Source organism: SAR202 cluster bacterium (assembly GCA_016872355.1).
GTDB lineage: Bacteria > Chloroflexota > Dehalococcoidia > Lucifugimonadales > VGZY01 > VGZY01.
The window spans coordinates 1-46,129 of the sequence record VGZY01000016.1 but is presented as its reverse complement, the minus strand read 5'-3'; the positions used below and the strand labels follow the sequence as shown (position 1 = coordinate 46,129).

The following is a 46,129-nucleotide window of genomic DNA, read 5'->3' as shown; positions in this document are numbered from 1 at the left end:
CGCCCCTCCAGAACAAGGTTCAGTATCTGTGCTCTCTTCGCTTCTCGCTCGGTCAAATGTAGTCCTCTCATGGACTGACATATTCACTGAGCAGTTACCTACTGACAATATCACTGAGCAAAGACATTGTGACAAACTTCACTTGCCAAGCTAGGGGCACTATGCTACATTACCGGCATGAGCGCAGAGAGTGTCATGCTGGACGACTACTTTCGTCAGTACGGGCTTATCGCTATCTTCATAGCCCTCGCCGTCGCAGTGCCCACCGGAATGCTCCTGGCCTCATGGGCTGCCTCCATCGTCAAGATCAGGCCCAAAAAGCCGGACGCCGTCAAGATGAGCATCTACGAATGCGGTTTCGAGACGCTTTCCGGCGTCTGGAGCCGGTTCAACTTCCGCTTCTACACCCTCGCTCTCATCTTCGTAATCTTCGATATTGAAGTGGTCTTCCTCTTCCCGTGGGCCGCCAGCTTCGGCGTAATGTCGCGCGAGTTCGGCGCCTTCGTGCTGATAGAGATGGCCATCTTCATCGGCATCCTCATGGTTGGGTGGCTGCACGCCTGGCGCAAGGGCGCCCTGGAGTGGAGGTAGGCGCACATGTCTACAGAAATCCTCAAGCCCTCCCCGGCCGGCATCCCGCTCCACAACACAACGTGGGAGCTGGACAGGTCCGAGGGCGACTACATCAATTACCTCAAGACCCATAACATAGACCCGATCTCCGACCCCTTGATAGAGGTGCCTGACGACCTCAAGCGCAACCTGGCGATTACGTCCGTGGACGCGCTGATCAACTGGGGCCGAAAGGCCTCCGTGTGGCCCCTGTCGTTCGGTCTGGCCTGCTGCGCCTTCGAAATGATGGCGAGCGCCATGTGCAGGTTCGACCTTTCCCGCTTCGGTATGGAGGCTTTCAGGGCCTCCCCGAGGCAGGCAGACCTGATGATCGTCGCTGGCACCGTGACCTGGAAAATGGCCCCGGCCATTGAGCGGGTGTACAGGCAGATGGCGGAGCCCAAGTGGGTGATATCCATGGGCGTGTGCGCCACCAGCGGCGGCCCTTACTACGAGTCTTACGCTGTCGTCCCGGGCGTGAACCACATAATCCCGGTGGACGTGTACGTCCCTGGCTGCCCTCCAAGGCCGGACGCCCTGCTGTACGGCATCATGCAGCTGCACGAGAAGATCAAGCGCTACTCGGTTACAGGCGGCAAGCTGGCGGCCGTCAGCCAGCACGAAGCGCCCCTGCGCCAGGACCAGCACCCTCCACAGAACGGAAAGGCCGCGGGGTAATGGCGAGAGAACTGCCGGGCGCAGCAGTCGCCGAGCGCATCAAGCAGGAGCACCCAGCCGCCGTCGTCGACTGGAGCGCGACCGACGTCTGGGTAAAGCCGGACGCGGTCCACGCCGTTGCAAGCTTCCTGAAGACGGACCAGGAGATGGACTTCAACTACCTGGTCGCGGTCAGCGCCGTCGACTACGTCGAGTATTTTGAGATGGTCTACCACCTCCGCTCTCTCAGAAAGAACCACAACGCCGTCCTCAAGACGCGCCTTTACGGGCGCAACCGGCCCGCCGTGGCGTCGGTGATGGACGTGTGGAAGGGCGCGGACCTGCAGGAGCGCGAGGTCTGGGACCTCATGGGCATCCACTTTGACGGTCACCCCAACATGAAGCGCATCCTCCTCTGGGAGGGCTTCGAAGGGCACCCGTTAAGGAAAGACTTCCTGAGATAGCACGTGTCCGACCGATAGTGTTAGCTAAATGGCAATACGCACAGAGCCGATCACAATCAACCTTGGACCGCAGCACCCGAGCACGCACGGCGTGTTCAGGCTGCGCGTCAAGTTCGACGGCGAGCTGGTGCTCGATATCGAACCCGTCTTCGGCTATTTGCACAGGGGCACCGAGAAGCTGGCCGAAGAGCGCACTTACGTGCAGATCGTCACGCTGACGGACCGCCTGGACTACGTGTCCAGCATGACCAACAACCTGGCATATGTGAGCGCAGTCGAAAAGCTAGCCGGCATCCCCGTCCCGGAGCGCGCGAAGTATCTCCGCGTCATATGCTCGGAGCTTCAGCGCATCGCCAGCCACATGATCGCCACGGGCTTCCTGCTGCAGGAGCTCGGCGCGTTCGCAACGCCGCTCATGTACGCTTTCCGCGAGCGCGAGCGCATCCTGGACCTCTTTGAGATGCTCTGCGGCGCGCGCGTGACCCTGAGCTACATGCGTCCCGGCGGCGTCACCCAGGACGCGCCCAGGGAGTTCTGGCCCGCGCTGGACATCCTTATGCGCGACATGCCGATGTATATCGACGAGCTCGACCAGCTTATCTCAGGCAACGAGATCGTCCTGGCGCGCACTCAGAATGCCGGCATCATCAGGCCCGAGGCTGCGATCAACGGGTCCCTCTCAGGCCCCATCCTGCGGGCCTCCGGCGTCAAGTGGGACCTGCGAAAGGCCAACCCGTACGAGGTCTACGACCGCATGGAGTTCGATGTACCCATCGGCTCGCGCGGGGACACATACGACAGGTACTACATCCGCATCCTTGAGATGCGGGAGAGCGTCAAGATAATCAAGCAGTGTATTCAGCAGATCCCCGAGGGGCCCACGAGGACCCCGGGGCCGTTCTTCATCCGCCCGCCGGTCGGCGACGCCTACGCGTCGGTTGAAGCGCCCAAGGGCGAGCTGGGGTTCTACCTGGTTAGCGACGGCGGCATTTCTCCCTACAGGTGCAAGATACGCGCCCCGTCGCTGATCAACCTGAGCCTGCTGAGGGAAATGCTGGTGGGCTGGAAGATGGCGGACATGATCATCATCTTCGGCAGCACGGACATCGTGCTCGGCGAAGTAGACAGATAGGCGAGCTCCACATGGCTGTTGGCCCTGTTTCCTCTCTCCGTGGACGGAGAGAGGGCTAGGGAGAGAGGTCAAGTGAGCTTCAGAAATCTCTACGACATAGCGGACAGGTTCCTGCCTGAAAGCCTCGATTGGATGGCTTACCTCGTCGCGGGCGGAATCCTTGCGTTTGTCGTGATCAACGCAATGGTGATGTCCACGGCGGCATACACGCTATTCGAGCGCCGGCTAATCGGCCGCTTCCAGTCGCGCCTCGGTCCCAACCGATGGGGTCCGTTCGGCATGTTCCAGCCCTTCGCGGATATTATCAAGCTCATCCTGAAGGAAGACATCGCGCCCACCGTGGCCGACAAGATCGTCTTCACAATCTCCCCAGTGGTATTCCTGGTCCCGGTGCTGGTCGCAGTCTCGGTGCTGCCGCTGGGCGACGGGTCGTTCCTCGGCACGCTGAACGTGGCGCTGGTCTTCATCATCGCCGTCACCGGCATGCACATTATCGGCGTCTTCATGGCCGGCTGGGCCTCCCGCAACAAGTACGCGCTCTTCGGCGCAATGCGCGGCGTGGCGATGCTCGTGAGCTACGAAGTGCCGATGGCGATGAGCCTCGTGGCGGTTGTCCTCCTTTCCGGCACCATGTCTACCCTCGGGATCGTACAGGGGCAGCACCTGCCTTACATCCTGGTGATGCCGCTCGGCTTCTTCGTCTTCTTCACCGCCACACTCGCAGAGATGAGCCGCGCGCCGTTCGACATGATAGAGGCCGAATCGGAGCTCGGTTCCGGGTACAACACAGAGTACAGCGGGATGAAGTTCGCGCTCTTCCAGCTTGCGGAGTTCATGGCCCCGCTGGCCAACGGCGCGATTGTGACCGTGCTCTTCCTGGGCGGCACAAAGGGGCCGATCATTTCCGGCCCGTGGTGGTTCGTGCTCAAGGTGGTAGCCTTCGCGTTCGTTATCGTGTGGACGCGCTCCACGTGGCCGCGCCTGCGGGTAGACCAGATCATGACCTTCTCCTGGAAGGGCCTGTTCCCGCTCTCCATGATCAACCTGGCGCTCGTTACCGTGGAGTACTTTGTGCTTCAGGACGCTGTGGGAGCGCTCACACTGGGCGACCAGGCCATCATGGCGCTGATTAACATCCCTGTCACCTTCGTTGCGATATACGTAATTGGCAACCTGTCAGGCCAGAAGCGCGACCGCACGGTCCCGGTGCCGTCGCCTCTCGCCCGAATGGCCGCGGAGGCCGACTAGCATGTACGGACTTGGACTATTCAAAGGGCTGGCAGTCACACTCAAGAACGCGGTGACGCCCGGCCGCATGTTCACGACTCACCAGTACCCCAACCGCCGCATAAGCGTGTTTGAGCTTGCAAAGGCATCAAGCACTAACGTAATCTCTTACGCGGCAAAGAATCCCGCGAAGGCCGTCAGGTCTGCGATAGGGCTCGAATGGGTGCCTGACCGCTGGCCCCAGCACCCGCGCTTTCGGGGCGAGGAGTTCACGTGGTACGAGCAGCGCTGTACGGGCTGCGCAAGCTGCGCAAAGTACTGCCCGCTGGGCATCATCCGAATCGTGACCGATCCTAGCGGCAGGTTCGTTCAGGAGGGCGAGAAGTACGCGATTGAGGTTTTCGACATTGATATCGGCCGCTGCATGTTTTGCGGCCTGTGCGTTGAGGCGTGCCCGTACGACGCGCTGCACATGGGCAGCGGCTTCGAGGAGGGCAGGTACACGCGCTCGGGCCTCGTTATCGATGTTAACCGGCTGAGGACACAGCCCAAGCGGCCGAGCAACTGGTTCCGCCCGCAGCTCGAGGCGAAGGACTACAACCCGCACTCCGGCAAGGAAGCCACGTACGTAGATGTGGGCCGGCACGAAAAGCCCAGCGAGCAAAAGCAAGAAGTGAAGTGGGCCAAGAGACTATGACCCTCGGCTCAGGCGTCGAATCGAACATCATTATCGATATCGCTTTCTGGGTGATCGCGATATCGTGCATCATTTCCGCGATAGCTGTCGTGCAGACCCGGGACCTGTTCAGGGCAGGCCTGTTCCTGGTCGCCTCTTTCGCCGCGGTGGCAGGCATGTTCGTCCTGCTCCGCGCCGAGTTCCTGGCGGTGGTGCAGGTGCTCATCTACGTGGGCGCAATTGCTGTGCTCCTGCTTTTCGCGATCATGATGACGCGCGACGTGGAGCAGGGGAACCCCTACAACCGCCTCAGGGTGCCTGCGCTCGCGCTTGTGCTTCTCTTCTTCGCCGCTACGGCTTACGTCGTCACCCAGACGGAGTGGAATGAGCTTTCCGGCGCGGCGGGAATTTCGGCTGAGACGGGCGCAGCAATCGACGGGGTATACGCGAACTCTGTGCCGGAGCTTGCTGGGCTGCTGCTCCGCGACTACGTTCTTGCATTTGAAGTGGCCTCGGTGCTCCTCCTGGCCGCTGTAGTCGGCGCGATCGCGCTCGTCAGGGAGCGGTGAGAAGATGGGACTTCAGAGCTTCCTGATCGTCGGGGCGGTCCTCTTCGCCATTGGGCTGTACGGCGCGCTAACCAAGCGCAATGCCGTGACGGTGCTCATGAGCCTTGAGATCATGTTCAATGCCGTGAACATCACAGCCGTTGCGCTGTCGCGGTACATCGTCCCCGGCGGCATTTCCGGCGTGGCCATCCCGACAGAGGACGTGGCTCGGACGCTCCTGACCGGCCAGATTTTCACGATATTCATCATCACAGTCGCCGCCGCCGAGGTGGCGCTGGGCGTCGCGATTCTGATCGCGATCTTCCGCAAACGCGAAACGGTGTTCGTCACCGACGCCAACCGGATGAGGCACTAAGAGGGCATAGTATGTGGATTGAATACCGCAAAGCCCCCAACCTCATGGTCGCCGAGATGTGGAAGAACACGCTCGAAGGCGAGGGCTTGCCTACGAAGATAATGCCGGAAGGGGACATCTTGAACTGGGGTGAGCGCGTCCCGTTCCGCATCTTCGTGCCCAAGGGGCGCGAGCACGTCGCAGATGAGATTTTGAGGAAGCTATGATACCCGAATCAGCCGCATTGCTTATCTTCCTCCTGCCGCTGGCCGCGTTCCTCGTGAACGGCCTGATTGTGCGGCCGTTCTTCAACCGCTATTCGCAGGTGGCGGGGTATGTCACTATTCTTGCTATCGGCGTTGCGTTCGGCCTGTCCCTGTGGGCGCTAAAGAGCGTTGTGGACAATGACGGCGCCGCGCTGCCGTTCGACCCCCACCCCTGGCTGGAGATCGGCGCGTTCAACCTGGAGGTTGGCATCCTCCTGGACTCGCTGACCGCCATCATGCTCGTGGTGGTGACGGGCGTCTCCTTCCTCGTGCAGATATACTCCACCGGCTACATGAAGGGCGATCCCGGCTATGCCCGGTACTTCGCCTACATGTCGCTCTTCACGGCGTCAATGGTCGGCCTGGTGATTGCGGACAACATCATCCAGGTCTTCTTCTTCTGGGAGCTTGTTGGCCTCTGTTCCTTCCTGCTGATCGGCTTCTGGTACCACCAGCCTTCTGCTGCAGCGGCCGCGAAGAAGGCCTTCCTGGTCACTCGTCTCGGCGACTTCGGGTTCCTGCTCGGCATCCTGTACCTGTTCACCCAGGTGGACGTCTTCTCGGTGAACGGGATGAACGTCCTGAACATTCACGACATCAACGAGGCCGCCAAGGGCGGCCTGCTGGCGACGAGCGTAAGCACGTGGGTGGCGCTCGGCTTCTTCATGGGGGCTGTAGGCAAGTCCGGCCAGTTCCCTCTGCACACGTGGCTGCCAGACGCGATGGAGGGTCCCACGCCCGTCAGCTCGCTCATCCACGCAGCGACCATGGTGGCGGCAGGCGTATTCCTGGTCGGCCGCTTCTTCGAGTTCTTCGAGGCGTCCAAAAGCGCCATGCAGGTCGTTGCGATTATCGGCGGATTCACTGCCGTGTTCGCGGCGTCCATGGGCCTCGTTGCCAACGACATCAAGCGCGTGCTGGCCTATTCAACTGTGAGCCAGCTCGGCTACATGATGATGGCCCTGGGCGTGGGAGCGTACGGCGCGGCGATCTTCCACCTGTTCACTCACGCCTTCTTCAAGTGCCTGCTCTTCCAGGGCTCCGGCAGCGTCAACCACGCCGCCGGCACCTTCGACATGCGGTTCATGGGCGGCCTCCGCAAGCACATGCCGTGGACCTATATCACGTTCCTCATCGGCAGCCTGAGCCTGGCGGGCATTGCGCCGCTCTCCGGCTTCTGGAGCAAGGACGAGATACTGTCACATTCTCTCGGCCACTTCGTCTTCTACCTGGGCCTCGCGGCGGCCTTCATGACCGCCTTCTATATGTTCCGAGCGCTCTTCCTGACCTTCCACGGCGAGTTCCGCGGTGGCGCGGACGCTGAAAAGAAGGTGCACGCCCATGCGGCGCCGTCCGCAGGGCATGCGGCCGGGCATACCGATGACGCGCACGGCAAGGCGGACGAACACCAGGAGCACCACGTCCACCTGGCGGAGTCGCCCATCTCGATGGTCGCTCCGATGATCGTCCTGGCGGTGCTGGCGGTCGGCATCGGCTACCTGGTCAACCCGGTGTGGTCCGATATAGGCCCAATACCCAAGCACTGGTTCTCGCACTTCCTGCACGCCGAGACCGAGGACTTTAACTACATGGTTGCGGGCATATCAACCGCGGTGGCTGTGGCCGGTATCGCCCTCGCCTACGTGATGTACATGAAGAAGGCGCTTTCGCCATCAAAGCTGGCGAGCACGTTCCGGCCCGTCTACACCGTGCTGCTAAACAAGTATTATTTCGACACCCTGTATGAAGACATAATCGTGCGCAAGCTCTTCTATCGCGGGCTTGTGAATGCGCTGGACTGGACGGACAAGAACGTCGTCGACGGCACAGTGCGATTCATCGACAAGGTCGGACGCAACGCCGGCGGGCTTATCGGTCACGTGCAGACAGGGCAGCTGCAGGGTTACGGCCTTGTGATATCGGTTGGCGTTCTGGCGATGCTGGGCATATACCTGGCGACCTATTTCTGGTAAGGGTCAGGCAACTCCGTGGAGTTTACGGGCTCCGGCCTTCTCACAATAACTATCTTCCTGCCGATCATCGCGGCGGCGGTCATCGCCATCGCGGTGAAGAACGACCGCGCCGTGCGCGTGGTCGCCGGCGCAACCGCCCTCATCGAGTTGGGGCTGAGCATTGCCGTGTTCGTTGGCTACAAGCTCTCCGATGGCGGGTACCAGCACGTTGACAAGCTCACCAACTGGATACCCATTGAATCGCTGAACATCCAGTACTTCGTCGGCGTCGACGGTCTCAGCGCGCCGCTGGTGTTGCTGAACGGCCTGCTGGGCATGGCCGCCGTCTTCGCCTCGTGGCACGTCAAGACAAGGGTTCGGGAGTACTTCTTCTGGCTGCTGATCCTCCAGGCTTCAGTCACGGGCGTATTCGTCTCGCTGGACTTCGTGCTCTTCTTCCTCATGTGGGAGCTCGAGATGGTCCCGATGTTCTTCCTCATCTCCATCTGGGGGAGCGGGCGCAAAGAGTACTCCGCGATGAAGTTCCTGATCTTTACCTTCCTCGGCAGCGCGTTCATGCTTGTCGGCATTCTCGCACTGATCTTTTCCACCGGCACGTCGGACATGACCATCATGCAGCAGAAGATTGCTGAGGCCTCGCTGCTCATGCCCGCGGCAGTCATATTCACGTTGATTATGGTCGCCTTTGCGGTGAAGTTGCCGGTCTGGCCCGTACACACATGGCTCCCTGACGCCCACACAGACGCTCCCACGGCGGTCAGCGTGATGCTCGCCGGCGTGCTGCTCAAGATGGGCGGGTACGGCATGATCCGCATTGGGGCAGGGATGTTCCCAGAAGTGATAGTGGACGCCGCAATCGTCCTCGCGGTACTTGGCGTTATCAACGTGCTCTACGGCGCGGTAGTGACTATCAAGCAGACCGACCTCAAGCGGCTGGTCGCATACAGCAGCATCAGCCACATGGGGTACGTCCTCATCGGAATCGCCTCCATCGCAGGCGTCGCGGGCGTCGTCTCGCCCATTGGCCTGACCGGCGCTGCGATGCAGATGTTCACGCACGGCACCATCACCGGCCTGATGTTCCTTGTTGTCGGCCTGGTGTACGAAAAGGCGCACACGAGGTACATCCCGGACCTTGGCGGCCTGGCCACCAAGATGCCGATTGTGGCGGTCGCGTTCCTCCTTGCGGGGCTGGCCTCTCTGGGGCTGCCCGGCACCAGCGGTTTCGTGGCGGAAATTCTAGTCTTCCTCGGTACGTTACCGGTGTTCGGTTGGGCAACTGCGCTGGCCGCGTTCGGCGTCGTCATTACCGCCGGCTACATCCTGTGGATGGTGCAGCGGACGATGTTCGGGCCGAAGAACCCCCACTTTGACCATATTCGGGACGCCACTCCGCTTGAGCTTGTGCCGCTTGCGGTGCTGGGCGTCGTTATCATCGCGGTCGGCGTGTATCCGGCCATCATAAGCGATTTCTTCACCAGTGGCGTTGAGCGGATTGTCGCGACCGTTGAGCAGACTTCAGACCTGGCGATGAAGTAAAGAAGAGCCACATGACACTACACGATCTATTCCTGGTATCGCCCGAAGCCGCCATGGCCGCCCTTGGCCTTGTCGTGCTCCTGGTCGACATCATTGTCCCGCGCAGGGGCGTCGCGGCAATCGTGGCGTTCGTGGGGCTTGTCGTGCCGCTGGCCCTGACCGTTGCCCTCTTCGGCAGCCTTGAGCCCGACGGCGCGGTTGAGAACACCGGCGTCTTCGCCAACAGCCTCTCCCTCGACCGATTCAGCCTTTTCTTCAAGTTCTTCTTCATCGGCGTTGTCGCAATAGTCATCCTGATGTCGACGGACTACGTGCGGAAGTTCGATACCTTCCGCGCGGAGTTCTATTCGCTGCTCCTGTTTTCCACCACCGGCATGATGCTGATGGCATCCACGCGCGATCTAATCTCCATCTACATCTCCCTTGAGCTGTCGGCGCTCCCGCTAGCGGCGATGGCCGCATTCCTGAGAGACGGCCGCTCGTCGGAGTCCGGCATGAAGTTCCTCGTCCTAAGCGGAGTGAGCTCTGCGCTCCTGCTCTATGGCATGGTGCTCCTCTACGGCTTCACCGGCACAGTCCAGCTCGACGAGATCGCGATGCGCCTCGGGCAGATAGACCTCAGCGCCGAGGAGCCCTTCGGCAGCTATGCGCTCCTCGCGGCCGTCGTGCTGATGATCGCGGGATTCGGCTTCAAAATCGCCGCTTTCCCGTTCCACATGTGGGCGCCCGACGTTTACGAGGGCGCGCCCACGCCGGTTACCGCATTCCTGTCCGTCGCCTCCAAAGCGGCGGGCTTCGCGGTCATTCTCCGCGTCTTCTACGTCGCGTTTTCGCTGGACGTGCTCAGTGTAGAATGGAGCACCATTTTTGCGGTCCTCTCCGTCGCTTCGATGACCATCGGAAACCTGGTGGCCATCGCCCAGAGCAACATCAAGCGCATGCTCGCGTACTCCACCATCGCCCACGCCGGGTATATCCTCGTGGGGCTGGCGTCGGTTACCGCGCGAACCGGCGACGATTCCGTCCTTGGCCCTGCGAGCGTCCTCTTTTACCTCAGCGGGTACGCGGTGATGAACCTTGCCGCATTTGCGGCGATCATAGCGATCACCAACCGGATCAACAGCGACCATATAGACGATTTCGCCGGGATGGGCAGGCGTGCGCCTTACCTCGCGGCCGTCCTCACCTTTGCCCTGATCTCGCTGACGGGCATCCCGCCGACAGTAGGTTTCGTCGGCAAGCTCTTCCTCTTCTCGGCAGCAATTGAGGCGGACCTCGCCTGGCTGGTGCTTGCGGGCGTGCTGAACAGCGTCGTTGGCGCGTACTACTACCTGCGCGTCGTGAAAGCCATGTACTTCACCGCTCCGCCGCAGGGTGCCGAGCAAGTGCCGTCCGCTCTCCCCATGCGCGCGGCGCTGCTTGTGACCGCCGCCGGCGTGCTGGCGTTCGGCATATACCCGGCGTGGCTCATGGACGCCGCCCGGTCTGCCGTCGCACTCCTTCTCCCCGCCTGACGCCTGTGGGCGTATAATCTCCGTGGGCGGGCTGCCGCCCGGACCACTCCGGCCCAGTGGCCGCCCGCCAAGGACTCCAGATGCCCGCCCAGTACATCGGCTTCGTACATAACCCGAACCGCAAAGAAGCCCTGGACCTCGTCAACAGGCTCATCAAGACCCTGCGCCTGGGCGATTGCTGGGTCACGTCAATGGACAAACTGGACGTCGCCACCGACAAGCTCTCCCGGACTTCCACGCTCATCACCGCCGGCGGCGACGGGACGATCCTGCGGTCCGTGCGCCTGGCCGCCCCTCACGGCATCCCCATTCTCGGCATCAATATGGGCCGCGTGGGGTTCATGGCCGAGGTTGAGGTTGCAGATGCCATCGCCCGCATTCCCGAGTACTTGCGCGACGGCCACAGGGTTGAAGAACGCATGATGCTCCGTGCTTCAGTAGTGCCGCGCAAGGGCGGCGCCCCAAAGTTGGTGGTGGACGCGCTTAACGACGTTGTCGTCAGCCGCGGCGCTGTCGCCCGGCTCATCGACGTAGATGTCGTCATTGATGGCGCAAGCCTGGCGACGTACCGGGCGGATGGCCTCATCGTCTCCACGCCCACCGGCAGCACCGGCTACGCGCTCTCCGCAGGCGGCCCCGTCATACACCCGGAGATGCAGTGCCTTTTCGTGCAGCCCATCGCCGCGCACATCAGCCTGCAGACGGGTATCCTTGCCGATAGGGACTCCATCCTGGAGCTGAGCGTCGCCGAGGGTGAAGCCGTGCTGATGAGCGTGGACAATATCACCGTGACGCCTGTCGGCCCGGATGACAAGGTCATCATCGGGCGCAGTCCCTTCGTAGCGCGGTTCCTCAGGGAGGCCCCCCCTTCCGCTTTCTACGCCAACCTTACCCGCAGGCTTGGGGTAAAGGCACAGACGACGCCGAGGCGCAGGAGTCCTGACGATGGCCCTGCGACGGCGGGAGGGCCGCAATGAAGGCGGAAAAGACGATATCTTCGAAGAGCATCTATAAGGGCAAGATATTCAGCGCGCGGGTTGACAAAGTCCTCCTGGCGAACGCACGCGAGACTGTCCGCGAGGTGGTGGACCATGGCGCGTCCGTCGTGATCGTCCCGTTGGACGGCGATGGCAATGTCGTCCTGGTGCGCCAGTACCGGTACCCCGCCGAAAAGGGACTCCTCGAAGTCCCCGCCGGTGGTATTGATGCGCCGGAGAGCCCAATGGAGTGCGCCATTCGCGAGCTTCAGGAAGAGACGGGCTACACCGCGACCGACGTCAGGCCAATCGGCGAGATGTGGATGAGCCCCGGCTATTGCACCGAGTACATGTACGCCTTCGTCGCGCGAGGCCTTCTCCCCAGCAAACTCGAAGCGGACGACGAGGAGGCTATCGTCGTCGAGAAGGTGCCCTTGACAAGCATCCCTGGTATGATTCGCTCCGGAGACATCCAGGACGCGAAAACGGTCGCCGCGATTTACATGGCTTTGAATGCCGCTTAGGACGACGGAGGCCTCATGCTCAAGATCGGCGCGCTGACCTACTTCCACGTCGACGGCGCAGGAAACGAGCTCGTCGATATAGAATCGTTCCTGCACTTCGCAACGCGCATCGGCCTGGATATGGTGGATATCGCTCTGGAAAAAGGCTTCAAGGGCCACTCAAGTGAAAATCTCTCCAGAATCAAGCAGCTCTGCGTCCGCTACGGCTTGCCCATTGGCTACGTTACCGGCGGCGGCGGCTTCGTCGGAACTGAGGAAGAGATACAGGAGCGCCTCGCGCGCGCCAAAGAGGCCGTGCGCACCGCCGTCTTCCTCGGCGCGCCCATCGTCCTCCTGCACGGGAGCGGCCTCAAGACCGAGTCGTACTGGCCCCGCATGATAGATGCCTACAAGCAGATGTGCGACTACGCCGAAGGCCACGGCATAGTCATCGGCATCCATGGCCACGGCCCGCCCAAGCACCCGAAGTCGGACGAGATTCTGAACATCCGCAAGGACGTGGGCCGCGATAACACGACTATCATCCTGGATACCGCCAAGTGGGAAGGCTGGCGCGAGGGCCCGGCCATTGAAGAGCTCTACGGGTATATGGAGGACGTCGCGCCGTACGCCTCACACGTCCGCGCGAAGATTTTCAAAATAGACACCGGCAAGGAAATCTGGATCGACTACGAGCGCGTGTTGAAGATTTTGAAGTCGGTGGACTACCACGGCCCGCTCTCGATCTACTGGATGGGCTTCCGCGGCCGCAACCAGTGCACTGACCAGGAAGGCATGGCAAAGGCGGCGCAGTACCTGAGGGACCTGGTCAAAACGTATTAGGGGGCGGTCGGAATTCTCAGCGGAATTTCCCCGTCCCTGTAGCCTGCGCGATTTATCGCGCCTGTTTTGTTCTCCAGCGACGCCTGTTCGCGGCACGGGCGCGATAAATCGCGCAGGCTACATAAAAACGAAGAAGTACCGGTGAATGCCGGACGTCCCATAGATGAATCTGAGGAGTCACGACATGATCAAAGTCGGCGCGATTTCAGTCCTGAAGGACGACAAGGGCCCCGGCGGACAGATGGACACCGAGACGTTCCTGGACCTCGCCTGCGAGACCGGCATGGACATCGTGGACATCAGCATGGACAAGGGGTTCACGGGTACAACCCCGGCGGGGCTGGCCCGCATCAAGCGGAAGTGCGTTAAGTACGGCCTGCCTGTGGGCCTGGTGTCCGGCAGCGGCGGCCTCGTCGGCACGGATGAAGAGCGCCGCGCCAGGACCGATAAGGCGAAGAACGCCGTGGCGGTGGCGCGCTTCCTGGGCGCGCCGAAGATAACGGTGCAGGGCGGAGGGTACCGGACGGAGTCGTACTGGAAGCCGCAGGTGGACGCGTTCAAGGAGATCTGCGACTACGCCGCGGAGCAGGGCATCATAATAGCCATCCATGGCCACGGCCCGCCCACCACCCCCACGGCCGAGCAGATGCTCAATCTCTACAAGGATGTGGACCGGGAGAATACGACGCTCGTCGTGGACACTCACAAGTGGGAAGGGTACAAGGAAGGGCCATTGCAGGAGCACTACTATGGCTGGTTCGAGGCGCTGGCGCCGCTCGCCACCAGCGTGCGCGCGAAGATCTACAAGATAGACAGCGGCCGTGAGGAGTGGTGCGACTATCCCCGCATCCTGAGCGTCCTGCGCAAGAATAGCTTCAACGGCGCCCTGTCCATCTACTACATGGGCTCCGGCCGCAACCAGGCGAACGAGCGGGAGGGGATGGCGAAGGGCGTAAAGTACCTCAAGACCCTGGTGAGTTAGGGCGCATCGAGTTACATAAACAATGAGGGCGGTTGGAATTCCAACCGCCCTCATTGTGATTACTCGTCCAAGGTCCTAGAACTTGTCCTTGTTCGCCTTCCACCAGGCGTCGATCGATGCCTTTGTCGCGCCCGGCTTCTTGAACTGCTCGTGGTACGCGCCCTCTTTGCGCCGGATCTTCAGCGCCTCTTTCAGCACCGCCGCCAGGTCCATCTCCAGGGGCACCTTGGTGATCCCGTCCATGTCCGCGACAATGAAGTCGCCGGGCTTCACCAGCAGGCCGCACGCGACGATCGGGCGGTTGACGCTGATCAGGTTGAAGATGCCGTGCCCGGGCACCAGGCCCTTGCCCCACATCGGCAGCCCAACCTTCTTGATGCCCATGAGGTCGCGGACGCTGCCGTCCACCGCTGCGCCTGTTACTCCAAGCAGCTTGTGGGTCGCTGCCATCCCGTCGCCGAAGGAGGCGCCGCGGCCGGGCTTCGAGTCCACGTCCTTCACGATGGCGAACTTGGGTCCCGGCGTCTTCGCGAGCATATCGTAGTACTCGTCCCACTTGAGCGCGGAGGAATCAGGGTCGTTGGTTGTCACTTCCATCGTCACCGCGTAGCCGGCGGCGATGCCGAGCTCCGGCAAGAGACAGCGGAGAGTATTGTCGGTGTAGTTGACCGGCATTCCTCCCTTCTTCTCCAGCTCAAATCCGCCCTGGCTCCCGCCCATTGCCGCAACGACTGCGTTGAATAACGTTGCGGTATCCATGTCCTTCATCCCGTCGAGAACCTCTTTCGAAGCCATGCCCATTGCGATTTCTCCTTGCGTCCTTGTTTGCAACCGATTGGTATAGAATAGGTCGAGCGACGTTTCGCGGCCTATTGTAACCGCTCAAGAGTTGTTTTCATATACGGAGGTGCCGCCATGGCCATCCCCTCGAAACAGTACCGCGTCGGCATGATCGGATGCGGCCTCATGGGCACTGTCACGCCCGCGCTTACAACGAGAACCCGCAAACGCGAGTCGTCGCCGCGGCGGACAGGGACGAGAAGACGCTGGAGCAGTTCTGCCGCCGCTTCAACGTGCCGGGGTACACCGACTACCAGGAGATGCTCGGCAAGGAGAAGATTGACATCGTGGCCCCCGTCCTGCCGGTTAAGGTTAACCCGGACGTCGTTGTGGGCGCGGCTCGCCTCGGCGTGAAGGCTGTCTTCTGCGAAAAGCCCATCGCCGCAGTCCTGTCGGACGCCGATCGCATGGTGGAGGAGTGTCGCAAGCACAACGTAGTCTTCCAGTGTGGGGACGCCTACCGCGCGCTTCCGCAGTACTGGCAGGCGAAGGCGATTATCGATTCGGGCGAGCTTGGCCCTGTGCAAAGCGTGGTGATGCACGAGCCCACGATTGAGATATCCGGAGGGGGTTGCCAGGGGTTGAGCCTTATGAGGCTGGACGCCGGCGATTCGGAGATAGACTGGGTGACGGGTTGGGTGGGCGGCGACCCGTGGAGCAACGAAGACCAGAATATGGGAGGTGTGATACGCTTCTCAAACGGGGTCGAAGGATACGTCATGCCCAAGGCTACCGCGCGGCGGGGTATTGAGGTACACTGCGCCCGGGGCCTGTTCTTCGCCGACTGGAGGACCTTCAAGCTGTTCAAGCTGCGCGATGGCGTCCAGGCCGGCCGGGCTTTCTGGGAAGACCTTGAGGAGATGCCCGGCGCTCTGCCGGAATCAGGCGCGTACGACACCTCATACGACTCGGATGGCTGGCGGGTGACCGGCCCACGAACGACTGCCAGCATCGAGTCGCTCGTGGACGCGCTGGAGACGGGGGTGGAGCCGCGCAGCTCCGGAGATAACCAGCGCAGGGTCCTGGAGATCGCCATCGCCTTCCGCGAGTCGCACCGACGCGGCCACGCCCCGGTGAAGTTGCCGCTTGAGGACCGTAGCCTGGCGCTCTACCCTCACCCAACACGGTGGAACAACAAGAAAGACGTGTACGGCTCAGAGAAGTATGACAGTACCTTCGAAGTAATCAAGAGGACGAAATGACACAGACCCAGGCCAGGCCCAAGAAGAGCGATTCCGGCAAGGTTCCGAGCTACCGCATCATCTGCAACTGGGACGGCGCGCCGCTGATCTACGCCGGATATCCGCAGACCGCCGAAATGCTGCTCGAGAAGACCTTCGGCCCCATCCGGAACACACAGGTGGACGCGCTCTTCTTCAGCCTCGGCATTCACGAGGCTACCTGGCCTACGAAGATCGTGGAGATGATCGGCGACTCAAGCGACAGGAAGTACGACGCCGTCCTCAAGCGCAACATCTCGGAGACGGTCCGCGAGTACTGGGAGCGCGGGGAGAACCCATACGCCGCCATCGCGGACCACGGGCACGGGCTGGGAATGCATGTCTACCCCTCCATCCGCATGAACGACCAGCACTTCTGGACGTACCAGACCATCGAGGCCATGCTCAAGTCCAAAGGCGAGCGGTTCACGAAGATGCGCCTGGACCATCCGGAGTGGTGCCTGAGCGAGAAGCACGCCCCCGGCTGGTGCGCCACCTCCTGGAATATGGCAATTCCGGAGGTCCGCGATTTCAAGCTGAAGTTTATCGAGGAGGCATGCCGGATAGCGGACTGGGACGGTGTGGAGCTCGATTGGCAACGCCACGCCTTTCACCTGCCCTGGGGCGACGAGTACCGACTCCGCTACACCCTCACAGACCTGATGCGCACAATGCGCGACATGACAAACAAGCTCGGGAAGGAGCGCGGCAGGCCGTTCAGGCTCGCTGTGCGGGTGGCCGCAACGCTGGAGAGCTGCAACCGCATCGGCTACGACATCGAGACATGGGCGAAGGAAGGGCTGTGCGACATAATCATCGGGGGCGGCAACTCCGGCACGGACCCCGGCTTTGAGGTTGAGAGGTCCGCAGAGCTGTGCCAGGGCAGGGACATCAAGCTCTACCCGTGCTGGGACTTCGACGGCCGTCAGGCGACCGACCGTCTGGTGAAAGGTAAGGACTGGCGCACGGCGTGGTTCCGCGCGCTGGCGCAGGAGTTCCACAGCAGGGGGGCATCCGGCATCTACGTCTTTAACTGGCACGGCTACACGGACACCAATCAGGCCCTATTCACGACCATGGGATCGCCGGTGACGCTCAAGGGCACGCGAAAGTGCTACTCCAACGTCCATCGCATGATTCCCCCTCGTGGCAGCCAGCGCGACTACGCGGACCGCGACGACCGCATCTACGGCGAGACGCCCGTGGAGCTGCACCGCACCCTCACCGGCGATGGGCCGACGTTCCAGGTACCCATGTACGATGACGTGCCTACAGCGGCGAAGGCCGGCACGCTGGCCGGGGCGGAGCTGCACATCCGCATGGAGCATTTCTCCCCGGGGGCCGACGTAGTCTCCGCGACGCTGGATGGTAAAGACCTCGGCGCTTACACGGTAACGAACAAGGCTGCACAGGACCCGGGCAATCCATCAGACGTGGATGAGAACAGCTGGCTAGTCTGGAAGCTGGACCCGAAGTTGCTGGCCGTCGGCACGCGGGAGGTGCAGGTGAAGCTGGTCAAGCGCGACGAGCGGATCACGCCGCCGCTGACGATCAGCCACGTGGACATCTGGGTGGACTACAAATAGGCGGGCAGGTTTGCCCCGAACTTCCCTAACTAATTCTGTTCACCTTCAGCGTGCATTACCCACCAGAAATCCGGCCGTGGCATCACAAGGGAACCGCTGGACGCCCATGGAGTGGGGCCGACTTGGGGTGCGCTGAAGGCGCGGCCTATCTAAGCCAAGGGTGGAGCCCACGGAGGCTCTGCGGAGTGGGCGTAGCCCTGGGTAACGGACCGAAGAATTTCTTAAGGGCCTGAAGGGCCGAGATGATCTCTTGCGTGACCAGGAAGTATTTCGCCCCTACAGGGCTAAGAATTGTTTCCATCCGGTAACCCAGGGCTGCGTGCCTTCGCAAAGCCTTCGGCACTCCACCCTGGGCTGAGTTATCCCGCGCCTTCAGCGCTCCCCAAATCAACCCCGCATCACGGACGCCCATGGTTGCCCGGATGTGGCGCGTTCGAGGCAGCCTTACGCAAGTTCGGACAGCGAAACGGACAAGAGGCAACCGTTGTAACGAGGGGCGCGCGAGCTATCTCCAAATACGCCAATCAGGGCCAGTAGTGCGGTGCGCGGCATTTCTGGCCCTGATTGGTTTTGGAGGAGGCCATCCGGGGAGGATGGTTGATCTGTAGCTATTCAGTTGTCCCAGGCAAGGCGTCCGGTCGGTGCGTCAGGAACAGCCTGTCGCAGCGCTTGCCCTTCAGGGCGTTACACTATCGCCGGAGCCCGGATCGGCGGGCAAGACTTTGACCGATACTGCTGTGAGCCCCAGGCCTGCCACCCTTGCCTCAATCTCAACGCGACTTCTCCTCTCAAGCTCTCCATCTATAACCGTGTTCTCGTCCACGGCCATTCGCTTTCCGGCGACCACGAGCGCTACCAGACGGCCGCGCGAGTCGAGCTGCAGGACATCGACCCGCCCCTTTACCTGTTCCGTCACGGTATCCGCGGCGCCGGAGGCGTCCTCCCCGGGAGAGACTGCCGCATCGCGTTTCAATTCTGAGGCCCGGATGGCCGTAGAGATATACTGCGTGCCCGACCGGTAACCGGTTACCCTCGCCAGATTGCCCTTCTTCAGCTCCCCTTCCACGAACGTGAATATCTGCACCGATACTTCGATGCCGTTGACGCCGAGGAGGTCTATCTTGCTCACCTCGTTGACGCCAACTTTATCGATGACTCCTGTAATGACGACAGTAGGCGGTGCAGTTGCAACAGTAGCCCTGGGGCCGATGTTGCGCGCCACTATCGTGCCATCGGCTATAACGCCGTTTACCATGACCTGTGTGCCTGCGCTCAGCTTGACCGCCACGTCCGTCAGGCTCCTCAGGTCCACCGGAACGCCGTCCACGACGATGCCGACCGGCTTGCCGGACTCGTCGCGCTTCACGGAGTCTACTGAGCCTTCGATCCTTACCTCCGTGCCGCTCTGCGTTGCAAGTCGGTTCTCGCCTTTCACGACTATCGCTAGCACAGAGCCGTCCGGGTTCAGGACCCCCTCGACGCGTACCAGTGATCCATGGATCGTCTCGCCTTCCGTCACTGTATCCTTGTCTAGCGTGATTGAGATGCCGTTGACAACCATGGTCCCGTCTTCCCGCACAGTTTGAACAGCGCCTTCGATCGTCACCCTTCGGTCTGAGCGGGCAGCGTCGGCTGATCCGTACGCGCTGACCAGTCGGGCCAGCAGGGTGCCGTCGTTCTGGAGTTGCGCTTCCACCTCCACGTACTTGTCCACCTCGGGCTTGCCGGATACCTCGGAAAGCGGCCCGATCTGGACCTGTACGCCGTTGACCGTGATTGTGCCGCTCTCGTCCACGCGCTGGACGAGCCCCTTCACCTGGACCGTCTTCTTGACCGTTGATGACTCCGAAGCGACTGCGGTGATGGACGTTGCAACCAGTACGCCGGACGGACTGACGGACGCACGGACCCTGATCAGCCTGCCGATGGCAGGGCGGCCTTCGAGCCTGGTCCTGGAGTCGACCGCAACCCGGATGCCGTTTACAAGCCAATTGCCATAGCTGTCCGTGCCCCGGAACGCTCCGACCATTTCTACCGATTGTGGCTCCGGACGAGCCGTCTCCTGTGTCCGAATGTTCTCAATCTCGCGGGCAACCAGTGTTCCATCGAGCAGCCTGCTCGCATTTACCTTCACGCGTTGGCCAACATCCGGGATGCCGTCCGTGTCAGAGTTCTTGTCCACAATGACGATGTTCCCGCTCACAACCCAGATTCCTGAACGGATCATCCCATCGAAGATACCGTCCAGCGTCACGCGGGACCCGTTCTCTGCTGAGAGCTTCACCGGGACGAGGAGAACGGCGGTCAACTTCCCGTCTGATGTCATGTCTGCATTCGCGGTTACCTGTTGGCCGGTTACGAGCCCTTCCTCCAGCTTCGTGGCGCTCGTCATCGCAAGCCTTGTCCCGCTTACGACAAGGTTACCGGCGCCGTCGATGCCCTCGAATACGCCCACAATCGAGACGGATGCTGCTACATTCCTGGCCGCGGGTGTCGGCTCCGGCGCGGGGGCGACGACCGTCTGCGATGGCGGCGGAACGATGTTGATCTCAATCGCTTCGCTACCCCCGCCGGAAGTGAGGTCGCGGGCCACAACAACCACCACGTAACTACCAACGGCAAGCTTTGCCGGGTACCCACGGTTGATGGTCCTCGTCAGCGGACTTGTGAGAAGTGAGATGTCGTCCGTGTCGGGTATGCGGACTGTGACGGACCCTTCCGTCATGCCCACAACCTGCCCGGAGATGTGGCGGTACTTCGATTTGCTCGGTATGAGCAGCACCCTGTCCACGACCAGCGAGTTGTCCGCTGTAAGGGATACTGCCACCTCGTCGCCGACTACCAGGTCTGCGATCGTGGCCCGCTCACTCAGAGGGAGCACCACACGTGTATTGACGTTAGGGAGGATGTCTACTATCCCGAACTCCGCCTGGACCGTCAACACGTCGCCGTTGACTCTCAGCACCACGCCGATGAAGTCGCGCGGGATGCCGGCCTCTGCATAGGCGCGGGACGAAAAGGCAAAGCTCGATACCATCGCTGCGAATATCGCGGCAATGAGTACAATCGCCACGCTTCTCTTTGTCCTGCCCATGAGCCTTGCTCGCAGTCCTGAATGCTGATGAATACTTCGGCCTACGTCAAAAGGTTAACATTCACAAAATTACTCATGTGTTACCTGTCAAGTTGTGCCTCACGGCCTGTAGAAGACTGTGATCGGCTTGTCCTTTGACTGCCCGTCGGACGTGGAGGCCGTAACGTTAATCAGGTTGGGGCCTTCGTTCTTAAGCAAGACTGTGGCCTGAAAGAACCCGACCCCGCTAACAGGCACCGTCACGCCTTCCACGCTTACTATCGCGTCTGGCACCGTATTCCCGGTAATGATTATTGGATTCTGGCTTGTGCGCCCGTCCGGCGGGCCGTTGACTACCAGGAATATCTCGGAAGGCGGCTCGGCGCCCAGGGAGAATACTCTGATGGACGCAGTGCTCTCATGGCCCTCAAGCGATGCTCGCACTTCGATTGTGTTCCACCCGGTCACCAGCAATGCCCGTGTTGAAAACAGGCCGGTCTCTTGGTCAACCGCCGCCTCATGCCCCTGAACAAGTACTGTGGCCCCTGGTTCGGTCCTCCCAACGACATCCGCGTAGTGGTACAAGTACGGGGCCTCATTCGCCGGCTCCAGCATCACAAGCAACGGCGGTTCCGACGTGGATGACGGTCCAGGGGTCGCCGTCTCGAAAGGCACAACAGGTGTCGGCGTTGAGACGGGGCTTGTCGTTGGAGATGGCGTGGGGGAGCCGTTCATGACAGTTGGCTCTGGGACCGCTGGAGTCACAGTCGGATCGGGGTTGGGCGTTGGGGAAAGAGTGACTCCCGACGTCGGGAAAGGTGTGGGCGAGAGCGTAGGGGTCGGGGAGGGGACTGCGATTGTTGGCGCTGCCGTCGGAACGGACGCCACCTGCTGCGGCGGCGTGGACGATGGCGCGGAAGCTGGCGGCGCCTTCGCTATCGCTCCCGGACGGTCAATAGGCGTGACGCAGGCGATGGCGGACAGCGCCATAAGAAGCGCTGCTGCGCCCAGTACCTGCGCCCCGTATGTTCGAGCATAGATCAGCAATTTGCCCCTGTACTCTAGACGGAAACGGGAGGGAAAAGGTTGCGTCAGACGGGCTGCTACGGCTGCTCCTACAATGAGAAGCTGGCCACGAACGCCGTATGGTGGTCCGGGTCCGGGGCCGTGACGCTCTCCACGGTGATGTCGCCGCCGTTTCTCGCCGCCAGCGTCCGCGCGATAAATAGCCCAAGGCCGGAGCTCGTCTTCTCGTCCCGCCGAGAGACCTCCGGTGTCCAGCCCCTGTCGAAGATGTGCGGAACGTGGTGCGGCGCAATGCCGGGGCCATCGTCCCAGACCCGGATGTAGAAGTGGCTCTCGTCCTTTGTCAGCCGGACCTCAATGTGCTCCGTCGCGTACTTGGACGCGTTGTCGATGAGGTTGGTGATAATATGCTCAATCGCCGAAGGATCGGAATAGACCATGCCGAACTCGGAGGGCTCCGACCACCATGTGATCTCTTTCCCCGCCTCCGCGACCACGCCCGCGTACCTGTCAACAATCCTCCTCACCACCTGCGCAGGCTCAACGGGGTGCACGTCGTCCGGCTTGCGTGGCGCTTCAAGCTCAACGAGCACCTGGATGTTTGCAAGCATGAGGCGGAAGTTGGGCGCTTGCCGCTCAATCTCATCAAGCAGCTCAGAGACGCCGGGGTCAGCGTTGCCTCCGGTGCGGGCCAGAACCGCGCGCAGCTCCCGCTCCTTTGCAAGGATGCGGGTCAGGGGGCGGCCAAGGTCGTGGTGGTAGAGCTCAAAGTACTGCTTTGTCAGCTTCGTCCAGTTCTCGAGCGAGCTGTCGAAGCCGTTGAGGTGGTAGCCGTGCTGCGTTGCGCGCGACTGAAGCACGTACGTGCCCCATATGAACCCCAGCGCGGCCATTGTCACGACGCCGGCCAAGTAGGCGAGGGGCTCCACGCCCCACAGCTTCTCGGAGAAGAGCACGCCGAAACGGAAGGAGGCGAGCATGACGATAACGCCGAGCAGCACAACAATGCCGCAGGCTATGCGCGCCAGCTTGAGAAGTCGCTGCCTGTTTGCCACGGGCTCAGCTCTTTGGAGGGATAAGCCGGTACCCCCGGTCGCGAACGTTGATGATGAGGTCGCTCGCTCCAAAGTGTACGCCAAGGGCGTTTCCTATTGCATCCTTGATCTCACGTATACGTACCCGCAGGGAGGCCCTGGCGTCTTCGCCTTCCGAGTACCTTTCCAGCCGGCTGAACTGCACTAGCTCCCCTGGGCTCCGGTACCACGTCGCGGCGAGTTCCCTCAGAATCTCAAACTTCATCCCTATGATGTCTTCAACGGGGCGGAGCTCATCGCCTATCACCACGTACACAATCTTCGCCCGGGCATCCAGCGAGAGCCTCCCGCCTATAGAGATAATCTCCGGCGTGCTGCCGAACAGGCGCCGCATTCTCAGCACCACCTCTTCGGGGCTGGCGAGCTTGTCGATGAAGTCGACCGGCGCGTCCCAGTTGAGCGAGCCGCGCACTGCGGTCTCCCGCTCCGGCCCCTGGGCATACTGCGTGTACATCAGTACGGGTAGTCCCGGAAACCGCTCGAGTATCTTTCGCAGGATGGATAGCCCCTTGAAGCGGTCATCCATTTGCTCGCCGAACCGTACGTCCAGGATCACGCCGTCCGGCCTCACCTCTTCGATGGTGTAGAGGGCGGCGGCCTGGAACTCCTCCCCGATCGACAGCCCCCCATCCGGCGCAACAACGTGCGTCTTCCATCCCTCCTGGTCCAGCCTCTTGCGGACAGAGCTCACTATAGACGACTTCCATTCGTCGTCCACGATCACGATCTTCAGCTGCGCGTTTCGAGTGCTCTGCAATACAGCCTCTGCGGGACTATTGGAACGGGGCGTTCACGGCGCCGCCGTGCCACGGGAATGCGTACGATGGCGTGTTCACAAACCGCTTCATTCCCAGGCTTAGCCTGATGGACGTTGCCGGCGGGATGCTCACGCTAAGGTACTTGCCGTTGATCGGCGTGCCCGTGCGGTCTCCACTGGACGCGTACGTCACATCGGTAAAGCTGTGCTCTCCAAATGCCCCTGCCTGAATGATAAGGTTCCTGGTACTAGAAACGCTTGTATTTACGAGTTGTAAGCCCACCTTGTCCGCGCCGAGCTCATCCACCAGAGCTGCCACATCAGCCGGGAGACCCGGCCGGACGCGCTGGGCATCGAAGTAGCGCACCGTGGCGCGGGTGAGGCCCCCGTTGTAGACCTGTTGCGGCGTCCCCATCGTCACCTGCTCGAGCGCCTTGGTGAAGACGGCCGTCGGCGCGCCGTCGTTGTCTGCTATCTGCTGCTCGGCGTCCCGGCCTTCAAGCCTGGCCTTCTCATAGCTCTGCAGCGCCTGCTTGAAGTCCAGCGCCAGCGCGCGCTCCGGCCAGCCCGGGTTTCGCCCCGCGTAGTATTCGAACCTCGGCCGCTCCGGCTGTCCCTGGCTCTTTTCGTGTACATTCGCATGCTGTGTCCAGTCCACGCGCACGTCGCCGTCGCGGATGAATGCGACCATGTCCCGGTCTTCCTGCGAAAGGGTCATATGGTAAAGGTGGGCCAGCTCCTCCGGGCGCAGGTTCTGCGGGCCGCTGCCGGGGTAGTGCGTCCAGCCGTCCTTGCCGTTGTAGCGCAAGGGGACGATAAGCTGGCCGTCCTTTTCTCGGTACGACCTGTCCAGCAGGTACTTCAGCTGGGAACGAAGCAGGTCGGAGTACCCCATATCGCCCGTCAGAAGCTGGGCGCACTCTGCTGCGATTGTGAGCCCATGATACATGACGTTGTAGCCCTGGTAATGGTTCCATCCGAATAGATTTCCCCACCACTGGCCGTTGCGGTACTCGCCGATTTTGCCCGTCGGGCCGACGTTGTCCGGCACGATTCCGCCGTTGGCCTTCATCCGGTCAATCCACGCTTCCGTGTAGTCCAGCACCCACTGCTTGTAATTGCTCTCTCCGGTGTACAGGTAGGCGTTGGTAACGAGCGCGGTCGCGGCGAGGGTCATGGGCGAGTCGCTGTGGAGGACAATCTTGTTAAAGAGGTCCACTATCTCCTTCGCCCGCTTTGGGTCGTCCCACCACCCCTTGCCCAGGTCGGGGACGATGGGCGTGATGTCCGACCGCAGGCCGTACCAGCGGTATTCCTTATCTGTGCCGCCCTGCATCCAGCGGATGACGAAGCCGAGGTCCGCCTCCCAGAACGGCCCCTCGCTCGTAGGTATCGGTGACTTGATGACGCGGTACTTGGGGTCCCAGTTCTGCGCCTTCGGGTCTTCGCCGATGTACATCCCGGCGAAGCGGCGCGCGCGGCGAACGTTTTCCGATATCGTGGGGTCCGCCAGGCCGAAGCCGTAGAAGGCCATGTTGGCCTCGCTCTGGTGGTGCCACTCGGCGGGGCCGGCGTATGTCAGTGTGCGCTTGTTGAAGTACTCGTTGTGGATCTGAGGCGTCCACTGGCGGTGCGCAATGCCGTGGTAGAACTTGTCGTGTTTCTTGCGGTGAAAGATGGAGTCGTCGCAGGTGCGTGTGGTTGCATTCCAGCCGTCGAGCGCGAGGTTAAGCACGTCCTCGCTCCCGCCGATTCCGTAGAAGAGGCCCCAGTTGTAGAACTCCTCGTAGTAGTCATCCACGCAGTCGGCCCAGTAGAATCCGCCGCCACGCTCGTGGTACTTCTCCATCGTCAGGCGCGCAGTCTTCTCCATCAGGGATATCAGCTCCCGCTCCAGGAGCGCCCACGCCGGGGGAGCGCCGCGGTGAGTGGCTGTGACTAAGGGCATTTCAGGAAGATTGAGCTTTGTTGCGGCCGGCATGGATGCTCCTGTTGGTCAGCTTTAATTCACGGATATATCGGCCTGGTTAGTCGACAATGAAGGCACCGCTGTTTTGTACACGCTCGTAAATCTTCTCGAACTCCGGCGAGCCGTCGTCCTTCCACAGGTGCGAGCGGTGGCCACGGATGCTAGCCTCTTCGCCGCCGATGAGCTGGCGGAGGCTGCTTACGCCGTATGCGGTGCGGCCGCCCGGGAGCACGACCACGTTGATGCAGCGCGGGGCGGGCGTCCTGGTATTCGCCGCCAGGCGGCGTATCGCCGCGTCGTCCACTTCCACGCCGAGGCCCGGCGCCTCCGGCACGCGTGAGAAGCCCTCTACCACCGGAATTTGAGCGGTTGTGATGTCATCGTCGTACTGGTCGTCCAGGTTTATAGAATGGCCGGTTGCCGTGGGCAGCACAGCCGCCATGTGCAGCGCGAGCGCCTTTCCGAGCGTGCCGCCAACGAGCTGAGTGATCACCTGAATGTTCGCGCGGCCGTAAGCCATTCCCTGGCTGAGCATCCCGCCCACGCCGTCCCATCCGCCGATCATGTAGATATCGGCGCAGCCCTGGAGGGCCTCCTGGATGCCGCCCAGCCTCGGCACCTGCATGGCGAGGGGGATGCGGCTCCGGCCGCGCAGCGAGCGCCAGCCCGCGTGGTCCGAGGCCGGCAGGGCGTCCTCGATGACGCCCACGATCGGGTGCTTGCTCTGAAGCTCCGCAATGATCGGCATTACGGTCCCCGCGGTGCGACCCGCCCCGTTAAAATCGTAGTGAATCCGAAATCCGGGAGGCGCGACCTCCTCGGCAGCGCGGGTCTGTTCGAAAATGTCATACATCTCCCCGGTGTGCATTTTGAACCACATGTAGCCCTGTGCGGCGGCGCGCTGTATCTCCTCCGCGAAGCCTTCCGGAGGCACGCGCCGGCTCCAGGCGCACATCGTCAGGCCCTCGCGTACTTTCTGCCCCATGAGCTTATACGCCGGCACCTCAAGGTACTTTCCCATCACGTCGTAAAGCGCCATGCCCACGGAGATGTCGGTTGTTGTGTTGAGGAAATCGAAGGGGTTTCGACCGATAAGGTACTCGAATTTTGAGAGTGGAGGTGCCGCGACCGGGAGGTCGTAGTCACCGTACCCCACTATGCCGTTATCGGTGGTTATCTTTGTCACCATCCGGGAGTCAACATCGTTCGAATTCGGGAGGTGCTTGAGGAGTCTGGTGTTGAACCTTGGCCTGATATGGAAAAGCTCGACGTTGACGATCTTCAAGGCGACCTTCCTGCTGGGGGATGTCTGTATTCGTCCCAACTCTATCACCGGCCCACAAGCGTGTCAAAGCAGCCGGTGCTGCACAATAACAGTGAATGCTGGTATCATTTGGCGAGCTTAAATCTACGGACCAGAAAGGTATCTGAATGGGAGAGAAGAAGTATCGAGTAGGCATGATCGGCGTGGGCCGCAAGGGCACCCAGCATGCCCGATGCTATGCGCTGAACCCGAAGTGCGAGATCGTTGCCGCAGCCGACAATGACAAGGAAAACCTGGACCTTTTCACGAGCAGGTTCAAGGTGCCGGGGTATTCCGATTACCGCGAGATGCTGAAGAAGGAGAAGATCGACATCGTCTCGCCGATCCTCCCGGTCCGCCCGAATGCCGAAGTCGTGATCGGCTGCACAGAGTTCGATGTCAAGGGCATCTTCTGCGAGAAGCCGATGGCCGTCAGCCTGGAAGAGGCCGACCGCATGGTAAACGCCGCGCGCAAGCGCAACATCCGCCTGGCAGGCGGCGACATGGACGCCAACCTGCCGGCGCACACGAAGGCGAAGGAGATTATCGACTCAGGCGAGCTGGGCGAGGTGCAGAGCATCACCTTCCACATGGGCGCCGGGAGTGAGATGTCCGGCGGCGGCTGCCAGTTGTTCACCCTCATGCGCATGTTCGCCAGCCAGGTGGACGTGGCATGGTCGATCGGCTGGGTGTCTGACGACCCATGGTCCGACCACGACCAGGGCGCGTCCGGCTACTTCCGCTTCGTCAACGGCGTCGAGGGCTTCATTACGCGCAAGCAGAACGCCCGCAACGGCTTCGAGGTGCTGTGCTCGAAGGGTGTGTACTCCAGCGACTACGCCTTCTCGCACATCTACAAGGTCAAGGAGGGCGTTACGCGGCCTGCATTCTCCGACCTCGTCGAGATCAAGGGCGTTCTGCCCGAGGGCAATATCTACGGCACCCGTTCCGCCGCGATGCAGTACGACGCCGACGGCTGGAAGTGGCCCGGCGACCGCAACATGGCGAGCGTCGCCAATTTCGTCGACGCGCTCGACGCGGGCAGGGACCCTGTGCACAGCGGCGACAACGGCCGCAAGATCCTGGAGATGGCGATCGGCCTGCGCGAGTCCGCCCGCAGGGGCCACGCGCCGGTGCAGTTCCCCATCCAGGACCGCAGCCTGCGCATCATCCCGCTCAACTGGCGCCTCGACAACAAGAAGCCCATCTACGGCCACGAGACGTATATGAAGCAGGTCCGAGGGCACAAGAAGGACTAGCAGCCGTAGTTGGTCGTAGGTAGTTAGTAATTGGCCAAACCAGGAGGGGCCTCGCAGACGCGAGGCCCCTCTTCTGTCTTGGCTTCTGGCTAACTACCTACGACCAACTACCTACTACTTTTTCCCCAGCGTGATCGGAACGTCCTTCATGAGGCCGGCCTCGTGCATTGCTACCCACTCTTTCATGAAGGTCTTGTTCCACTGGTCGGTGAGGGGGTGCTTCATCATGTCGCGGAAGATGGGCCAGAAGACGATTATGCCGTCCGCGCCGTCGCGGAGGCACTGGTAGGCTGTGTCCACGGAGCGGACGAGCGCGGCTGTCACGTACGGGCGGTTCTCCCAGCCCGCGAACATCTGGACGCACTCGCGGACCAGCTTCGTCGGGTCGCCGCCCATCTCCTTCACCGGCTCGCAGAACGGGAGAACGTGCGTCACCCCGGCCTGGGCCACAGCGGCCGCCTGGGGAAGCGAGAAGACCGTCGTGCAGTAGGTCTCGATCTCTTCCTCATCAAGCTGGCGGAAGACGTCGAGCGCCTCAACGGTGCACGGGACCTTGATGATGATCTGCTTCGACATTTTAGTGAAGCGGTGCGCGACGTCGATCAGCTCTTTCGTTGTCGTCCCGTCTATCTCGATGACGACAGGCTTGTCCGTGATGTCCAGGTAGCGCTTCACAACGTCCGTGATCTGCCCGTACTTCTTGACCATGTTGTTGAGCACAACAGTATTGGTCACGATGCCGGCCGCGCCGCGCGGCATCCACTCCTTCAGGTCCTCCGGGTCCCCGGCCAGCCAGATCGCCGGACCCCGCGCCATGCCCTGCCTGGTCTTCATCACCGGACCTGTGACGGGCTGCCTGGATATTCCATTGGTGCTTGCCGCTGCTGTCGCGGCTTTCCGAGTCGCCATTCGTCATTTCTCATTCCGCCATGCCCACATTGGGACGGCGCATGCTTCATTGGAGGTCTGTAACGCAGTCAAGTATGCCACATGAACGCGGCGTTCCGCTATCGCGTCGCCCGCCGGAGTCTGCGACCGCCGGGAGTGAGCCAGTACATGAAGGCGATTGCGATGCCGGCGACGAAGCCGCCGATATGGGCCCAGTAGGCTACGCCGTCCGTCTGCGCCGTCTCGACGCCGAAGGAGGCCACGCCGTAGATGAATTGCATGATGAACCAGAAGCCGATGAATATGAATGCCGAAACGGCGAAGTAAGGCCGGAAGAGGAGGTTGAGCGGCCCCAGAAAGACGAAGACCTTGACCTTGCCCGTCGGGTAGAAGACCAGGTAGGCGGCCAGCACGCCCGCGATTGCGCCGCTGGCCCCGATGCTGGGAATGGTGGACTGCGGGTCGAACGCGATGTGCGCCAGGCTGGCCAGGACGCCGGTGCCGAGGTAAAAGAGGATAAATACGAAGGGACCCATGCGGTCCTCCACGTTGTCGCCGAAGACCAGGAGGAACAGCATATTGCCGGCGATGTGCAGCAGGCCGCCGTGGAGAAACATCGCTGTGATCAGGGTCGTCAGGCCGCGGCCTTCCATGATCCCTGCAGGAACGACGCCGAATGTGACTATGAAGTCGTTCAGCCAGCCTTCGCCCTCGTTGAATAGCAGCGACACCTCGTACCCAAAGGCGATGATATTTATCAGTGCGAGGAGCACGCAGACTATCGGAAACCGGTGGCGGCCGTACTTCTCCCGCGTGCTGGTGGGCAGGAACATCCGCTTACTCTCTCCTTGTCGCGCCCGTCGAGTCATCATCGTGCGGCGCCGTGGCGGCGGCTATGACCGGCTCCGGCCCTGGCGCAGCAGGCGCAGCTTCGAAGTAGGGCGGCAGGTCGGTTGCCCTGGGCCAGTTCCGGATGACGAAATTCAGGAGAAACGGGAGCGATATCGCTATGAGCAGCGCGCCGGTGCCCGCGGCGTCCCTGATCTGCTCAAGGGCAAGCCCTGCCTCTTCCGCCGTGGGTGGGTCGGTGAAAGCGCTGATGACGCTCACGCTGAAGGCGAACCCGTTGAAGATGAAATGGCACACCATGGGAACAATCAGCGTGCGGGTCTTGATATACAGGATTGCCAGGATGAATCCGGCCATCGTGGCGCCGAAGGCCGCGCCGGGCGCGTTAAGCAGGTGGGCGAGTCCGAATATAATCGTCGACACGAACAGGGCCTTCCTGACGCCCCACTTGACCGTCCAGCGGTGCAGCAGCAATCCTCTGAACGCAAGCTCTTCGAGTAGAGGCGCAGCGACCATCAGTGAGAGGCCAAGGACGATTCCGTAGAGGATTGGAGTGCGCGTGTTCGCAGTCTCGCCGAGCAAACTGTCCTGAGTGGCCGCGCGGGCCAGGTCAGGAAACGCAAGGGACAGCACGAAGATGGCGACGATGGCCATTCCGGCGGCGAAGACGATCGCCGCGAAGATGAGCGCGATCGTGGACAGCCAGTTGAAGCCCGGAGGCACCCGCCCCATCAGTCGCCGCAGGCTCACCCTTTTCGACTTGACCGCGCAGAAAATCCAGAAGAATAGAGTGAGATTCACCCACTGGCCGACCGTCGCGGCGACAACCGTGGGGTCGTCCCGTTCCGCGCCTGTGAGGGCGGCAAGCCCCAGCCACAGGGTGATGGTAACGGGAGTCGCCAGCACTGCCATGATCAACAACGCGCGTGCCTTCACATCCGTGAACGGCGCCCACCGGCCGGCCGCTACAGCAGCTCCGGCGCTTTCCTGCGCCGGACCCGGGGCAATCCGCGTGGCCGCGCGCCCACAGGACATACAGAAGTTGGCGTTGGGCAGGAGGGTTGCTCCGCACGACATGCATGACTCGGGGCGCAGGCCGCTGCCGCACTTGATGCAGAAGTGCGCGTAAGCGGGGTTCGTGTTGCCGCAAGTCCGGCAGTACAAGGTGGCCTCAGGGTAAAGAATCAGGGCATCCAGCACTGGATGCCCTGAGATGGACTTACTTTAATTATAGCTGTTTACGGCTACGTTTTACCGGGGCCCTTTGCCTCCTGCGACTTCGCGGGGAGGTAGACTGACGCCCTGGCGTACAGAGAGTCCCAAAAAGGCCCCCAGGAAGAGGGCGAGGCCCAGCAGCGTCAGGAGGAAGCTTCTAAAGGCTATGCCGCCCACGAAGCCGTCAGCCATGGAGACGGCCATATCGAACCCCTTTCCGGCCGCCAGCTCCGCCGTGCCCACAAAATCGCCGCCGCCCGCCCTGATGTCCGCGAGCATGTCCGCCCGGGCCTGCTCGATTCGGGGACTGGCCAGTGCGCTATACACTGGCAGGAAGACAATGAAGGTGATTGCGGAGGTGACCATCAGGAATGCACCGGCCCAGGCTACGCGCATGGACCAGCGGCTACCGCCCCCGAGGAAGCCAATGATCGCCAGGAGGAGCAGGACCATAAAGAAAAGCAGGAATGTGCCCCAGGTCTTTGCAGACTTCAGGATGTTGCGTGCGTCATTGAAGCTTTGCGCCGTCTCCGGGTCATCTGCCTCCGCCAGGTCCGCCTGGAAGTCTACCTCAGTGTAGGTGAACCCGTTCTCCAGCCAGTCGCGGAATTCCGCGATCCTCTCCGCCGCGTCAGCTTCCGTTGTGTCCGACATTTCGGCGAAGTCCCGCGCCAGGTCGTTCTGGTCGTACGTGAAGCCCTCTTTGAACAACTTGCGGACGTGGTCAATCTGTTCCAGCGTCCCGACCGCGCCCGTTTGGGTGAGAGCGGACCGTATCTGGAATTCGCTGAAGGTGATTGTATTTGGGATATTACTGACGATGCTTCGGGCGACCAGATCGTCAAGGTCGATGCCAAGCATCGCGAGAATCTGCTGAGGGTCGGTCCCGGGCGGTACGCACCGGGGGAGGGCCAGTGAGCCGGGCTGCGCGCCGCCGCTCGCAAAGAATTCCTCAATAGTGGCGCAGCTGGGGATTCGGGCGAGGACCTCATTGGTCCTGGCCTCAACCAGCGCTGATATTTCAACCGCGGCGCGCTCTTTGCTTTCAGTAAGATCGATCTCGGTGGCGAAGGTTTCAACCCGGCCGCCGATGTACGGAGTGCTGTCGTCAATAATCGCTTCGGCCTGCTCCTGGACCCATTCGGGCGGCGCCACCCGGCGGAGGGCGTCCAGGACCTCTTCACGGGCGATCCTAATGCCCAGCGGCAAGTCTACAAAGTCTCCCAGGGACTCCACCAGCGTGGGCTCCACCGCCTGCCGGTAGACGATATCATAGGCGTCTGACTGAGCGAGGATAATCTTTGTCTCTTCAAGGGCTGCTTCAACCCTGTCGGAGAGGGGGACCGTGACCAGGAAGGAGTCTTCCTTGCCGGCAAGGTAGGGTGTGACCTCGTCGATCGCATTGTCCACCTGGGTCTCAACCCAGTCCGGCGGGACAATCTTTCGGAAGGAGGCCTTGAGCTGGTCACCGGTGACATCGATGCCGAGCGGCAGATCGCTTGAGGCCAGCTCTTCGAGCTTGGGATCGATCTGCTGGCTGTAGATTAGCTCGTATGCGTCCGCCTCGTGAATAAGCTCCTGCAATTCGTCAAGGACTTGCTCAACCCGCTCGCCAGGGTTGATAGTAAGTGTAAATGTGTCGCGCTCGCCGACCAGGTACTGGCCGAACTCGTCCAGCGACTCTTCAACCTGGGCCTGGACCCATTCCGGAGGAATGGCGTCGTTGACGGAGTCCAAAATCTGCGCAGTTTCCAGGCCTGTGGTGACAAGGAGGTTCTCGTCCATTCCTTCCGACGGTGGGAGCTCACGGGCTTCGTCAAGGGCGGAGGTTAGCAGATCGTTCGTTACGAAGTTGTAGATGTCCGCCTTGCGAAGCTCCTCTTTGTAGTAGGCGGGGTTCAAGAACGTTCTGTTCACCTGCATCCAGACGAGTGTGAGCAGGAGCAGCGCAAGCAAGACAATGCCGAACGGCAGCGATATTATCCGGCCTATCAATTTCATGGCCATTACTCTATGCCTCTCCGCCGCTAACCGCAATGCCTCATGCCAGCACGATAAGAATAGTGAATTGGGAATAGTGAATAGTGAATTGAAGAAGGGCAGAGGCGGCCGTTATTGACTTTGCGGGCGGGTGTCTATAGTCTCGCTTGTGATAACGAAGCTGAGGGTTGCACATATGGCTTCCAGGAACAAATTTGTGGTGCCCGGCGACCAGCCTGTCCAGATTCAGGGGTCGCCGCACATCGACCGGCTCAAGTCGCGCGGCGAGTTTGTGATGTACGCGGACCGGCCTGCGACAATGCAGGAGCAGCTTGATCGCGTGAAGGACGCAAACGTGATCCTCAACACGCGCGGCGCAGTTAAGTGGCCCGGGGAGGCCCTCAGGCGGCTGCCGAAGCTCAAGCTGATCGCAACATGCTCGATAGGCACGGACATGATCGATCTCAAGACGGCGAAAGAGCTCGGCATAACCGTCTGCAACCAGCCGGGCCGCACAGCGCCTCTGGTGGCGGAGCACGCCATCGCGCTCATGTTTGCCACGGCCAAGCGCGCGGCGTACTTCACAACGGAGCTCAAAGCCGGTCGCTGGACCAAGATGGACATGGTATACCTGCGCGGAAAGACGCTGGGCGTCATCGGCACCGGCAATATCGGCCGGGAAGTCGCCAAGCTGGGCGTTGCGCTCGGTATGAAAGTCATCGCCTGGACGTACAACCCGAGCCCCGAGCGGGAGCGCGAGATGGGGGTCAAGTTCGTGCAGATGGACGAACTTCTCCGCAACTCGGATGTCGTCAGCCTTAACGTGCGCCTCTCCGACCAGAGCCGCGGAATGATCGGCAAGCGCGAGCTTGCGATTATGAAAAAGGGGTCGATCCTCATCAACTGCGGGCGCGGGGACCTGGTGCAGACCGGCCCTCTGGTCGATGCCCTTAACTCCGGCCACCTGGCCGGCGCGGGGCTTGACGTGTTCGACCAGGAGCCCCTTCCGCCCAACCACCCGATTTTCGTCTGCCAGCAGGTAGTGCTCACCCCGCACTGCGCGGACCAGACGCCCGAGGGCGTTGAGCTGCTCAACGAGGGCGTGGTGGACAACGTGCTGGCATTCCTGGACGGCAAGCCGAAAAATGTCGTGGTGTAGGAGCCACCTAACCCTCTTATCCCTTCCCTGGGAGGGAAGGGAGGACGGAAGGAAACGGCGCTTCGCGCCGCCGGATTTGAACCCCTTCCCTCTCAGGGAAGGGGCAGGGGTTAGGTGGATCGAGGCCGTTGGACAGGAGTATCTATGCGTCCATCCCGACACGTAGTGCGCGGGCAGCCGGTCGAAGCGGGCAAGCTGGATTTGGCGAGGCAGATGAGGAGGCGTGCGACCCCAGAGGAGGAGTTACCGTGGGATCGGCTTCGCCGAAGTCAACTGGCTGGACTTCATTTCCGGCGTCAACAGGTCATCAAAGGGTTCATAGTTGATTTCTATTGCGACTCTGCAGGACTTGCGATAGAGGTAGACGGCGAAGCACATTCAGAGCGGCAAGAGTACGATGTTGAGCGGGATGCGATTTTGGCGCAATACGGCGTACTTGTCATCCGATTTGAAAATCACAGAGTGAGGGATGATATTGAAATGGTGCTGGCGCAGATAGTGAGTGTGGCCAAGAGTTGATGCTCCAATACGAGCGCGAATTTGAGCTAAACCGGCGGAACTGGAACGAGAGAACGGCGATACACTTGAAATCGCCGTTCTATGACGTTGCGGGGTTCAAAGCCGGCCGCAATACGCTCATGCCGATCGAGCTCGCGGAGCTGGGCAACATCGTGGGCACGCCCATTTTGCACCTTCAGTGCCACTTTGGGCTGGACACGCTTTCTTTGCAGCAGATGGGCGCGCATGCCACCGGCGTGGACTTCTCGGACGCGGCGATTGAGGCTGCGCGGGCGCTGGCCGAGGAGACCGGACTGAACGCCCGATTCATTCACTCCAACGTCTATGACCTGCCCAAAGTCCACAACGCGCGATACCCCCTCGTCTTCACCTCATACGGCGTCCTGTGCTGGCTACCGGATCTCACGCTATGGGCGCAGGTAATCGCGCATTTCCTTACGCCCGGCGGCACTTTCTACATGGTGGATGGTCATCCGTTCGGCGGCATGTTCGACGACTCCCGACAGGACGGCGAGCTGGTCGCGCGGTATCCCTATTTTCACGACCCGGCGGGTTCATTCGAGCCCGGCGGCTTTCCGTCATATACAAAGGACGCGGAGATAGTGCATTCGGGTGACCACGAGTGGTCACACAGCATCGGCGATGTGCTGAATTCACTCATCGGGGCGGGTCTTAGGATAGAATTTCTGCATGAATTCAACGTGAGCGCGTATCAACGCTTGCCACAGATGGTAAAGGGAGACGACGGGTGGTGGCGCCTCCCGGAAGGCCGGCTACAGATACCCTGCCTGTACTCTGTAAAGGCGACGAAGCCTCGTTGAATTGCTGTCACGATTAACTCCCGGAGCTTGCATGACCTTTCGAATTGCGTTGAAGTCCATACAGGAGAAGTGCGGTATTGCCGCGGTGATCGCACCGCCGGGTCGCGACGCCGCGCCGGTGGCGGCCGCGATGGGCGCGGAGCTAGTCCACCGGGGACAGGACGGCGGCGGCATGGCAGGAAAGCCGATGGGCCAGCCGTTCCGCGTCCACAAGGCTATCGGCACTTTCGATGCCATATTCCACTCCGCGGAGGTGCTTCAGCAGCTCGGCATCTCTGGTGAGATCGCAGTGTCGCACACCCGGTACCGCACGATGGGCCTGGCCGACGATGTATCTTACGCCCAGCCGGTGATTGTGACCGAGGCCGGCAGGACGCTCGTGGGCGGGCACAACGGTAATATCGCCAACTACGCAGACCTTCAAAAAGAACTGCCTTCGGGCGGGGACTACCTGGACAGCTACGGGAATGTGGACAGGGCCGGCAAACGGATGCCGCCGCTGGACAGCGAGATACTGTTCCGGCGGATCGCCCGGGCGGACGGCGCCACGTGGGCAGAGCGCATCGCAAACGGGCTGAAGGGCGCCGAGGGCGCGTACAGCCTGATCATCGCTACGGAGGAGGACGAGGTGTTCGCGCTCAGGGACCCATGGGGAATCAGGCCGCTCTCCTGGGGGAAAGCCAAAGGGTATTACCTCGTCGCCTCCGAGTCCTGCGTACTGGACTCACAGCGTGCAGTGGACCAGCACGAGATTCGCCCGGGGGAGATGTGGCGTTTCAGGCCGGGAGCGGAGCCGGAGCGGATTGAGCTCGCGAGCGGAAGGGAGAGGAAGTACTGCGACTTCGAGGACTGGTACTTCTCGTTCGGCCCCTCAGTCCGGAACGGCGTTGAGGTCGGCGCGATCCGCAAGCAGTGTGGCGTGGAGCTTGCGCGGGAGGAGGTGGAGTCCGGTCGCCTGGTGAACGCGGACATCGTTATCGGCGTTCCAGAGACCGGCCGGACCGGCGCGATAACCTTCGCCCGGGCGCTGGGACTGGACTACGACGACGGCATCTACAAGGGCCGATCCACCAAGCAGACGCGCCGGACCTTCATCGAGATGAGCGACCTTCTCCGGCAGCAGGGTGGAGAGCACAAGTACAAGCTCTCCCGCACGCTCCGCGACAAGGTTGTCTACGTGGTCGACGACTCTTCAGTGCGCCTCACGACATGGCGGATCCTGTTCCGCAACATGCGGGAGTTCTTTGGGGTGCGGGAAATCCACGCGCGAAGCCTGGCGCCCAAGTTCATCCGCCCCTGCGTGCTGGGCGTGAACATCAACGAGCGCGAAGAGCTGGGTGCGGTGGAGAAGCGGGACGGCGCGTGGCGCGTGCGCTCGGACGAGTCGATCGCCCGGAGGGTGGGCGCGGACTCGGTCGCGTTCCTCTCAATGGCCGGCCGTGCCGCCGTGCGGAGCCACTTCGAGGAGGCGCCGGAGGCCTTCTGCGGCTACTGCCACGGGGACGACGGCCCGCCGTTCGACTTCAACCGCTACGACCCGGAGAAGCGGCTGGAGCAGTATTCACCGGCGGACGCGCCGGCCCGGAGACCATAACAGGGGGTGCGCAATGACCATTGTTCGCAACAACCATTCGGCAATCTATCCGGCCGGCCCAACCTACGTGCGGGCGATCAGGGCGGGTAACACGCTCTATCTTTCCGGCGTGACCGCGCGTTATTCCAAGGCCGACGGCGGGCCGCCGATGGAGCAGTTGCGTGTGTGCCTGGAGAGGATCACGCGCGTCGTTGAGGCCGAGGGCGGCACGTCCGCGAATATCGTGATGCTCACGACGTACCTCGTGAACATGAAGGACTATTGGCCGATCGACGACACGCAAAAAGCGATATGGGACGAGTTCTTCCCCCGGCAGCAATACCCAACGAATTCATACGTAGAGGTCCGAGCCCTCGCGGAGCCCGGCCTGCACATAGAGATCACCGCGCAGGCGGTGCTTGGCAGTTAGAAGTTAGGAGTTAGCAGTTGGATGTTAGAAGCTGGACGTTGGTCAAGGTATGGAGGACTGGGAGGTTGGCGCGGGCTGCTCCGTTAACTTCTCCAGCGCAGCCTTGAAGGCGTCCGGGTTCTCCGCGGACCACGCCTGCTTCATCAGGATGAAGTTGTCCGGGTCTTTCGCGAGGCCGTCGCGCCAGATGGCGATCGCCTCTTCGCGTCTCCCGGCGCGGAAGGCTTCAAGTCCCTTCAAATAGACCGCGTGTCCGTCGTACACCTCTTTACCCACGGGGGCGGACGGCGGCAGCCCCTCCGCGATGGGAGGCCGGCCGGCGAGCCAGCGCTCGATGACCGCTGCGGACTCCGCCTTGCGGATGTCGAACCCCTTGTGCTGCTTGAACCGCACTACGCCGCTCTCGTCAACCAGGTAGCAGGTGGGCACCGCCTTTAGGCCGTACAACTCCGTCAGAGTGTTGCGCACGTCCACCACAGTCTTGAAAGTGGTCTTCGCCCACGTAATGAAAGGAGTCACGCGGAACGGCCCTTCGGAGTCCATCGACACACCGAGTACTTCGAGACCCTGCCCGGCGTGCTGGTTGTAGAGCTCCTGCCACGCGGGGAGCTGGTTGCGGCAGCCGCACCAGGAGCCCCACACGAAGATGGCGAGCTTCTTGCCGCGGTAGCTGGACAGGCTGACGGGCGCGCCATCAGTGTCCGGCAGGGTGAAATCCGGGGCGAGGTCTCCCGCTTCGATGATCTTGCGAGTGGTGGTCATGGGTACTCCGTGTGGGTTTGGCTGGTTGGATGCCCGCCGCCGTCGTTCCGGTTCAGCAAACACAGCCAACGTTGCGGAAGTCGTGCTTCACCTTGCCGTCGCGGACCATCACCGGCGTGATGCGCTCGCCGCCGGTGATGCGCTCGATCTCTTCCCACATTTCGGGCCGGCGCGAGAGGTTTATCTCCTCGAATGGCGTACCTTCGGCGCGCAGCTCTCCCTTGAGCTTGCGCGAGTAGTGGCAGTCAGGGTGCGTGTAGACCACAACAGCAGTGCGTGTCGTCATGGCGCCGGCCTCACCGGCAGGACGATGTGCGACAGCCTTGCAGCGTCGTGGTAAACGGTCTGGTGGGCGGTGATTAGCGTGGACTCCGAGTAGTCGTTGCCGCCTGTGTTGTGGTTGCGGTCGAAGTTGGGGAAGTCCGAGCTCGATATGTCCACGCGGATGCGGTGGCCGGGCCTGAACAGGTTCGCGGTCGGGTTCACTTGGATGGTGTACTCGTACACCTTGCCGGGCGCAAGCAAGGACGGCTCCGTGTACGATTCCCGATAGCGGGCGCGGACGATGCCGTAGCACAGCTCCTGTGCGAAGCCGGACGGCCACACGTCGATCAGCTTGACCGTGAAGTCGGTGTCACGCGCCGACGTGGCGGCGAAGAGTTTTACTAACACCGGGCCGGCAACCTCCACCGCCCGCTCCAGCGGCGGCGTGGCGTAGACGAGCACATCGCTGCGGTCGTCGAGCGCGCGCTGGTCGCGTGGCTCCTGCTGCCCGGGGGGCGAATAGAGCGTCATAACGGGATCGCGCGGGTCGTAGTCGTAACGGTCGGGCTGCTCGGCCTCCGGCGCGCTGACCGAGAGCGAGCCGTCGCCGAAGGGCGTGTTTGCGTTGCCTCTGCTGTGCAAGTAGTACGGCGTGTACTTTGTGCCGGGCAGGGGCCAGGTATCGGACGTCCTCCAAGTATTCGCGCCCATGACGAATTAGCGCACGTGCGGCCAATCGGCCACCGCCGTCTTCTCGCTTTTGAGCCACTTCCCGAACCAGTGGTCGGCGATCTCGTAGTAGTCCAGCTCCGCCTCAGGGCCGAAGTCTACGTCGCCCGTCTTGCGCGCAAGGCTGTGGCTGACGTGCGTCCACGGGCCGATGACCAGGTACTGGTTATCGGCCCGTGTGGGCTGTCATGCCGTTCTTCACCATGCCGGTGAAGTTCTTGATTGTGCCTATCTGCTGGTCGTACCAGCCCGTCGTGTGCAGTGCGGGCACGTCCACCTGGGGATGCGCCTTCTCGAAGCCGAGATGGTCCGTGGTGTGGTCCTGCAGCCACCGGCGCCAGTGCTTACCCATGCCGGGCATCGCGTAGTCCGGTATTTCCATCAGGGGCAGGTACCAGAGCCACTTGCTGCGCTCTTTGGACGCCCAGAGCGCCACCGCGTGGTCCTCGGTGTACGGGCCATACGGCAGATTCTGCCTGCGCCGCTCTTCCGGCGCGAACGTGTTCATCGTCCACCACAGGACGCGGCCCAGGCTCAGGACGCCGCCCATTTCGCGGTCGAGCAGATCGGCGCAGATCGCCTGCGGCAGCATCGCCTCGAGGTGAGGAGGGCGCGTCTTTGCCAGCTCCCACTGCGTCCACCCTGCATACGAGCCGCCGATGGTGCCCACGCTGCCGTTCGACCACGGCAACGCCGCGGCCCATTCCACGGTGTCGTAGCCGTCGTCGGCATCGCACGTGTCGGAGCTATAGAAGCCTGGCTTGAATTCGCCGTCGGACGCGAAACGGCCGCGCACGTCTTGCAGCACGACCACGTAGCCGCGCTCAGCAAGTTTCGGCGCCTTTTCCACATAGGTGTTTCGCGTAGTGCTTTAGGGAGTGCGGTCGAGGAGGACGGGGAACCTGCCGGGCGCGTCCGGGCGGTGCACGTCGGCGCGCAGGACCGTGCCGTCCCGCATGATGGCAGGGAGGCCTTTTTCGACGATTGTGCGGTAGGTCATTCTCGTCATCCGGCGCTACCTTGTGAACAGCGAGGGCCGGTCTCAGACCCACCCCTACCGATGAAAACGTCTTTGCTTACTGTTTAACCGTACCCCGTACTCTATATCCCGTACCCTATGCCCCTTCACGCGCACATCGGGTCGTTCGGGTCCCAGCGGCGGAAGTTGGGGGTTCCGCCCTCGGCGAGGGCGCGGCGGGCCTCCAGCCACTTCGCCTCCCACACCTTCCAGTCGCGGAGCTCCGACCCGGGATGGGCCCGGCTGCGGGCGACGAAGCCGGGGAAGGCGGCGCGGCCGGTCGGATGGCCGATGGGCTGGTAGCGGAGGTCGAAACTCCATCGGATATCCCTGCTGACGTTCTCCAGCGAAGCGTGCTTGGTGAACTTCGTCATGAAGAGCACATCGCCTGGACTCATCGGAAGCGGGAGTGTGTTTGGGCCGATGCGTTCGTCGGGGATGCCCAGCCTCTTTTCCGTCATGCAGTGCAGGTCCAGCCCCTCCTTATGGCTCTTCGGCACGACGGTGAGGCAGCCATTCTCAACAGTGGCCTCGGTGACCGGAAGCCAGACCGTGAGTATGTTGGAGTTGTCGGAATCGGACTGAATGACGCCCTGGTCCTGGTGCCAGAAAGTGCGCCCGACGATTGTGTTGTCTTTTAGCTCCTGCGGCAGGACGTCTTGAGGGGGTTTGATCCTCACATGCTGGACCGGGTTGGAGTAAATCTCGGGGCCGACGAACATCTGGGCGACGTCCAGCAGCTTCTTGTTGCGGAGCAAGTTGAAGACCGCAGGGCCGCAGTGGATTCCACTGTCGTGCGCGATGGCCTTTAGAGGGAGGGAAATGTCCAGGTGCTGGTAGTAGCTGCCCTTCGTTTCGATGGCGATTTTCGTCACTTTTGGGCCGAACGGCATGCCGGCAAAGTCACTGGAAAGCTTGCCTTCCCTGTGCCACTGCTTCGCGAGGCGGTCGAGGAGCGCTTCATACTCGTCGTAGACCGGCTGGAGATCGGTCTTCGGGTCCAGCAGGCCGCGGTAGACGTAGTAGCCATCGTCGTTGAACTGGTCCACGATGCGGTTCTTCTCGGCGACTACCATGGTGCTTGCCCTCCTGGACTCATTAACCGTCCGCTTTGTTGCCATTAGATGACATTGACACGAAGGGCGACGGAATTCCGTCGCCCTTCGTCTATCGCGCTATTCTACGTCTCGAGCAGGAGCCGTGCCGGGTCCTCCAGAAGCTCCTTCACCCTCACAAGGAATCTGACTGCCTCGCTGCCGTCCACGACGCGATGGTCGTACGTGACCGCGAGGTACATCATTGGCCGGATGACCACCTGGCCGTTGACCGCTGCGGGGCGCTCCTTGATGCCGTGCATCCCCAGGATGCCCACCTGCGGGGGCGTGAGCGTCGGCGTGGACATCAGCGAGCCGAACACGCCGCCGTTTGTGATAGTGAACGTTGCGCCTGTCAGGTCTTCGATGGTGAGCTTGCGCTCCTTGGTCTTTGCAACGAGCTCGGCGATTCCCGCCTCTATCTGCGCGAAGGTGCGCTTGTCGGCGTCGCGCAGGACCGGCACCACAAGCCCGTCCTCGGAGCCGACGGCGATGCCGATGTCGTAGTACTTTTTCAGCACCAGCTCATCCTCGGCGAGCTCGGAGTTCATCCACGGGTGGGCCTTGAGGCCGCCGACGACCGCCTTCACGAAGAACGGCATGAAGCCCAGGTCGGTGTTGTTGTTGCGCTTCTTAAACTCTTCCCGGCGCGCCTTGCGCAGCTCCATGATCGCGCCCATGTCCACCTCGTTGAAGGTGGTGGTCATCGCGGCGATATGGTGCGCCTCCACGAGCTTCTTCGCCGTGGTCTGGCGGCGGCGCGAGAGCTTGATGCGCTCCTCGACGCGCCCGGACTGCGAACGTGTTACGACGGGAGCGGGCTTCGCTGCCGCCGGCGCTGCACCAGGGGCCTGCGGCCTCGCCGGGGCCTCGGGGGCCTTCGCGGGCGCGGCGGGCGCGGCCTTTGCCTTCGCTGCTGCCTCAACGTCTTCTCGGGAAATCTTTCCGCCGGGGTCTGTTCCCTTGACGGTCTTCAGGTCTACTCCCAGCTTCTCAGCAAGGTTCCGCGCTACCGGGGTCGCCTTGACGCCGTCTTCAGCAGCTTCCTTGGCGGGGGCAGCCTCCTTCGCGGCGGGCTGGCCATTGGATGCGGGAGCGGCGGCGCCTGCGCCTGCTACGATCTTGCCCAGCACGGACCCGACCTTCACGTTCTCGCCGGTCTTGAGAAGGACCTCAACAGTGCCCTCGGCCGGGGCCGCGACTTCGACGTTCACCTTGTCTGTCTCCAGCTCCACCACCGCCTCACCCGCAGCAACCTTGTCGCCCTGTCGCTTCAGCCACTTGCCGACAGTGGCCTCCACGATGGACTCGCCCATTTCTGGGACTTTGATCTCAACGGACATGCTTCACCATTCCTGCGGAAGTTGTGATGAGGCCGGCATCAAGGAGGGCCTCGCGGATAATTCGTGCCTGTTCATTCTTGTGGTCGCCGGACGAGCCCTCCGCGTGGCTGGCGCGGGCCGGGCGGCCCACGTATCGGAGCGAAACGCCATGCTTCAGGAGGGGGAATATGCGCGGCATTACGGACGGGGCCGCGCCGCGGTTCTCCGGCTCCTCCTGCGTCCAGAGGACTTCTTTTGCTTTTGCGTACTGGGAGAGCACCTGGCCAAGACGCTCGGCAGGGAATGGGTAGAGCCCTTCGATTCTGACGATGGCGACGTTGCTCGCCTTCTGGTACTCCTCGCTCGTGATCATGTCCACGTACACCTTGCCGGTGCAGAGGACGATACGGCGGACCTTCTCAATGCTCTCCCGCGCCCTCGCGTCGTCGATAACGGTCTGGAAATGGCCCTCTGCGAGGTCGGTGATGCTGGACTGGGCCATCGGGTGTCGCAGCAGGCTCTTGGCGGTCATTACCACCAGTGGCCTGCGCTCCCCGCCCAGGCTCTTCGCCTGGCGGCGGAGGAGGTGGAAGTACTGAGATGCGTTGGTGGGGTAGGCCACCTGGATGTTGTCCTCGGCGGCCACCTGCAGGAACCGCTCCAGGAAAGCGCTGGAGTGGTCAGGGCCCTGACCTTCGTATCCGTGCGGGAGCAGCATCACAATGCTAGACTGCTTGCCCCACTTGGCGTGGGCGGAGGAGATGAACTCGTCTATGACCGATTGCGCGTTGTTCACGAAGTCCCCGAACTGCGCCTCCCACAGGACCAGCGTCTCGGGCGAAGAGACGGAGTAGCCGTACTCGTAAGCGAGGACGGAAGCCTCCGAAAGAGGACTGTTGTGGATTGCGAACGTCGCGTTTGTGCTGGGGAACGTCTGCAGAGGCACGAGCCTCGCGTCGGTCTTCACATCGTGCAGGACCGCGTGGCGCTGGCTGAAGGTGCCTCGCTCTATGTCCTGGCCGGTCATCCGGATGGGCGTGCCATCGGCGAGGATTGAGGCGAAGCTCAGCGCCTCGCCGTGCGCCCAGTCGATCTTCGCCGCCCCGTCCAGCGCTTCCCGGCGCCTCTGGAACGGCCTGTCCAGCTTGGGGTTCAGCGCGAACCCCTCAGGGAAGGTGTTTATTTCCTTATTGATGGCCGCCAGCTCGTCAGCGGGCACGGCCGTAGGCTGCGCCGCCGGGGGCTGCGCGGGCTCCACCCCGTTCACGTGTGCCGACGGCGAGGCATGGTCGTCGGTCTTGGCCTCGCGCACCGCGTCCAGCGCCGACTGCAGTCGGGACTTCATTTCGGCGGCGAGCGCCTCAACCTTTTCTTGAGTCGCGACGCCTTCCTTCACCAGCCTCTCGGCCCACAGCGCCTTCACGGTCGGGTGCGTGCGGATAGCCTCGTACATGACCGGCTGTGTGAAAGTGGGCTCATCGCCCTCGTTATGGCCGAAGCGGCGATAGCCCACCAGATCGATTACGAAGTCCTTGTGGAACTTCTGCCGGTAGGCGAACGCCAGCCGGGCGGCGCTGATACAGGCCTCAACATCGTCCGCGTTGACGTGGACGATAGGCAGGTCATAGCCGCGCGCCATGTCGGAGCAATAGATGGTGGACTGCGTCTGGGACGGCTCCGTGGTGAAGCCGACCTGGTTGTTTATGATGATATGGATACTGCCGCCGATCCTGTAACCTTCCAGCCCGGCGAGGTTAAACGTCTCTGCGACGATTCCCTGGCCGGCGAAGGCGGCGTCTCCGTGCATGATTATGCCCATTGCCGCGTCCGGGTTCAGGTGCGGCAAGCCGACATTGCCGTTCTTCTCGTGCCGTGAGCGCACTGCGCCGAGAACAACGGGACCCACTATTTCGAGGTGGCTCGGGTTGGGCGACAGCTGAAGGAAGATCTCACCGTGGCTGGGCGTAGGCACTCGGTTCTTCGCCCCAAGGTGGTATTTCACGTCCCGCATGCGGCCGATCTCGACGTCCTCGATCCTGCCCTCCTGGACGAAGTGCTTGTCAAGGAAGCCGGACATTATCTTTTCATACGGCTTGTCCAGGATGTGCGCCAGCACGTTCAGGCGGCCGCGATGGGCCATGCCCATGTGCAACGCCCGCAGGTCAGAGTGGGCCGCGCTGAAAACGATGTCATCGAGAATGGGGATGAGCGCCTCATTGCCCTCGAGAGAGAACCATTTCTGGCCCGGGAAGCTGGAATGGAGGAACTGCTCGAAGACCTCCGCCTGGGTGAGCTGCTCAAGCTGGCTCAGCTTGGCCTGGGGGTCCAGGTTAGCCCTGTACTGGCCGGACTCGAAAGCCGACTGGAGCCAGAACCGCTCCTCAGAGCTGCGGATGTGGCCGTACTCGTAGCCTGTTGTTCCGCAGTAAACGGACTTCAGGCGCGAGACAACCTCGGCGGCCGAGGCTGCGCCTTTCGCAAGCGGGCTCGGGACCATATCGGCCGGGAGCCCCTTCATCTCCGCCTCGGTGATCTTGCGGCTGCTGTCCGCGATGAGGCTCGCGTCCTTCTTGCGGAGGTCCAGCGGGTCAATGGACGCGTTGAGATGCCCGTAGTGACGGACCGCCTCCACGAGTCCCAGGAGCCGCAGGTCCTGGTCATCGAAAACGCGGACCTCGACCTTCTCCCTGGAGGCCGAATCCCTGCCGACTGTCCGGGCGGACGTCTTTTCTTCCAGCTCCGGGGTCCGATTCGCAAATAGAGCTCGGTACTCAGGGGCTACCGAGTTGGGGTCCTTCAGGTACATCTCATACTGTTCAACGACGTACCCAAAATTGGGCCCCGAGAACTTCGTCAGATCACTCATACTCCCCCCTACCTAGAGTAGGTCCACCTGGGCCGCATTCAGGGCGCGCAAATGCGGCCCACCGAATGGCGGCTTTATACGCCTAACAGTATAAGGGAAACGGGTAGCAAAGGCTAGGCAGGGTTTGCATTGGTGCAGTGATAGTGTCAGGGGTTAAGGGAGCAGTGAAAATGTCAGTCTATGAAAGAACTGACAATGAGCGAGAGAGAGGCTAAACGAACGGTAGTGTTGAACGCTGTCCTTGA

The 46,129-nt window shown here is 61.9% G+C and carries 42 protein-coding genes; 24 read left to right on the top strand and 18 right to left on the bottom strand.

All coding sequences use genetic code 11. From position 1 onward, the window contains the following. Positions 1–270 precede the first annotated feature (270 nt). The 16 genes from FJ319_05555 to FJ319_05480 all read left to right on the top strand — a co-directional run bounded on the left by FJ319_05555 (position 271) and on the right by FJ319_05480 (position 14,268). Entirely contained in the window at positions 271–591 is a 321-nt protein-coding gene (locus FJ319_05555) for an NADH-quinone oxidoreductase subunit A (GenBank protein MBM3933755.1), read from the top strand. Positions 592–597: 6 nt separating this feature from the next. Beyond that, the gene (locus FJ319_05550) at positions 598–1,290 is read left to right on the top strand and encodes an NADH-quinone oxidoreductase subunit B (GenBank protein MBM3933754.1); all 693 of its coding nucleotides are present in this window, start codon (positions 598–600) and stop codon (positions 1,288–1,290) included. Beyond that, a complete protein-coding gene (locus tag FJ319_05545; GenBank protein MBM3933753.1) occupies positions 1,290–1,733 on the top strand; it encodes an NADH-quinone oxidoreductase subunit C in 444 nt (147 codons plus the stop codon). Before FJ319_05550 ends, FJ319_05545 begins: the two co-directional genes overlap by 1 nt. A 28-nt stretch (positions 1,734–1,761) precedes the next feature. Continuing rightward, positions 1,762–2,865, top strand: coding sequence for an NADH-quinone oxidoreductase subunit D (locus FJ319_05540; GenBank protein ID MBM3933752.1), 1,104 nt, complete (start codon positions 1,762–1,764; stop codon positions 2,863–2,865). Positions 2,866–2,937: 72 nt separating this feature from the next. After that, the gene (gene nuoH / locus FJ319_05535) at positions 2,938–4,113 is read left to right on the top strand and encodes an NADH-quinone oxidoreductase subunit NuoH (GenBank protein ID MBM3933751.1); all 1,176 of its coding nucleotides are present in this window, start codon (positions 2,938–2,940) and stop codon (positions 4,111–4,113) included. Between the two features lies 1 nt (position 4,114). Continuing rightward, on the top strand, positions 4,115–4,789 hold the full coding sequence (locus FJ319_05530; protein ID MBM3933750.1) for a 4Fe-4S dicluster domain-containing protein: 675 nt from the start codon (positions 4,115–4,117) through the stop codon (positions 4,787–4,789). Beyond that, entirely contained in the window at positions 4,786–5,337 is a 552-nt protein-coding gene (locus FJ319_05525; GenBank protein ID MBM3933749.1) for an NADH-quinone oxidoreductase subunit L, read from the top strand. The genes FJ319_05530 and FJ319_05525 overlap by 4 nt, the downstream gene beginning before the upstream one ends. Before the next feature lie 4 nt (positions 5,338–5,341). Beyond that, the gene (nuoK, locus tag FJ319_05520) at positions 5,342–5,692 is read left to right on the top strand and encodes an NADH-quinone oxidoreductase subunit NuoK (protein ID MBM3933748.1); all 351 of its coding nucleotides are present in this window, start codon (positions 5,342–5,344) and stop codon (positions 5,690–5,692) included. Positions 5,693–5,703: 11 nt separating this feature from the next. Then, on the top strand, positions 5,704–5,898 hold the full coding sequence (locus FJ319_05515; protein ID MBM3933747.1) for a hypothetical protein: 195 nt from the start codon (positions 5,704–5,706) through the stop codon (positions 5,896–5,898). After that, positions 5,895–7,910 (top strand): NADH-quinone oxidoreductase subunit L, encoded by a 2,016-nt coding sequence (gene nuoL / locus FJ319_05510; GenBank protein MBM3933746.1) that lies wholly within the window; start codon positions 5,895–5,897, stop codon positions 7,908–7,910. The genes FJ319_05515 and nuoL overlap by 4 nt, the downstream gene beginning before the upstream one ends. A 15-nt stretch (positions 7,911–7,925) precedes the next feature. After that, entirely contained in the window at positions 7,926–9,449 is a 1,524-nt protein-coding gene (locus FJ319_05505; GenBank protein MBM3933745.1) for an NADH-quinone oxidoreductase subunit M, read from the top strand. Between the two features lie 11 nt (positions 9,450–9,460). Next, complete coding sequence (locus FJ319_05500) at positions 9,461–10,963, top strand: NADH-quinone oxidoreductase subunit N (protein MBM3933744.1); 1,503 nt, start codon at positions 9,461–9,463, stop codon at positions 10,961–10,963. 80 nt (positions 10,964–11,043) lie between these two features. Then, on the top strand, positions 11,044–11,940 hold the full coding sequence (locus FJ319_05495; GenBank protein ID MBM3933743.1) for an NAD(+)/NADH kinase: 897 nt from the start codon (positions 11,044–11,046) through the stop codon (positions 11,938–11,940). Further along, entirely contained in the window at positions 11,937–12,464 is a 528-nt protein-coding gene (locus FJ319_05490) for an NUDIX hydrolase (protein ID MBM3933742.1), read from the top strand. Before FJ319_05495 ends, FJ319_05490 begins: the two co-directional genes overlap by 4 nt. 15 nt (positions 12,465–12,479) lie before the next feature. Then, positions 12,480–13,286: a TIM barrel protein gene (locus FJ319_05485; GenBank protein ID MBM3933741.1), complete on the top strand. Its 807-nt coding sequence runs from the start codon at positions 12,480–12,482 to the stop codon at positions 13,284–13,286. Between the two features lie 163 nt (positions 13,287–13,449). Further along, positions 13,450–14,268 (top strand): sugar phosphate isomerase/epimerase, encoded by an 819-nt coding sequence (locus FJ319_05480; protein MBM3933740.1) that lies wholly within the window; start codon positions 13,450–13,452, stop codon positions 14,266–14,268. A gap of 75 nt (positions 14,269–14,343) precedes the next feature. Here the strand turns inward: FJ319_05480 and FJ319_05475 are convergent, their stop codons facing one another. Further along, positions 14,344–15,069: an RraA family protein gene (locus tag FJ319_05475; GenBank protein MBM3933739.1), complete on the bottom strand. Its 726-nt coding sequence runs from the start codon at positions 15,067–15,069 to the stop codon at positions 14,344–14,346. Positions 15,070–15,224: 155 nt separating this feature from the next. Here FJ319_05475 and FJ319_05470 point away from each other — a divergent pair, with 155 nt between their 5' ends. After that, positions 15,225–16,310: a Gfo/Idh/MocA family oxidoreductase gene (locus tag FJ319_05470; GenBank protein MBM3933738.1), complete on the top strand. Its 1,086-nt coding sequence runs from the start codon at positions 15,225–15,227 to the stop codon at positions 16,308–16,310. After that, complete coding sequence (locus tag FJ319_05465) at positions 16,307–17,914, top strand: hypothetical protein (protein ID MBM3933737.1); 1,608 nt, start codon at positions 16,307–16,309, stop codon at positions 17,912–17,914. The genes FJ319_05470 and FJ319_05465 overlap by 4 nt, the downstream gene beginning before the upstream one ends. 676 nt (positions 17,915–18,590) lie before the next feature. On the opposite strand, the gene FJ319_05460 is transcribed toward FJ319_05465, so the two are convergent. From FJ319_05460 to FJ319_05435, 6 genes are all read right to left on the bottom strand, one after another. After that, complete coding sequence (locus tag FJ319_05460; protein MBM3933736.1) at positions 18,591–21,008, bottom strand: hypothetical protein; 2,418 nt, start codon at positions 21,006–21,008, stop codon at positions 18,591–18,593. 99 nt (positions 21,009–21,107) lie between these two features. Further along, a complete protein-coding gene (locus FJ319_05455; protein MBM3933735.1) occupies positions 21,108–22,034 on the bottom strand; it encodes a hypothetical protein in 927 nt (308 codons plus the stop codon). 68 nt (positions 22,035–22,102) lie between these two features. Further along, positions 22,103–23,068, bottom strand: a complete 966-nt coding sequence (locus tag FJ319_05450; protein ID MBM3933734.1) for a HAMP domain-containing histidine kinase — start codon at positions 23,066–23,068, stop codon at positions 22,103–22,105. Positions 23,069–23,072: 4 nt separating this feature from the next. Next, positions 23,073–23,864, bottom strand: a complete 792-nt coding sequence (locus FJ319_05445; protein MBM3933733.1) for a response regulator transcription factor — start codon at positions 23,862–23,864, stop codon at positions 23,073–23,075. 16 nt (positions 23,865–23,880) lie between these two features. Further along, positions 23,881–25,812, bottom strand: coding sequence for a hypothetical protein (locus tag FJ319_05440; GenBank protein ID MBM3933732.1), 1,932 nt, complete (start codon positions 25,810–25,812; stop codon positions 23,881–23,883). A 79-nt stretch (positions 25,813–25,891) separates the two neighbouring features. Beyond that, positions 25,892–27,118: a hypothetical protein gene (locus FJ319_05435; GenBank protein MBM3933731.1), complete on the bottom strand. Its 1,227-nt coding sequence runs from the start codon at positions 27,116–27,118 to the stop codon at positions 25,892–25,894. Positions 27,119–27,264: 146 nt separating this feature from the next. Between FJ319_05435 and FJ319_05430 the strand changes: the two genes are divergently transcribed. Further along, the gene (locus FJ319_05430; protein ID MBM3933730.1) at positions 27,265–28,395 is read left to right on the top strand and encodes a Gfo/Idh/MocA family oxidoreductase; all 1,131 of its coding nucleotides are present in this window, start codon (positions 27,265–27,267) and stop codon (positions 28,393–28,395) included. A gap of 114 nt (positions 28,396–28,509) precedes the next feature. On the opposite strand, the gene FJ319_05425 is transcribed toward FJ319_05430, so the two are convergent. The 4 genes from FJ319_05425 to FJ319_05410 form a co-directional block, all read right to left on the bottom strand. After that, a complete protein-coding gene (locus FJ319_05425) occupies positions 28,510–29,304 on the bottom strand; it encodes a hypothetical protein (protein MBM3933729.1) in 795 nt (264 codons plus the stop codon). A gap of 98 nt (positions 29,305–29,402) precedes the next feature. Continuing rightward, entirely contained in the window at positions 29,403–30,155 is a 753-nt protein-coding gene (locus FJ319_05420; protein ID MBM3933728.1) for a rhomboid family intramembrane serine protease, read from the bottom strand. Next, the gene (locus FJ319_05415) at positions 30,121–31,296 is read right to left on the bottom strand and encodes a CPBP family intramembrane metalloprotease (protein MBM3933727.1); all 1,176 of its coding nucleotides are present in this window, start codon (positions 31,294–31,296) and stop codon (positions 30,121–30,123) included. Before FJ319_05415 ends, FJ319_05420 begins: the two co-directional genes overlap by 35 nt. An 87-nt stretch (positions 31,297–31,383) precedes the next feature. Then, on the bottom strand, positions 31,384–33,354 hold the full coding sequence (locus FJ319_05410; protein MBM3933726.1) for a hypothetical protein: 1,971 nt from the start codon (positions 33,352–33,354) through the stop codon (positions 31,384–31,386). A 169-nt stretch (positions 33,355–33,523) separates the two neighbouring features. Between FJ319_05410 and FJ319_05405 the strand changes: the two genes are divergently transcribed. The 5 genes from FJ319_05405 to FJ319_05385 all read left to right on the top strand — a co-directional run bounded on the left by FJ319_05405 (position 33,524) and on the right by FJ319_05385 (position 37,829). Next, positions 33,524–34,486: a 3-phosphoglycerate dehydrogenase gene (locus FJ319_05405; protein MBM3933725.1), complete on the top strand. Its 963-nt coding sequence runs from the start codon at positions 33,524–33,526 to the stop codon at positions 34,484–34,486. A gap of 144 nt (positions 34,487–34,630) precedes the next feature. Continuing rightward, entirely contained in the window at positions 34,631–35,005 is a 375-nt protein-coding gene (locus FJ319_05400) for an endonuclease domain-containing protein (protein ID MBM3933724.1), read from the top strand. Then, positions 35,005–35,826 (top strand): class I SAM-dependent methyltransferase, encoded by an 822-nt coding sequence (locus FJ319_05395; GenBank protein ID MBM3933723.1) that lies wholly within the window; start codon positions 35,005–35,007, stop codon positions 35,824–35,826. Before FJ319_05400 ends, FJ319_05395 begins: the two co-directional genes overlap by 1 nt. Before the next feature lie 31 nt (positions 35,827–35,857). Then, positions 35,858–37,420: a hypothetical protein gene (locus tag FJ319_05390; protein MBM3933722.1), complete on the top strand. Its 1,563-nt coding sequence runs from the start codon at positions 35,858–35,860 to the stop codon at positions 37,418–37,420. 13 nt (positions 37,421–37,433) lie between these two features. Beyond that, entirely contained in the window at positions 37,434–37,829 is a 396-nt protein-coding gene (locus FJ319_05385; GenBank protein ID MBM3933721.1) for a RidA family protein, read from the top strand. Positions 37,830–37,871: 42 nt separating this feature from the next. Here the strand turns inward: FJ319_05385 and FJ319_05380 are convergent, their stop codons facing one another. From FJ319_05380 to FJ319_05350, 7 genes are all read right to left on the bottom strand, one after another. Then, positions 37,872–38,591 (bottom strand): redoxin domain-containing protein, encoded by a 720-nt coding sequence (locus FJ319_05380; protein ID MBM3933720.1) that lies wholly within the window; start codon positions 38,589–38,591, stop codon positions 37,872–37,874. A gap of 52 nt (positions 38,592–38,643) precedes the next feature. After that, positions 38,644–38,877 (bottom strand): glutaredoxin family protein, encoded by a 234-nt coding sequence (locus FJ319_05375; GenBank protein MBM3933719.1) that lies wholly within the window; start codon positions 38,875–38,877, stop codon positions 38,644–38,646. After that, positions 38,874–39,566, bottom strand: coding sequence for a CocE/NonD family hydrolase (locus FJ319_05370; protein MBM3933718.1), 693 nt, complete (start codon positions 39,564–39,566; stop codon positions 38,874–38,876). Before FJ319_05370 ends, FJ319_05375 begins: the two co-directional genes overlap by 4 nt. A 184-nt stretch (positions 39,567–39,750) precedes the next feature. Continuing rightward, entirely contained in the window at positions 39,751–40,434 is a 684-nt protein-coding gene (locus tag FJ319_05365) for a CocE/NonD family hydrolase (GenBank protein MBM3933717.1), read from the bottom strand. A gap of 275 nt (positions 40,435–40,709) precedes the next feature. After that, positions 40,710–41,723 (bottom strand): phytanoyl-CoA dioxygenase family protein, encoded by a 1,014-nt coding sequence (locus FJ319_05360; protein ID MBM3933716.1) that lies wholly within the window; start codon positions 41,721–41,723, stop codon positions 40,710–40,712. Between the two features lie 59 nt (positions 41,724–41,782). Then, positions 41,783–43,039: a 2-oxoglutarate dehydrogenase complex dihydrolipoyllysine-residue succinyltransferase gene (gene odhB, locus FJ319_05355; protein MBM3933715.1), complete on the bottom strand. Its 1,257-nt coding sequence runs from the start codon at positions 43,037–43,039 to the stop codon at positions 41,783–41,785. Further along, a complete protein-coding gene (locus FJ319_05350; GenBank protein MBM3933714.1) occupies positions 43,029–45,884 on the bottom strand; it encodes a 2-oxoglutarate dehydrogenase E1 component in 2,856 nt (951 codons plus the stop codon). Before FJ319_05350 ends, odhB begins: the two co-directional genes overlap by 11 nt. Between the last annotated feature and the right edge of the window lie 245 nt (positions 45,885–46,129).

What these genes read in the sequence shown, in the direction of transcription:
- FJ319_05555 (MBM3933755.1), top strand. Translation starts at nt 271, where the DNA reads ATGCTCCTGGCCTCATGGGCTGCCTCCATCGTCAAGATCAGGCCCAAA.
- FJ319_05550 (MBM3933754.1), top strand. Translation starts at nt 598, where the DNA reads ATGTCTACAGAAATCCTCAAGCCCTCCCCGGCCGGCATCCCGCTCCAC.
- FJ319_05545 (MBM3933753.1), top strand. Translation starts at nt 1,290, where the DNA reads ATGGCGAGAGAACTGCCGGGCGCAGCAGTCGCCGAGCGCATCAAGCAG.
- FJ319_05540 (MBM3933752.1), top strand. Translation starts at nt 1,762, where the DNA reads ATGGCAATACGCACAGAGCCGATCACAATCAACCTTGGACCGCAGCAC.
- FJ319_05530 (MBM3933750.1), top strand. Translation starts at nt 4,115, where the DNA reads ATGTACGGACTTGGACTATTCAAAGGGCTGGCAGTCACACTCAAGAAC.
- FJ319_05525 (MBM3933749.1), top strand. Translation starts at nt 4,786, where the DNA reads ATGACCCTCGGCTCAGGCGTCGAATCGAACATCATTATCGATATCGCT.
- nuoK (MBM3933748.1), top strand. Translation starts at nt 5,342, where the DNA reads ATGGGACTTCAGAGCTTCCTGATCGTCGGGGCGGTCCTCTTCGCCATT.
- FJ319_05515 (MBM3933747.1), top strand. Translation starts at nt 5,704, where the DNA reads ATGTGGATTGAATACCGCAAAGCCCCCAACCTCATGGTCGCCGAGATG.
- nuoL (MBM3933746.1), top strand. Translation starts at nt 5,895, where the DNA reads ATGATACCCGAATCAGCCGCATTGCTTATCTTCCTCCTGCCGCTGGCC.
- FJ319_05500 (MBM3933744.1), top strand. Translation starts at nt 9,461, where the DNA reads ATGACACTACACGATCTATTCCTGGTATCGCCCGAAGCCGCCATGGCC.
- FJ319_05495 (MBM3933743.1), top strand. Translation starts at nt 11,044, where the DNA reads ATGCCCGCCCAGTACATCGGCTTCGTACATAACCCGAACCGCAAAGAA.
- FJ319_05490 (MBM3933742.1), top strand. Translation starts at nt 11,937, where the DNA reads ATGAAGGCGGAAAAGACGATATCTTCGAAGAGCATCTATAAGGGCAAG.
- FJ319_05485 (MBM3933741.1), top strand. Translation starts at nt 12,480, where the DNA reads ATGCTCAAGATCGGCGCGCTGACCTACTTCCACGTCGACGGCGCAGGA.
- FJ319_05480 (MBM3933740.1), top strand. Translation starts at nt 13,450, where the DNA reads ATGAATCTGAGGAGTCACGACATGATCAAAGTCGGCGCGATTTCAGTC.
- FJ319_05475 (MBM3933739.1), bottom strand. Translation starts at nt 15,069, where the DNA reads ATGGGCATGGCTTCGAAAGAGGTTCTCGACGGGATGAAGGACATGGAT.
- FJ319_05470 (MBM3933738.1), top strand. Translation starts at nt 15,225, where the DNA reads ATGCGGCCTCATGGGCACTGTCACGCCCGCGCTTACAACGAGAACCCG.
- FJ319_05465 (MBM3933737.1), top strand. Translation starts at nt 16,307, where the DNA reads ATGACACAGACCCAGGCCAGGCCCAAGAAGAGCGATTCCGGCAAGGTT.
- FJ319_05460 (MBM3933736.1), bottom strand. Translation starts at nt 21,008, where the DNA reads ATGGGCAGGACAAAGAGAAGCGTGGCGATTGTACTCATTGCCGCGATA.
- FJ319_05440 (MBM3933732.1), bottom strand. Translation starts at nt 25,812, where the DNA reads ATGCCCTTAGTCACAGCCACTCACCGCGGCGCTCCCCCGGCGTGGGCG.
- FJ319_05430 (MBM3933730.1), top strand. Translation starts at nt 27,265, where the DNA reads ATGGGAGAGAAGAAGTATCGAGTAGGCATGATCGGCGTGGGCCGCAAG.
- FJ319_05425 (MBM3933729.1), bottom strand. Translation starts at nt 29,304, where the DNA reads ATGGCGACTCGGAAAGCCGCGACAGCAGCGGCAAGCACCAATGGAATA.
- FJ319_05420 (MBM3933728.1), bottom strand. Translation starts at nt 30,155, where the DNA reads ATGATGACTCGACGGGCGCGACAAGGAGAGAGTAAGCGGATGTTCCTG.
- FJ319_05410 (MBM3933726.1), bottom strand. Translation starts at nt 33,354, where the DNA reads ATGGCCATGAAATTGATAGGCCGGATAATATCGCTGCCGTTCGGCATT.
- FJ319_05405 (MBM3933725.1), top strand. Translation starts at nt 33,524, where the DNA reads ATGGCTTCCAGGAACAAATTTGTGGTGCCCGGCGACCAGCCTGTCCAG.
- FJ319_05400 (MBM3933724.1), top strand. Translation starts at nt 34,631, where the DNA reads ATGCGTCCATCCCGACACGTAGTGCGCGGGCAGCCGGTCGAAGCGGGC.
- FJ319_05395 (MBM3933723.1), top strand. Translation starts at nt 35,005, where the DNA reads ATGCTCCAATACGAGCGCGAATTTGAGCTAAACCGGCGGAACTGGAAC.
- FJ319_05390 (MBM3933722.1), top strand. Translation starts at nt 35,858, where the DNA reads ATGACCTTTCGAATTGCGTTGAAGTCCATACAGGAGAAGTGCGGTATT.
- FJ319_05385 (MBM3933721.1), top strand. Translation starts at nt 37,434, where the DNA reads ATGACCATTGTTCGCAACAACCATTCGGCAATCTATCCGGCCGGCCCA.
- FJ319_05380 (MBM3933720.1), bottom strand. Translation starts at nt 38,591, where the DNA reads ATGACCACCACTCGCAAGATCATCGAAGCGGGAGACCTCGCCCCGGAT.
- FJ319_05375 (MBM3933719.1), bottom strand. Translation starts at nt 38,877, where the DNA reads ATGACGACACGCACTGCTGTTGTGGTCTACACGCACCCTGACTGCCAC.
- FJ319_05370 (MBM3933718.1), bottom strand. Translation starts at nt 39,566, where the DNA reads ATGGGCGCGAATACTTGGAGGACGTCCGATACCTGGCCCCTGCCCGGC.
- FJ319_05360 (MBM3933716.1), bottom strand. Translation starts at nt 41,723, where the DNA reads ATGGCAACAAAGCGGACGGTTAATGAGTCCAGGAGGGCAAGCACCATG.
- odhB (MBM3933715.1), bottom strand. Translation starts at nt 43,039, where the DNA reads ATGTCCGTTGAGATCAAAGTCCCAGAAATGGGCGAGTCCATCGTGGAG.
- FJ319_05350 (MBM3933714.1), bottom strand. Translation starts at nt 45,884, where the DNA reads ATGAGTGATCTGACGAAGTTCTCGGGGCCCAATTTTGGGTACGTCGTT.